The following is a 57,671-nucleotide window of genomic DNA, read 5'->3' as shown; positions in this document are numbered from 1 at the left end:
GTACTGAACGAAGACGGCCTTCGCTATGAAGACGAATTCGTGAAGCACAAGATCCTCGATGCAATCGGTGACCTCTACCTGCTGGGCAATAGCCTGATAGGCGAGTTCAAAGGCTTCAAGTCGGGCCACGCCCTTAACAACCAGCTGCTGCGCAAGTTGATTGAGCAGACAGACGCTTGGGAAGTCGTGACCTTCGAAGATGCCAGCACCGCACCGATCTCTTACATGCGTCCCGTTGCGGCGGTGTAAGTAACAACTCTCTTTCTTTAGTTTTGAAAGGCCACCTTCGGGTGGCCTTTTTTTTTGTGTCTAACACACCATGATACTAATGTGGGTTATCAATGGTTTGCCTGTAGGAACTGATACCTAGCCGCGTACCACAATAGGTTTGTGAGGCCGTTGAATTGGCGACATCGTAGCGAGTAAGCCGAAGGCCGAGCGATTGATGAGTAAAGCAAGAGAAGCCAATACATCAAACTTACTGTGAGCGGGTATTACCCATGAATAATGTATCTCCAAACTACGCTTACCGTGGCCCAGCCCCTCAGCAACAAAATGGCGGCTATGTTAGCGGCCAGCAGCAAAACGTTAATAATCAGCCGCCGCGTTCCTTTGCCGCGCCCTTCACGGCGAATGTTTTCGGCGGTGAGGCTAAGTTTCAAGCGATTCCCACGCTGTCTTTTTATCCCCGGGCGTATGCCACTATTGCGGCCAGGCTTACTCCAATTCCTGGCGGCCCCAGCGTGGGCGTGAGCGCAACAGCACGTTTTGACCCGGCAATCACCTTGCGCCCAACAGACGCCGGAGGCTTCCAAGTCAGTTTTGTACCCAGGATGCAGTTAGCCGCAAGCGGCGATGTCAGGGCAGGCATTCCCAATATTCTAAATACGGGGCTTGGTATCAATGCAGGTGCTCGCCTGACACAGGTGCTTAATTTCAGTGCTCCAGAGTTCAGCGCGACGGTCGAACCAACGGGTGAATTTAAAGCTAAAGCTAATTTTAATCCCACCCTTAGCACTCAACAGTTTGCTGGGGTGAATGGTGGGCTGGAGGGTAATGTCTCGGCCCCGATCCCTGGCCCTATTCCAGGTTTAAGTGTAGGCGCCGGCGGTGGTGTAAACCAAAGTATTACGGGCGGCTCCGGGCATGAAATAAAAGTCGGTGGTCCTGGCGTGGAGTTCGCATTGTCTCCCACCGGGCAGCCATCAATAACGCAGAACTTTGATCGTACTGTTTCTGTCGCAAACAGTTATACCTTCTTCCCAAGAACGAGTATTAACGCGAATGTTCAAGCAGGTCCGTTAACCGTTACTACGGGAGGGGGCGTGACACCGACATTTACCGTTCAGCACAGGGTTACCTTCAGTACCGACCTTGGCAGCAAGATAACGCCCAAGCACGAGTTCTCTGTGGTGCCGGGGGTAGCTGTTGATGGTTCCTTCGGTTTCCGAGTCTCGCTGCTTCCTCGCGAATGGCCGGTGAGCCTTACCGCAGAAATCGGTGTCGATCCGAGGGCAACGGCGACAGCGCGCGGGAGTTACACGGTATAGCGTTCCTTCACGCCTGACTCCATTGGAGCAGGCGTTACCCTTTCAGGAACGGGCTTTGGCATCGACAATCCGATTGCGTCCGCTGTGCTTGGCCTCATACAGCGCCTGGTCCGCACTCAGCAACAACGCCTCCAACGAAGTGCGGCTGCGTTTATCCCAAGTGCTCATGCCGATACTCACGGTAATCGGCCGCTCGGCACCGGCCACCCGTGGCAAATGCTCGACGCTGCTGCGGATGTGCTCGGCGATCACCCACGCACCCTTGGCGTCGGTATTCGGCAGCACCACGGCAAACTCTTCCCCGCCATACCGCGCGGCCAGGTCGGCCGGGCGTCGGATGTTGCCACCGATCACCTGCGAGACCGCGCGCAATGCCTCGTCGCCGCTATGGTGGCCATGACGGTCGTTGAAGGCCTTGAAGTTGTCCACATCGATCATCAACAGTGTCAGCGGCTCGGTCGAGCGCTGCGCGCGGTCCCATTCCAGGCGCAGGCGCTGGTCCAGGGTGCGGCGGTTCGCCAGGCCGGTGAGCGCATCGGTGGCTGCCAGTTCTGACAGCACCTGTTCGGCACGATGGCGACGGCGCAGTTCGCGGCGCAACATCCAGGTCAGCCACAACAGGCCGATACACAGCACGCCGGTAGCGCCACTGGTCAGCAGCGCGGCACGTTGCCAGGGGGCGAACACGTTTTCGCTGGCCAGTGCCACCACCACAATCAACGGCAGCTCACCGACCTTGGTGAACGTATATAAACGCTCTGTGCCAGAGAGGGCGGAGATGGCCTGAAAGCTGCCTTCGCCTTCGCGCAGTATGCGTTTGAAATTGGGCCGGTCGCTGAGGTCCTTATCAATCATGTCGCGCTCCAGCAGCGGCTGCTGGGCCAGAAGAATGCCACGGGTGTTCAGCAGATTGACGGAGCTGCCGTTGCCGATGGTGAGGCGGTTGAACAGTTGATCGAAATACGCCAGGCGCATCGTCGCCACGGCCACGCCGGCGAACTCGCCGTTGGGGCCCTCCACTCGGCGACTGAATGCCATGCGCCACACTTGATCGCAATCGCAGCGGATCTTGAACGGGCGGCTGATAAATAGCCCTGCCTGCGCATTTTGTTTATGCACCTGGAAATAGTCACGGTTGGCGAAATTGCGCGGCGTCGGCTGCAACGTCGAAGAATCGGCAACCACCGCACCATTGGCATCCAGCAACAGCACTTCGCCCTTGAACGGCGCTGCGGTGGATTGATCAAACTGCACCATGTGCCGGATGTCCGGCGGCGTCTGCGACAGGTCATTGCGTGTGGTGGCCGTGATCAAACCCTGCAGCGCCAGGTCGTAGAGTTCGGCGTTGCGCAGCACATCGGCATTGATCAGTTGGGTGATATTGGTGGTCTCGCGCTTGGCCGCCTGCAGGGTGCTGGCGTGTTCGCGGGTGAGCAAGGCTGCGACGATAACCACGATCAGGATGACGGTCAGGCCACTGCCCAGAATCAGCAGAAGCTCCGAGCGTGCAGGTAAAGAAGGAGGGCGGAGTTGACTCATCGCGCAGGCTTCAACAGGAAGATACTGGCAGTTTAGTTCTACGCGATGAAAATTAGAGCATGGGCTAAAAAAGAAAGATCAGCGGGTTAGAACACGTTGATCGGGTAGTCCACGATCACCCGGTATTCGTCCACGTCCCGATCCACCGCCGCGTAGCCGTTGCCGCCGCGGTTGGTCGCCCACTGCAGGCGCACGGCCAGGTCTTTGGCTTTGCCACCTTGCACCACGTATTTCAGGTCGATATCGCGCTCCCAATGTTTCGCGTCCTTGCCGTCGGCGCTGTACCAGGCGCTGTAGCCACGGCTTTGCGGGTCGACCTTGGTCAGGTCGGTCTTGCCGCTGATGTAGGACACGGCGGACGTCAGCCCAGGCATGCCGAGGCCTGCAAAGTCATAGGCATACTTGAGTTTCCAAGAGCGCTCGTTAGGGCCGTTGAAGTCCGAGTATTGCTGGGAGTTATCCAGGTAGATGCTGTCGCCCTGGCTGATGTAGTCGAACGGCGTGTTGCCGTTGACCCGCTGATAAGCGGCGGTGACGCTGTGGTTGCCCACGCCTACGGTGAAATGCAGGCTGTAGGTATTGTTGTCGATGTTGCCCAGCAGCGATTGGCCGGTGTCCTGGGTGTGGTAGTAGTGCAGGCCTGGGTTGAGGCTGACCAAGTCGTTCAGCGCGTAGGTGTAGTCCAGGTCGTAGTAGTACTGGTGCCACACATCCTTGAGTTCGGAGGCGTACAGGTTACTGGTCAAGCCCGCAATGCCGCTGAAGGACGCGCCGGCCCAGTTCAGGTGCTGGCTGTCGGCATGCTCCGGCAGCGCGCCATAGCTGGTGCCGATGCGCCGGTGGCCGCTCTGGTTGTAAAGCTTGGTGAAACTGGCCTGACCGCCTTCGAGCATCCAGCCGTCGAAGCTGTGGTTGGTCAGGCTTACACCACGGAAATCCTGCGGCAACATGCGGGTCATACCGCCGGCGATCACCGGGTTATTGAGGAACAGGTCCCCGGCCTTCAGCTCGGTGTCGAAGGCGCGCATTTTCAAGGTGCCGCCTGCGGTGGAGAATGAGCCGGGCGCTTTGCCGTTGCCGGAACCCACCGGCAGGATGCTGGAACCGTCGGTGCCGCCACCGCCGTCGAGCTTGAGGCCGAGCATGGCGTTGAGGTCCAGGCCGAAGCCGACGGTGCCTTGGGTGTAGCCGGATTCGAACGTGCCGATGAAGCCTTGGCCCCATTCCTTGCTGTCATCGGTGTGGATGTCGCGACGGTCGCGGTTCATATAGTAGTTGCGGGTGTTGATCTTGAGGCTTGCGCCTTCGACGAAACCATCGGCGGGGGTGGTGTCTGCTGCTTGGGCGAAAGGGGCAATCGTTGCTGTAATTGCGAGGAATAGCGGGGTAAACGTCAGCGAGTTCTTCACCGGTGGAGCTCCTTTGGTCAGTCGTAAACGGCCAATGTCGTGTGGGTGTGCCTGGCCTTTTTTTACGGCAAAAAAAAGCCGCTGAAGTCAGCGGCTTTAAGACAGATTCCCAGTGTAGAGCCCTGGAAAAAAGTCGAGGGGAATTGGGGTGAGCGGGGAGCTGTCTTTGCCATTGCGCTCATCGGTGCGTCAAATTAACGCAGGTGAGCGGTGTGATACAGAGTGTAACAAGATAATGACTGTTGCCCAAACCGCAATAGTCAAGGTGGCAGAGATCCACTGTGGGAGCTCGGTGTTAAACCGGCAACGTGATGCCAAAGGTATTGCCGCTGCCATCACTGCGTACAAACACATCCCCGCCATGCATCAACGCAATCGCCTTGACGATCGCCAGCCCCAACCCATGATTCGCCCCGCTGTTACTGCGCGACGCATCCACCCGATAAAACCGCTCGAACAACCGTGGCAAGTGCTCACTGGCAATCTCATCCCCAGGGTTGGTCACCGCAATCGCCACCTGATGCGCCTGCACCTCGATAGCCACCTCAATCACCTGCCCCGGCGCGGTGTGCTGCACCGCATTGCTCAGCAGATTAATCAGCGCACGGCGCAAGTGCGCTTTTTCAATCTGCACCAAAGCGTCACCGCGCACTCGCACTTGGACCTGGGCGTCTTCGAGGATGAAGTCCAGGTAGTCGAGCGTGGTAGCCACCTCATCCGCCAGCGAACTTTCGATCATCTTGGTCGCCTTGCTACCCTGGTCAGCACTGGCAAGAAACAACATGTCATTGATGATCGAACGCAAGCGTTCCAGCTCTTCAAGATTAGATTGCAGCACCTCGAAATAATGCTCGGCCGAACGCCCGCGCGTCAGCGCTACCTGGGTCTGGCCAATCAGGTTGGTCAGCGGTGAACGCAATTCATGCGCCACGTCGGCATTGAAAGACTCCAAGCGCGAATAAGCCTGTTCCACCCGGTCCAGCGTGGAGTTGAACGAATTGACGAACTGGCTCAATTCCGGCGGTAACGGCGACAGTTGCAAGCGCCCCGAGAGCTTGGGCGGTGCAAGTTTCTGCGCTTCATCCGAGAGTTTGCTCAACGGCTTGAGGCCGATACGCGAGACCCAAAACCCCAACAGCGCCGCCAGCACCACGCCGACAAATGCCAGGCTGATCAGCGCCACCAGCAATTGGTGTTGGGTCGTGCGGAAGTTTTCGGTGTCGATGGCGATCATAAAACGCAGCGGCGGGCGCTGTTCTTTCGCCGCGAACTGGCTTACCAGTACCTTGAACGGGTACTCACGCTCCGGCAGACGCAAGTCGCGCTTACCGGTCGGCCCTGCAGCGAACGCGCGGATCTGCGCATCCGGGTTGCCGTACTCGTAGTTTGGATCGCTGCTCACCACCCAGAAGCGGATGCGCTGGTCTTCCTCACCGAGCAATTTCAGTTTGGCGGTGATTTTCGCCCAGTGGTCCGGCGTGCCGAAGCGGTTCACCGAGGATTCAAGCACGCTGTAGCGCGCATCCAGCTCGGCGCCCGGCAACAACCCCAGGCCCCGGTCTACTTGCTGGTACAACGCGCCGCCGATCAACACGAAGATCAGCAACGCCACCAACGTGAACATGCCGCTCAGGCGCAGGGCGATGGAGTTAGCCGACACTGCGGTTCTCCAGCACATAGCCCATGCCGCGAATGGTGTGCAGCAGCTTGGTATCGAACGGCCCGTCGAGCTTGGCGCGCAGGCGCTTGATCGCCACTTCCACGACGTTGGCATCGCTGTCGAAATTGATGTCCCAGACCATCTCGGCAATCGCGGTCTTGGAGAGGATTTCACCCTGGCGCCGCGCCAACACGCTGAGCAGCGAGAACTCCTTGGCGGTCAGGTCCAGGCGCAGGCCGTTGCGGCTGGCTTTGCGGCTGATCAAGTCGATCCACAGGTCGGCGACGGTGACCTGCACCGGTTCATGCCCGCCACTGCGCCGGGTCAGCGCTTGCAGGCGTGCCACCAGTTCCAGGAATGAAAACGGTTTGCCCAAATAGTCATCGGCGCCTTCACGTAGGCCACGAATGCGGTCTTCCACGCGCTCGCGGGCGGTGAGCATGATCACCGGCGTCTGCTTGCGCGCACGCAGCGCACGCAGCACGCCGAAGCCGTCGAGGCCGGGCAGCATCACGTCGAGCACGATCACTGCGTAATCGTTCTCCAGCGCCAGGTGCAGGCCCTCGATGCCTTCGCGTGCCACATCGACGGTGTAGCCTTGTTCTGTCAGGCCGCGGTGCAGGTAATCCGCGGTTTTTTCTTCATCTTCAATAATCAGGACGCGCATAAGCCTTTTGCTCCAAGGCGGGGCTTCAGCCTCAGTGTGTGGTCGCCAGCTCGTTGGCTGGTTTGGGCTTGTGGAAAAACTTCTCAAGGTACAAGTATATGACCGGTGTGGTGAACAGCGTCAGCGCCTGGCTCACCAGCAAGCCGCCTACCACGGCGATCCCCAGCGGCTGGCGCAGTTCCGCACCCGGGCCGGAGCCCAGCATCAACGGCACCGCGCCGAGCAAGGCGGCGAGGGTGGTCATGATGATCGGCCGGAACCGCGTGACGCAGGCTTCATAAATCGCCTCCTCGGGCGGCAGCCCACGCACGCGCTGGGCGTCCAGGGCGAAGTCGATCATCAGGATGCCATTCTTCTTCACGATACCGATCAGCAACACCAGGCCGATCAAGGCCATGATCGAAAAATCCTGGCCCAGCAGCCACAGCATGATCAGCGCACCCAAGCCCGCTGAGGGCAGGGTGGAGATGATCGTCAGCGGGTGCACAAAGCTCTCATATAGCACACCCAGGATAATGTAGACCGCCACCAGCGCCGCAAGGATCAGCCAGGGCTGGCTGGCCAACGAACTCTGGAACGCCTGGGCGGCGCCCTGGAAGGTGCCGATCATGGTCGCCGGCATGCCGATTTCGTTCTTGGCCTGGTTGAGCATGATCACCGCATCGCCCAACGCCACGCCGGGCGCCAGGTTGAACGACAGGTTGGCCGCCGGGAACATGCCGTCATGGCTGATCGACAACGGCCCCACGGTGGGTGGATCGACTTTAGCCACTGCCGACAGCGGCACCATCTCGTTGGTCAACGGCGAGCGCAGGTAGAAGTAGTTCAGGCTTTCGGCCTTGCCGCGCTGTTGGCTGTCGAGTTCCAGCACCACTTGGTACTGGTTGATCTCGGTCTGGAACTCGTTGATCTGGCGCTGGCCGAACGCGTCATACAGCGCCTGGTCGACATCGGTGGCGGTCAGGCCGAAACGCGCGGCGGCTTGGCGGTCGATGCTGATGTGGGTGATGCTGCCGCCCAGCTGCAGGTCGTTGGACAGGTCGCGGAACGCCGGGTTGGCGCGCAGTTTTTCAGTCAGGCGCTGGGTCCAGGTGTTCAACGTCGGGCCGTCGTTACTCTTGAGCACATATTGGTACTGGGCGCGGCTGGGGCCGGAGCTGAGGTTGATGTCCTGGCCTGCGCGCAGGTACAGCACAATGCCCGGCACCGCGGCCAGTTTCGGGCGGATACGGTCGATGAACTGGCTGGCTGACACGTCACGATCACCGCGGTCTTTCAAGGCGATCCAGAAGCGGCCGTTGGCGATGGTCTGGTTACTGCCGGTGACGCCCACCGAATGGGAAAACGCCTCCACGGCTGGGTCGGCCTTGACGATCTCGGCCAGGGCCTTGTGCTTGGCGACCATGTCCGGGTACGACACGTCGGCCGCCGCCTCGCTGGTGCCGAGTACAAAACCGGTGTCTTGCACCGGAAAGAAACCCTTGGGGATAAACACGTAGCCGACCACCGCCAACGCCAGGGTGACCATGAAGATCGCCGCCATGGTGCGTTGATGGGCCAGCGCACGGCGCAGGTTGCGGGCGTAGGCGGCGAGCAGGCGTTCGCTGAAACCGGGTTTGTCGTGGGCGTGATGGGTGGGGGCGCGCATGAACAGCGCGGCGAGGGTGGGCGCCAGGGTCAACGAAACCACGACTGAAATCAGGATGGTCGAGGTCGCCGTCAGCGCGAACTCCTTGAACAACCGCCCGACCACGCCGCCCATGAACAGCAGCGGAATAAACGCCGCCACCAGTGAGAAACTGATGGACACCACGGTAAAGCCAATCTCGCCGGAACCTTTGATCGCCGCCTCGCGTTTGCTCAGGCCCGCTTCCAGGTGCCGGTGAATGTTCTCCACCACCACGATGGCGTCGTCCACCACAAAACCCACGGAAATCACGATCGCCACCAAGGTCAGGTTGTTCAGGCTGAAACCCATCAGGTACATCAAGGCGAAACTGGCGATCAGCGACACGCCGAGCACGCTGGACACGATCAGCGTCGCCGACAATTGGCGCAGGAACAGCGCCATCACCGCCACCACCAGCAAGATGGCGATCAGCAGCGTGACTTCCACTTCATGCAGGGACGCGCGGATGGTCTTGGTGCGGTCGGTTAACACGCTGACCTGCACCGAAGCGGGCAGCATGCCTTCCAGGCGCGGCAGTTCGGCTTGAATGCGGTCCACGGTCTCGACGATGTTGGCGCCGGGCTGGCGCGAAATCACCAGGTTGACCCCAGGTGTGTCGCCGGACCAGGCCTGCACGTAGGCGTTTTCCGAACCGTTGATGACTTTTGCGACGTCACGCAGTTGAACCGGCGCGCCGTTCTTGTAGGAAACGATCAACTGGCCGTATTCATCCGGGTGAAACAGCTGGTCGTTGGTGGACAGGGTCGACACGCTGTTCTCGCCGTAGATCGCGCCCTTGGCCAGGTTCAAGCTGGATTGCTGGATCGCCACGCGCACGTCGGCGAGGGTCAGGCCAATCGCCGCGAGTTTGTCGGGCGAGGCCTGTACGCGAATCGCCGGGCGTTGTTGGCCGGTGATGTTGATCTGGCCGACGCCGTCGATCTGGCTGATCTGTCGGGCCAGCAAGGTTTCTACGTAGTCACTCAGCTCGGTGCTGGGCATGCTGTCGGAGCTGACGCTGAGGATCAGCACCGGGCTGTCTGCCGGGTTGACCTTCTTCCAGGTCGGCAGGCTCGGCATGTCGCTGGGCAACTTGCCGGAGGCGGTGTTGATCGCCGCCTGCACTTCTTGCGCGGCGGTGTCGATGCTCTTGTTCAGGGTGAATTGCAGGGTCAGCAGGCTTGAGCCCAAGGCGCTGCTGGAAGTCATTTGGGTCATGCCAGGGATGGCACTGAATTGCACCTCCAGGGGCGTTGCCACCGACGAGGCCATGGTGTCCGGGCTGGCGCCGGGCAGTTGCGCGGTGACCTGGATCGTCGGGAATTCCGCTTCCGGCAGTGGCGCAACGGCCAGGCGCGGGAAGGCAATGATGCCCAACAGTACCAGGGCAAAGGTCAGCAGCAGGGTGGCGACCGGGTGATCAACGCACCAGGCGGACGGCGAGCGGTTGGCGCTCATGGCTGCACCTTGGCGTCGACGGTCTGGATCACTTGCGGCGGTTCCTTGAGTACTTCTACCTGGGCACCGGCTTTGAGCCGCGACTGGCCATCGCTGACCAGCACATCACCGGCCTGTACGCCCTTGATGATGTTCACATCGCTGTTCTGATAAGTGACTTGCACCGGCACACTCTCGACCTTGTCACCCTTGACCCGGTACACAAAGTGCGAGTCCAGGCCGCGTTGCACCACGGTGGGTGGGACCACCAGTGCGTTCTTGTCGAGTGCGGTCTGGATCTTGATGGTCACCAACTGCCCCGGCCACAGGCGCTGCGAAGCATTCTTGAATTCGGCCTTGGCGCGCAGGGTGCCGGTGGTGGAGCTGATCTGGTTGTCGATCAGGCTCAAGTGGCCTTCGCCGAGCAAGTCGCCGGTCTGGCCGTCGGTGTCGGCCCCCATGTAGGCATCGACGCTGGCCGGGGTAGGCGCTGCGATCAGGCCTTGCAGGGTTGGCAGCATTTGTTGCGGCAATGAGAACTCCACGGCAATCGGGTCGATTTGCGTGACGGAGAACAGGCCCTGGGTATCACTCATGCGCAGGAAGTTGCCTTCATCCACGGTGCGAATGCCGACTCGGCCGGTGACGGGAGAGCGAATCTGGGTGTAGGAAAGCTGTACCAGGGCCGAGTCAATCGCGGCCTGATTACCTTGCGCCGTGGCCTTCAGTTGGTTGACCAAGGCTTGTTGCTGGTCGTAGGTCTGTTTCGACACGCCGTCGTCGATGCTCAGTTCCTTGTAACGCTTGAGGTTGACCTGCGCCACTTGCAGCTGCGCCTGGCTTTCCCCCAGTTGCGCCCTGGCCTGGTCGAGGCTGGCGCGGATCGAGCGATCATCAATGGTGGCCAGCAGGTCGCCGGTTTTGACCAGTTGACCTTCCTTGACCAGCAATTGGGTGAGGATGCCGTCGATTTGCGGGCGAATCATCACGCTGTGCAACGACAGCACCGAGCCGATCCCGCTGACAAAGCGGGGGATGTCCTGCTGTACAACGCTGACCACGCGTACCGGGATGGCGGTCGGCGCCGCCAGTTTGGTCTTGGCCGGCCGGGTCAGGGCCCAGGCTGCAATCGCCACTACCACGAGGACGCCCACGATCAGGACGGTTTTTCGTTGAATGTGCATGGGGATGGGGCGCCGGGGCAAAGGGTTGGGAGAATGAAAGGTCTTTATAGCCCGCCAACCCGGTCAGCACGGTGACTGCTAACTGACAGCGCTGTCAGTAAAGTCCAACCATTCGTACCAGTGGTGGTTAAAGATCCGAAGCGCGCAGGTATACTGCGCGCCAGTGTGGCCCGCAAGCCGGCCCCGCCTCATTTTTTGCACGCTCCGGAGCTTCCATGACTTCCCCGACACAATCCCCTGTTGAAGCGGCCGACCTCGTCGATCCGGCCGACGCTCAAAGCGTTGAACAAGCCGAGATCCCGGCGTTCAAGTTCCCGTTTAAACCGGGTGAGTTGGCTGGAGCCAAGAATGCCGCCCAGCCTTGGTACAAGAATGGCGCCAAAAACGGCCATACCAAGTCCCCAGGCATGGCCCCGCCAGGCACTCGCCGTTCGATGGGTAAACGCTGAGAGTAATGTGTCGGACGCTGTATCGGCTTTTGCCTACGTGGTTCGCTGACGTTTCTGATTGTAGGTCCACGACCGTTTCTTGAAAGTTTGCACTGCCTCTTTACCCCCCCCACGTTTTTACAGGGGAAGGAGGTTGGTCTTTCCGGAAAAGGACGTTTCCCGTGGCTCTGATTTGCCTCTATGCAGCGCTTGCGCTATTGCTGTCGGTCGATACCGTTGCGGCCAGTGACCCCCCGCGGCGCGAAATCCGCTTCGCGGTTGTTGCGCACTTCCCCCCCTTCCAGAGCCGCAGCCCGCAAGGGCAACTGGTCGGTGTGAACATCGAATTGGGCAATGCCCTTTGCAGGCAGTTGAATGTGCGTTGTACCTGGGTCGACCAGGTCCTTGTCGAGAATTTCTCCGCCCTTGAAGCCAGGCAATTTGACGCGATCATGGGCATAGCGCCTACGTCCAATCGGCGGCGATGGGTGAGCTTTACCGATGAACTCTATGCGTTCACCACGCGGCTGGTTGGCCGCAGGGCGTCAGGCCTAACGCCTACCGTACGCTCGCTCAAGGGCAAGCGTGTCGGAGTGTTACTGGGAAGTAATCGTGAAGCTTTCGCCCGTTCGCAGTGGGCGCCCAAGGGGGTCATCATCAAGAGCTTCTGGCTGATTGACGAGGTGATCCGCAGCCTGGTGGCAGGCGAAATCGACGCTACCCTGCAAGGCCCCGTGGAATTGCGTGAGTCACTGCTCGACACCTCCCACGGTCGCGATTTTGCCTTCCTTGGCCCCGAAGTCTCGGCGGATCTATTGGGCAGCGGCGTGGCGATCGCGCTGCGCAAATCTGATATTGAACTGCTCAATGATCTCAACGGTGCCCTTGAACAGTTGGTACAGAACGGCGAGTACCAGCGAATCATCCAGCCCTACCGCCTCTACGAACACCTGGCCACGCCATGATGGCTAATTAATTGTGCGGAATATGAGCTGGATCAGTATTTGCCCCTCCCGTGAAAATCAATCTGCCGGTCACCGGTCGACATGTGGACTTAGCCCCCGACGCCAATATCCTCTCGACCACTGACCTGACCAGCGCGATTACCTATGCCAACCAGGGTTTCATCGACGTTTGCGGTTATAGCCGTGACGAGTTGATTGGTTCGCCGCATAACCTGATGCACCACCCCGACATGCCGCCCGCAGCGTTTGCGCATAGCTGGCAGAGCCTGAAAAGCGGCCGCTCATGGATGGGCATGCTGAAAAACCGTTGTAAGAACGGCGAGCATTATTGGGTCAGCGCCTATGCCACGCCGGTCAATCGGGAAGGGGCGGCGGTGGAGTATCAGTTGGTGCGCCCCGCGACGCCGGTGAGGCCACCGTCAGCGCCGGGCAGCAAAGCCCGCGCAGCTCGGGGGAAGATTTGCGCCAGTTGGCACAAGAGTTTTGGGGCCTGAGGCGCTAAAGCAAAAAGCTGTCTACTATGACTTTGGGAATTCTCCTACTCAACATACAGGCGTGTCGTAGTTAAAGACCGGTCAGTGCTTGTTAGAACACTGGGTGCATTGGGTCATGAGTGACCGAGCCCGGATGCCTCACACCACTTTTGCATAGGACTGGTTTATGACTACGGCAACAAGAATGCTGGCGCTCGCTCTGCTTATGTTCGCCGGGAGCGGGTGTGCTGTAACTCCCCCTGGCCCGAACCCGTGGAGCGAGATACGGTTTGGAGTCGAGGCGGATGTACCGCCCTTTGAATACCGCACTGCGCAAGGCGAGCTTGTGGGGTTGGATATCGAGTTGGGTAACGCCCTGTGCGCTGAGCTCAACGCGCGTTGTGTGTGGGTCGATCAGCCTTATGCGACCAATATTGCCGCGCTCCAGGCTGGGCGTTTCGACGCGATCATGCCGATGACCGCAACCCCGGCGCGGCGCGAAGTGGTCGACTTCACCCACGACCTCTATGCCCTTGAAAGCAAGTTGGTCGTCCGCACGGGTTCAAGCCTGCTGCCAGATCCCCAATCGCTCAAGGGCAAACGTATTGGCGTACTGGCGGGCACCAGCCGGGAAGCGTTCGCCAAGGCGCGGTGGGCACCTCAAGGCGTGACCGTGCGCAGCTTCAACCTCAATGGTGAGTTGATCAAGAGCCTGCTGGCCGGGGAAATTGACGCCACCTTGCAAAACACCATTGAAATCACCGAAGCGTTGTTGAACACGCCTCAGGGCGCCGCGTTCGCTTTTGCCGGCCCCGCGGTTGTCGACGAAATGCTGGGCGGCGGCGTCGCCATTGCCACGCGTAAGAACACCCCTGAATTGACGGTGGCGCTGAACAAGGCATTGCAGCGCTTGAAGGACAATGGCAAGTACGCGGCCATTACCCAGCCTTACCTGGCGCCGGCCGCAAGTAAACCGGCCTCGGCAAAGATGATTTACACGCCGGCAGACGGTGGTTTGCCGTTCTCAGAAACCGTGCAAGTGGGGCAAACCCTCTATGTGTCGGGTTTGCTGGGGCTGGATGACCACGGCAAGCTCGTGCGCGGTGGCATTCGTGCAGAAACCGCCCAGGCGTTGACTACTCTGCGCAGCATTCTGCAAAAAAACGGCGTGGGGATGGACCGAGTCGCCAAATGCACGGTGATTCTGGCCGACATTAAGGAGTTTGCTGCGATGAACAGCGTCTATGCCGGCTACTTCCCGGCGGACCGCCTTCCGACCCGCACGACCTTCGCTGCCGGCAAGCTGTTGGCGGGCGCGCGGATCGAAATCGAGTGCCTGGCCAGCCTTTAAGCCCGCAACGAAATAAACGCGTAGTTGGCCGGCACCTGGGTGGCAATCTGGGCGCCGGCATCCAGCAGTTGTTCGGCGATGTCCATGCCGGACACATGAAACACCCACTCATTGGCCACGGACGGTTGTTCAAGCGCCAATTCGATCGCTTGGGCAAAGGCGTTCATGTCCGGCAAGTACGCGGTAAACCCGTCGCCCTTGAGCGCGGTGGTGCAAATGCCCAGCAAAGCGCACACCGCCTCCTTGGTCTGCACGTCATCGCGGTCGGCCTGGCGCGAGCGGCGGATCAGCTCAGCCAGCTCCTGATCCATCAACTCGCCACCGACGATCAACGCGGGGCCTTGCTCCCAGGACTCCGGCGGGCAGTCTTTGGCGCCAGGGTTGAGCGGGATATGCGGGTTGATTTCCATCGGATAGATGCGACACACCAGCGGGCGACGTTCATAAATGCCGCAGCGGTTGTCTTCGTCAAGATTCCGGCAGCGCCCGGCGTTGTAAGCGGCAAAGGTGATTGCCACGAACGCCTCGGTAGTACCGCTGGGCACCACCACCGAACGGCGCTCGGCGTGCTCGCGTTGTTGCGGGGGCAAACCCAGGCCATTGCCGAGAAAACCCTCCACCAGCACGATGACGTTACCGCCGTCAGCCGCCCAGCTGCGGGCCTCTTCGAGGGTCAGGGGCACATGGTGGTCGGTGCAGCATTTGCCGCAACCCACGCAGGAAAAGTGAGTGTTCATGGAGGATCTGTCACCAGGCTAGGTCAGAGGGCACTCTTGAACAGTGACGGGTTTTTGCCTCTATGCACTGTTCAGGCTCTTGCGAAGCAAGTTATGCGCCAGTGCCGGTCAGCCCTCGGGTACCCGGTCGCGCAACACAAAGACCATGCCGGCGCTTTCATAGAGTTGCCGGGCGCGCAGGTTGCTCTCGCGCACCTTGAGGTCGACGTAGGGTTCGCCGCGCTGCTTGAATACCTCAAAGGTGTGCAGCAACAAGGCGCGGCCCAGCCCCTGGCCTTGGGCGCAGGGATGTACGCAGAGGTTTTTGATAAACGCACTGGTCCAGCATTGGGCCACGCCGAGAATGCCGTCGCCATTACTGACCACCAGGCACAGCGTCGGGTCGAATTCGGCATCGGTGACGAACCGGTGTTGCCATTGCTCCAGGCTGTCGACGCGGCCGCCGCCTTGGTCTTGGGCCATGCGCAACACGGCATGAATCGCTGGGGCCAGCTCTGCGCGGTAATGATCCAGCTGCGTGCCCACCGGCCACTGCGGCGCGGGCAGGCGGGTGGTGAGGTCGCGGCGTAGCAGTTGGAAGTATTCCGCCACCGGCTACAGGCCCTTTTGCGCCACGTGTTTTGCAGCGACGACCAGGCACTTGGTCAGTTCAGGCGACGAGAATTTGGTCAGCACTGCGTCGGCACCTGCCAGCCGCGCCTTTTCACTGTTCATCGCACTGTCCAGGGAGGTGTGCAGCAGCACGTAAAGCTCCTGGAAGTCCGGGGTTTCGCGCAAAGTGCGGGTGAGGGCGTAACCGTCCATTTCGGACATTTCGATGTCCGACACCACTACGTTGATCTGCCGGGCCGTGCCTTGCAGCTCGAGCAGCACATCGATGGCTTCCTTGGCGCTGCGGGCGGTGTGGCAGGTCAGGCCGAGGTTGCGCAAGGTGTGTACCGACTGCTGCAGGGCGACCTGGCTGTCGTCCACCACCAGAATCCGCGCATTGCCGAGTACTTCGGCCTCTTCCATGGTCAGGTCGGTCGGCGCCGCTTCAGCCGGTGCCGGGGCGATGCCGTGGATGACCTTTTCGATATCCAGCACCTGCACCAGCCCGCCTTCGACTTGGGTGACCCCAGTGATGAACGAGCGATTGCCGCCGGAGCCATACGGTGGCGGGCGTATATCGGTGGTCAGGCAGTGCACGATCTTGCTCACCGCCTGCACATGCAGGCCCTGCTTGGAGCGGCTGACGTCGGTGACGATCAGGCAGCCGCCATTCGGGTCTGCCAGGGGCATTTCGCCCAGGGCTCGGCTCAGGTCGATCACCGACAGCGAAGCACCGCGCAGCGTGGCGATGCCCTTAACGTGAGGGTGAGACTCGGGCAGCTTGGTCAGCGGCGGGCAGGGGATGATTTCACTGACTTTCAGCAGGTTGATCGCCATCAGCTTGCCGCTGCGCAAGGTAAAGAGCAGAAGCGAGAGTGAATCTGCGCGGGCTTTGGTGGTGGACATAAAAACCTTCTGTGGATCAGGGATGACGATCTATAGAGGGTTATCGACTTGGGCGCGCCAGGCTTTAACCGGATTTGTGTGGGGGAGTGTGTCAGCCCTTCCATACCTGTGGGTTCACCAAGTCCTGCGGGCGCTGACCCAGCAAGGCACTGCGCAGGTTGTCCAGGGCGCGGTTGGCCATGGCTTCTCGGGTTTCGTGGGTGGCCGAGCCGATGTGCGGCAGGGTCACGGCGTTGCTCAGCTGGAACAACGGCGATTCAGCCAGCGGTTCCTGCTCATACACGTCCAGCCCGGCGCCACGAATTTTCTGGGTTTGCAGGGCTTCGATCAGCGCCGGCTCGTCCACCACCGGGCCACGGGAGATATTGATCAGGATAGCGCTGGATTTCATCAGGCCCAGCTCGCGGGTGCTGATCAAGTGGCGGGTCTTGTCGCTCAATGGCACCACCAGGCAGACGAAGTCCGACTCGGCCAGCAACTGGTCGAGGCTGCGAAATTGCGCGCCCAGTTCCTGTTCCAGCGCGGTCTTGCGGCTGTTGCCGCTGTAGAGGATCGGCATATTGAAACCCAGGCGCCCGCGACGGGCGATGGCCGCGCCGATGTTGCCCATGCCAACGATGCCGAGGGTTTTGCCGTGTACATCGCAACCGAACAATGGTGCGCCAACGCTGGCTTTCCACTGGCCGGCCTTGGTCCAGGCGTCCAGTTCGGCTACGCGACGTGCGCTGCTCATCAGCAGGGCGAAGGCCAGGTCGGCGGTGCTTTCGGTGAGCACATCGGGAGTGTTGGTGAGCATGATCCCGCGCTCGTTGAAGTACGGCACGTCGTAGTTGTCGTAGCCTACCGACACGCTGGAGACCGCTTCCAGTTTGCTTGCGCCTTCGAGCTGTGCGCGGCCGAGCTTGCGGCCTACGCCGATCAGGCCGTGCGCGTGGGGCAGGGCTTCATTGAATTGAGCGTTGATATCGCCCAGCTTGGGGTTGGGGGCGATCACCTCGAAATCCTGTTGCAGGCGCTCGATCATGTGCGGGGTGATGCGGCTGAAGGCGAGGACGGTCTTTTTCATTGCAGGCGGGCTCATCGACTACGGAAGAATGGTAAGCACGCTAACATTCCTGCCGACAATTGTCAGGGCGACCCTTTAACGGGTGGCTGGCTTGCCTGCGATAGCAATCTGTCAGTGATACATCTGCAGTTGGCCCGCCGCTATCGCAGGCAAGCCAGCTCTCACAGTAAATTGATGGTGGTTGTGGGGTAGCAATCCAAAATCAGTTCGCCAACCGCGCCCCACTCAGGCTGCCGCTCAATTCATACGCCACCAACTCGGCCTGATGCGCCGCCAGAATCTCCGGCAACGACCCACGCAGGTATTCCACCCACGTCTTGATCTTCGCATCCAGATACTGGCGCGACGGGTAGATGGCGTACAGGTTCAGCTCTTGCGAGCGATAGGTCGGCATCACCCGCACCAAGGTGCCATTGCGCAGGCCTTCGATGGCGGCATACACCGGCAACAGGCCGACGCCCATACCACTGGTAATCGCGGTTTTCATCGCGTCGGCCGAATTCACCAGAAACGGTGAAGTGTTGATCGCCACACTTTCCTGGCCTTCAGGCCCGTTGAAGGTCCATTTATCCAGCTGGATCACCGGGCTCACCAACCGCAGGCAGGCGTGGTTGAGCAAGTCCTGCGGCCGCTGCGCACACCCCTTGGCCTTGACGTAATCCGGCGAGGCACAGGCGATGCTGTAGGTGATACCTAGGCGCTGAGACACGAAACCCGAGTCGGGCAGTTCGCTGGCTAGCACGATGGACACGTCATAACCCTCATCGAGCAGGTCCGGCACGCGGTTGGCCAGGGTTAGGTCGAAAGTCACGTCGGGGTGGGTACGGCGGTAGCGGGCAATCGCGTCGATGACGAAATGCTGGCCGATGCCGGTCATGGTGTGCACTTTCAACTGCCCGGCGGGGCGTGCGTGTGCATCGCTGGCTTCGGCCTCGGCTTCCTCGACATAGGCGAGGATCTGCTCGCAGCGCAGCAAATAACGTTTGCCGGCTTCGGTCAGCGCGATGCGTCGGGTGGTGCGGTTGAGCAAGCGGGTTTGCAGATGGGCCTCAAGGTTGGAGACCGCGCGCGAGACGTTGGCAGTGGTGGTGTCCAGTTGCCCGGCGGCGGCGGTGAAGCTGCCAGCTTCGGCCACGCAACTGAAAGCGCGCATGTTTTGCAAAGTGTCCATGGAGTGTTCTCAGGGGAGATAACAAATTGTGACAGAAAGTTACGCCGTTCAGTGATCCCTACCAACGGATTATCGCCTGAACGGTAATAAAGATTCACAGGAATGCCAGCTTATCGTCCTCCATCGCGCCCCCTAGAATTGCGCCACCTCTCCCGCAACACCACCTCAGGAATACGCTTGCCGTGCCGCGTCGCATCAGCAGAGAGCCGAAGACTCTTATTAACCTAGAGCTGAAGGCTCTCATCAACAGAGGGCAGCAGGCTCTCAGTGTTTGCGCCTTATCGTTAGCAATCAGCGGCTGCATCGGAACCGGAGGAATCGCCCCCCAAGGCCAGGCCCTAAACGCCAATAACCTGGCCACCGACGAAGCCATCCAAAGCGCCGCCCAAGACGCCCACTGGCCCACCACGCAATGGTGGCAAGCCTACGGTGACCCGCAACTCAATCGTTGGGTTCAACTCGCCACGCAAAACAGCCCGAGCCTGGCCATGGCCGCCGCGCGGGTGCGTGAGGCGCGGGCCATGGCCGGGATTGCCGAGTCGGCCGAGTCGTTGCAGATCAACAGTGACACCACCCTCAAGCGCCACAACTGGCCCAAAGATCAGTTCTACGGCCCGGGCGAACTGAGTGGCGCCAACACCTGGGACAATAATTCGTCCCTGGGCCTGAGCTACGCCCTCGACCTCTGGGGCCGCGAAAGCAATGCCACCGAACGCGCCGTCGACCTGGCGCATATGAGCACCGCCGAAGCGCGCCAGGCCCAGCTCGAACTGCAAAACAACGTGGTGCGCGCCTATATCCAGCTGTCGCTGCATTACGCCAACCGTGATATCGCCGCCGCGACCTTGGCCCAGCAACAGCAGATTCTCGACCTGGCCAACAAACGCCTGGACGCCGGGATCGGCACCCACTTCGACGTGAGCCAGGCCGAAACGCCGTTGCCAGAGACCCATCGCCAGCTCGACGCCTTGGACGAAGAAATCGCCCTGAGCCGTAACCAGCTGGCTGCTTTAGCGGGCAAGGGCCCGGGTGAAGGCGCGCAACTGCAACGCCCGAGTTTGTCCCTGGCCGCCCCGCTGAAATTGCCGTCGAGCTTGCCGGCGCAATTGCTCGGCCAACGCCCGGACGTGGTTGCCAGCCGTTGGCAGGTCGCCGCACAGGCCCGAGGCATCGATGTGGCCCACGCCGGTTTCTACCCCAATGTTGACCTGGTCGGCAGCCTTGGCTATATGGCCACCGGCGGCGGCATGCTGGCGTTTCTGGCGGGCAAGAAATTCAACTACAACGTCGGCCCGGCGATCACCTTGCCGATCTTCGAGGGCGGCCGTTTGCGTGGAGAATTGGGCGAAGCCAGCGCCGGTTATGACATCGCTGTGGCCAAGTACAACCAGACCCTGGTCAACGCGCTCAAGGGCATCAGCGACCAGTTGATCCGCCGCGAATCCATGGACAAGCAGTCGAGCTTCGCCGCGCAATCGGTGGCCTCGGCGCAGAAAACCTACGACATCGCGATGATCGCCTACCAGCGCGGCCTCACCGATTACGTGAACGTGTTGAACGCCCAGACCCTGCTGTTTCGCCAGCAACAGGTCGAGCAACAGGTGCAGGCCGCGCGCTTGAGTGCGCATGCCGAGCTGGTCACCGCCCTCGGCGGCGGACTCGGTGCCGGCGACGATGTACCGCAACACGCCAAGACCCTCCCGAGCAAAACCCCGGCGGCACTGGCCGTGTTTGATCACTGAGTAGCCTTTAATGACGCCCTTGCCTGCACCGCTGCGCTGGTTGCACTCCTTGGAGTGGCGCCGTGGTTTTTTCGACTGGGCACGCAGCGATGGCGTGACCTGGGTGTACATCTTCAAGGTGCTGATCGCCGCGTTCCTCACGCTGTGGCTAGCGATGCGCCTGGAACTGCCGCAACCGCGCACCGCGATGATCACCGTGTTTATCGTGATGCAACCGCAGAGCGGCCAGGTGTTCGCCAAGAGTTTTTACCGCTTCCTCGGCACCTTGGCGGGGTCGGCGGTGATGGTCTTGTTGATCGCCTTGTTTGCTCAGAACACCGAACTGTTCCTCGGCGCACTGGCGATCTGGGTGGGCATTTGCACCGCAGGCGCGACGCGTAATCGCAACTTTCGCGCCTATGGGTTTGTGTTGGCCGGCTACACGGCGGCGATGGTCGGTTTACCGGCCCTGGCGCACCCGGACGGCGCCTTTATGGCGGCGGTGTGGCGGGTGCTGGAAATTTCACTGGGGATTCTCTGCTCCACCGTGGTCAGCGCCGCGATCCTGCCGCAAACCAGCAGCGCCGCCATGCGCAATGCCTTGTATCAACGCTTTGGCGTGTTCGCATTGTTCGTCACCGACGGCTTGCGTGGGCGTAGCCAGCGCGAAGGGTTCGAGGCCAGCAACGTGCGCTTTATCGCCGAAGCCGTGGGCCTGGAAGGGCTGCGCAGCGTCACCGTGTTTGAAGACCCGCATATGCGCCGAAGGAATGGCCGGCTCAGTCGCCTCAACAGCGAATTCATGAGCATCACCACGCGCTTCAACGCCTTGCACCAGTTGCTTGAGCGGTTGCGCACGGATGCGGCGGATCACGTGGTCGCCGCGATCAAGCCGGGCCTGCAAGACCTGGCCGAAGTGCTTGATGGTTTCTCCGGCCGCGCCCTGACCAGCCCCGACGCTGGGCGCTTGGTCAATCAACTGAGTGCCTATAAAGATGGCCTGCCCGCCAAGGTGCGCAGCCTGCGTGCGACCTTCCAGGAGGGTAACCCGAGCGAGGCCGAGCAGCTGGATTTCCATACCGCCTACGAGCTGCTGTACCGCTTCGTCGACGACCTGCACAACTACGCGCAAACCCACGCATCGCTGGCCGATCACACCCATGCGCGCGAGCAGTGGGACGAAGTCTACACGCCGAAAACCAACTGGCTGGCCTGCGCCGCTTCGGGGATTCGCGCGTCGTTTATTCTGATTGTGCTGGGCAGTTACTGGGTCGCCACCGCCTGGCCCAGCGGCGCGACCATGACCCTGATCGCCGCCGCCACCGTTGGCTTGTCCGCCGCCACGCCCAACCCCAAACGCATGGCCTTCCAGATGGCCTGCGGCACGTTGATCGGTGCGCTGGTGGGCTTCGTCGAAATGTTCTTCGTGTTCCCCTGGATCGACGGCTTCCCGCTGCTGTGCGTAATGCTTGCGCCGGTGATCATCTTCGGCGCCTTCCTCGCCTCACGTCCGCAGTACGCCGGCGTCGGTGTGGGCCTGTTGATTTTCTTCAGCACCGGTTCGGTGCCGGACAACCTCACGGTCTACAACCCCTACACCTTTATCAACGACTACATCGCCATGGTCATCGGCATGTTGGTGTGTGCGGCGGCGGGCGCGATTATCCTGCCGCCAAACAGCCGCTGGTTATGGCGCCGCCTGGAACAGGACCTGCGTGAGCAAGTGGTGTACGCGATCAGCGGCAAGCTCAAGGGCCTGGCGTCAAGTTTCGAAAGCCGCACCCGCGACCTGCTGCACCAGGCCTACGGCCTCGCCGTCGGCCAGCCGCACGTGCAGCGCGACCTGCTGCGCTGGATGTTCGTGGTGCTGGAAGTCGGCCACGCGATTATCGAGTTGCGCAAGGAGCAGGCGATTTTGCCGGTGCACCCGGCGTATGCCGAGTCCCAACCCTGGCGCCAGGCGATCCGCGTGATGGGCCGCTCGCTGGTGCGGCTGTTCCTGCAACCGAGCGCGAGCAACCTGGAGCGCGGCCTGATTGCCGTCGACCATGCGATCAGCCGCGTGCAGGCCACCGATGAACCCTTCGCCCCGCACTTCGACACCTCGGCCCTGCGCCGGGTGAAAAGCTACCTGCACTTTATCCGCACCTCGTTGCTGGACCCGCAATCACCCCTGGCGGCCCTTAAAGGAGCCCCGCATGCCTCGTGAAATCGCATTCCACGGCGTCTACATGCCGACCATGACCCTGATGTTTTTTATCGCCGCCGGGCTGGCCTGGGCCTTGGACCGCTTCCTGGCCGGGTTGGACCTGTACCGGTTTTTCTGGCACCCGGCGTTGCTGCGTCTGAGCCTGTTCGTTTGCTTGTTCGGCGCCCTGGCGCTGACCGTCTACCGTTGAGAATGCCCCGATGAAAAAGTTTTTCAGCCTGCTCGCGACCTTGCTGGTATTGGCTTTGGCGATCTGGATTGGCCGCACGTTGTGGGTGCACTACATGGAAACGCCGTGGACCCGCGACGGCCGCGTGCGCGCCGACATCATCAACGTGGCGGCCGACGTCACCGGCGAAGTGGTGGATGTGCCGGTGCGTGATAACCAGTTGGTGAAAAGGGGCGATCTGCTGATGCAGATCGACCCCGAGCACTACCGCATCGCGGTCAAGCAGGCGCAATCGCTGGTCGCCTCGCGCAAAGCCACCTGGGAGATGCGCAAGGTCAACGCCCACCGCCGCGCCGACCTCGACGCCCTGGTGATTTCCAAGGAAAACCGCGACGATGCCAGCAACATCGCCGACTCGGCCCTGGCTGATTACCAGCATGCGCTGGCGCAACTGGAAGCGGCCGAACTCAACCTCAGGCGCACCCAGGTGGTGGCGGCGGTGGACGGCTACGTCACCAACCTCAACGTGCACCGCGGCGATTACGCGCGCATCGGCGAAGCCAAGATGGCCGTGGTCGATATGAACTCGTTCTGGGTATATGGCTTCTTTGAAGAGACCAAGTTGCCCCACGTCAAAGTTGGTGACAAGGCCGATATGCAACTGATGAGTGGCGAGACGCTCAAGGGCCACGTGGAAAGCATCTCGCGCGGCATCTACGACCGTGACAACCCGGAGAGTCGCGAACTGATCGCCGATGTGAACCCGACCTTCAACTGGGTGCGCCTGGCCCAGCGCGTGCCGGTGCGGATTCACATTGATGAAGTGCCTGAAGGCGTGCTGCTGGCGGCGGGGATTACTTGCACCGTCATCGTCAACCCGACGCAAAACTGAATGTGGGAGCTGGCTTGCCTGCGATAGTCATGGGTATCTACGCAACTTTTTTTGTTGCGCTAAGCTTTTGACGGGTTTTTTAGGTAGATATGAGTACATATCCGTTGCTGCGGTAACGGCTGCTTAGGGTTCCGCTCTTACAGCGGGTCACTTTTTGAAGGACCAAAAAGTAACCAAAAAGTCCTCGCCCCACCACTCGTTGCCTCGCCTAGGCTCGGCATGCCCTCACTCCGGCTTGAATCCGTGGGCCGCCGCCATGGGCCAAGGATGGCCCATGGCGGCGGCCCCCGCTCCAAAGCCGGAGTGAGGGCACACCGAAGCGTGAGCGAGGTGCTGAGTGGTGGGGCAAGAGCCCTTTTGGTTACTTTTGGGGCTCTTTTCCAAAAGTGACCCGCTGTAAGAGCGGAACCCTACGCAGCCGTTGCCCAAATAACGGATATGTACCCCGCGCCCCCGCGACAACCAAAGAATCCAACCCATAAAAAGATGTGTAGATACCTATGCTGCGATGGGGGACTGTCAGTTGAAGGATGTGCAGTTGACCCACCGCTATCGCAGGCAAGCCAGCTCCCACATTTTTTTGACCGCGTCAGGCCTTGATGAAGGTTTCGTGCAAATGGCGCCACAACAGCGCGCCGCTGGCCTGCTTTTCAAACACCACGGTGGCGCGGCGATCGGTTTGCGTGCCGCTGTCGTCAACCTGATGCTCGCGGTAAGTCACCGTCGCGCCGCGTGCATGCCGGTCAATACCGGCCATTTCGCTCAAGGTGATCTTCAACCCCGGGCGCATGCCGCCCAAACGTGTGAACAGCGCTTTAACGCCGGCTGCATTCACCCTCGTCCCCGTGGCGGGCGCGACCATGCTGAATTCAGGTGAGAACCGCGCAAGCAAGGTTTCCAGAGTTTCCTGGGGCGCAACGCCGGCAAACCATTGTTCGATCTCGACGTGGGTCTGGATCACTTCCTCAAAAAAATCGCTGTAATCAATCATTGCTGGGACTCGCTGGCAGGGTGAAGCAGTGTGCGTACCCTGGACGCATCCAGGCGCAACACAGCAAAAAGGGGCAACAGTGTCAGGGCTGCGGCCATCGTGAAGGTTATGGCAAAGGAATCCAAGGCCGACAACAACGCACTGAGGGCGGCAGCGCCCAGGCAGAAGCTGACTTGCCGATTGATGTTCCACAGGGCGCTGGCATGGCCCATGCGCTCGGCGGGTATGTCGAGAAACGCCAGGGTCTGTGCGGTGCTGCTGCACAGGCTGCCGCCCAGGCCCATCAACGTATAGGCCAGAATAACCAAGGCCGGTTCGGGTTTTGTCAGCAGCAGAATGCCGACACATTGCAGGGCCATGCCCGCCAGCAGCAAGGGTTTGGGGCCGCTGCGGTTGAACAGTTTTTTGCTCAGGAAAATCGCCAGCGCCGACGCCAGCGCCCACGGCAACATCAGCGCGCCGGTGCGTGTGGCGTCGTAGCCCAGGCCTCGCAGGTAGAGGATGGCGATCAGGCTGGTGCCGATAAATACGCCGGGGATGAACAGATAGACCAGCATCGCCACGCGCAGCATCGGGCTGCGGATCTGTTTGAAAATACTGCCCAGGGCCAAGGCCGGGCGCACCGTTGCCGGCGCGTCAGGTTTTATCCACAGCAGTGCCAGCAGCAGCGTGAGCAACGCCAGCGGTAGGTTGGCGTAGAAGATCCAGCGCCATGACACGCTGTCGACGATCAGCCCGCCCAACGCCGGGGACAGCGCCGGTACCAGCAGGGCTACCGACATCACCCGCGCCGTGAGTTGGCTGCGTTCTGCCGCCGGGTAATGCCGGTAAGCCATGGCTTGCCCCACGGGAATCAGCAAACCACCGCCCAAGCCTTGCAGCGCGCGCCAGCCAATCAACGTTTCGATTGAACCCGCCTGGCCGACCATCACCGAAGCCCCCGCGAATAACAGCAGGCTCGCCGCGATCAGCGTGCGTTCACCCAGTATCGCCGCCAGCCACACACTCAAAGGGATGATCACGGTCAGCCCCAGCATGTAGGCGTTGCTGATCCAGGCCAGTTGCGTCACTGAGGCATGCAGCTCGCGGGCGATGTCCGGGTAGGCGACCGTGGCGACAAACATGTTCACCAGGTCCAGGGCGAAGCCGAGTAAGAAGATCCAGGCGACTTTCGAGCGGTAGGTCATGAACGCGATCCTGCGAGTGAAGCGGGCAGGGTAGGCCGCCTGCAGGGTTTGGGATACGCCGGTTTGCCTGTTAGTTTGTCAAAAATATTTTGACAAAGGAGGGCGCGGCCGATGGTCAGCCTGGACCGATTCGACACCTTCAAGGCTGTAGTAGAAGCCGGTTCGCTCACCGCTGCGGCGGATATGCTGGGCCAGACCCGCGCCGTAGTCAGCTTCAACCTCAAGCGCCTGGAAGCGGAACTGGGTGTCACTTTGCTGACCCGCAACACCCGCCAACTGGCGCTGACCGATGCCGGCGAACGCTTCTACCTGCGTTGCACGCGCATGCTCGAAGAAGCGCGACTGGCGGTAGAAGAAGCGCGCTCCGAACACGCCCAGCTCAAAGGCACGCTGCGCATCACCACCACCGTGGAGTACGCGCTGGCCGTGGTCGCCCCGGCGGTGGAAGCCTTCCGCCGCTTGCACCCGGATCTGAACATTCACTTATCCACATCCTCCACCCACGCCGATTTGATCTCGGAACGCTTTGACGTGGCGATTCGGTTGGGCCGCCTGCTGGACTCCAACCACCGCGCAGTGCAGTTGTCGACCTTCGAAGTGTTTGCGGTGTCGGCGCCCGAGTTTGCCGGGGTGCAAACGTTGGATGAGTTGGAGCAGGTGCCCAAACTGGGCCATGGCCGTTTAACCGAACTGAGCGTGACCGACCCGGCCGGTGGCGAGCATCAATACCGCCCCGGCCCTACGGCGCTGGTGGCCGACAGCGCCGCCGTGCTTCAAGCGTTCGCCGTGCGCGGCCACGGCGTGGCGGTGCTGCCGCAGTGGCTGGTGCAGGAGGATCTGGACGCGGGGCGGCTGGTGCGGTTACTGGCCGACCATCGCTTTGCGCCGCAGGGGATCTACGCGATGTACCCGGACACCCGGCATTTACCGCTGAAGGTGCGGGCGTTTATTGATTTTATGAAGGGTTAGAGTGAACCCGTCAGCCCAAAGCGCTTCTTCAACACCGTCTCCAGCAATGCCTTGGGCAACAAGGCTGCCATCAACGGCAGCGCGCGGCTGCCATTGCCCGCACGCAGCAGCCGTGGCGGCGTGGGCTGTTGCACAGCCTTCAACACCTGCGCCGCGAATTGCTCGGCTGAGGTCGGGTTGTTCTGCGAGGCCTGGGAGCGCGCGCGAATGCCTTCGCGCAACGGCCACCAGGGCGATTTTTCGTTGATCAACAGCTCAGCCTGGGCTCCGGCGTTTTTCGCGAAACGCGTATCGATGGCCCCCGGCTGTACTTCCAATACCCGCACACCAAACGGTGCCAGCTCCATGCGCAAGGCATCGCTCAATGCGTGCACCGCCGCTTTCGACGCGCAATAAGCCCCGGCAAACGGCGTGACCAGCACCCCGGAAACGCTGCCGATATTCACCACCAGGCCTTTGCTGCGCCGCAGCGCCGCAAACAGCGCCTGGGTGACGCCGACGATGGAAAACACATTGGTCTCGAACTGGCGCTGCATCGCCTCGGTGCCGCCGTCGAGCAGCGGGCCCATGGCGCCGTAGCCGGCGTTGTTGATCAACACATCCAGCTCGCCCCACTGCTCGGCCAGGTGCTGCAAGGCGGCGCTGTCGTTGACGTCCAGCTTCACCGCGTTGAAGCCGGCGGCGGCGAGGGCGGCGACGTCGTCTTCGCGGCGCGCGCTGGCCCACACGTCGAAGCCTGCGGACTTGAACGCATCAGCCAGGGCGCGGCCAATGCCGCTGGAGCAACCAGTGATCAGTACGTTGGGCATGGATCAATCCTTTGTCAGTCCGAGAAGCTGCCTTGCAGGTGCTCGGCGCGAAATTCCAGGGTTTGCGGGCGGTAGCCAGGGCGCAGCGGTGGCGTCGGCAGGCAGTCGTCCCAAGTAGCGCCGGCCTGCAGCTCGCCTGGGCCGCGGTAGCGTGGTGCAGCGTAGACGTTGTCGGCCAGGTTGACCGAGTCGCTTGGCGCATAAGCCGCGACGCGCCAGCGCAGCTCGGTCAGCGGTACGTCGTTGCCGTTATTCAGGATCAGTTTAAGTGGGCGATCAGCCGGGCATTCCTGCGGTGCATAGCTGATGCGCAGTTCCAGGCGCGACAGTTGTGAGGCTTCGCGGTTGTCCAGCCACACCACCCAAATCGCCACAAAGCCCAGGCCGACGGCGGCGGCAAGGGATACCGGCAAGGCCTTGGCGGGGTAGCGCAGCAGCAGGATCAGCCAGGTGATGATCAGAAGAACGCCGAAGAACATGGGGGCAGCCTCGCGAATGGATGAACCATCCTACCCGTCGTCGGGCGCGGTTGCCTATGTACATGTCCCAGGAGGAAGGGGAGTGAACGGACTTTACGCAAGTGTGCCTACAAGGGCATCAGGTGCTGGCTGATAGTACCAGGGTACTTCGTCTTACATTTGCGAGGGAACAGTCACGCATTGAACCGTCACTTATCTGGCGACCTACAGGGAGCGTAGCGATGACATCCATTCCTCCAATTAAGGCTCTTTTATGCTGCAATCCACTCAAAATTCGTCTCGCCTTATCACCCCGCACGCTCACGACGATTCAAACGAAATCGAAGCCCCCCTTGCCAATAATTTACACAGGCTGGCGCCTTCTCCACCTGTTTTGACCTACGCGCCTGGGGGCATTCCTCTACCCACTTCCCCCGCAATACCACCGGTCAAGGTGCAGTACCCTCAACTGGTCAGTCAATTCAATGTCAGCAATCAGGAAGCATTCAACTATCAGCACCGCAACCTAACCCATGACATGCAACGTTTGCACAGTCAGCAACCGAAATTTCAAGATTTCCTGAACCAGCAACTGGCCCAAATGTTGGCGGGCCGGCCGAACCTGAAGCCAGAAGACCTGACCTTCGAGCAACGGACCACACTGCGCGATGGCAGCGTGAAAACGCTGTCTTCGGAACCGCTGCTGGACGCCTTGAACCGAAAGGTTGCGGCACGCCTGGCCAGTCCTGACAAGAAGGTCGAAGACGACAGCGCTGTGCGTTCCGATGTATTCGCCCCAAGCACGGCTACCTATACGAGGGCCTCAGTCGCAACGAAATTCTCGCTGGATGAGCTTGCCCAGCGCGTTGTCACGCAATTTGCGCAGGCCCTTCAGGCATTTTGGACAACCCCCCGCCCGACGTTGCGAGATCCCGACGTTGTGGAGTCTCCTCAAAACCATGTGTTGACCTTGCACAAGCAGCAACTGTCGACCCTGGCCGCGTTGCGCGTCAGCGATGGAACAATGAGCAATGCGAGCAAGCGATTGATCGACGTCGCGCTGCAATACCCAACGCTGGCCGAACGGGAACAAGCCTTTCCTAATGGTGCACGCCCTGGTGTCTACCCGCTGACCATCGATGACGGTACTGAGCGGGGTGCGTTGATGGCGGGCAGCTTCCTCATCACCAGCACCGATGGTTCCCACGCTACGCCACCCACCTGGACGAACGGGCGGACCCTGCCACTCGATGATGCTAATGGGCCGGTCGTACTCTACACCCCCGGCGAAGGGCTCGAAGAGTTCGCGACCCCAGCTCAGGCACGCCAGGCGGTTGCACAGCGCATTGATGCGGGCGGAGCCAGTGCTGAACTGTTGCTGCAAACGCTGCCATTGTCGTTGCAAAACAGGCCGGAGCCCCCTTCTGGTAACGATGTGACGTTGAGCGCTGAACCCTTGACGGGGGATGTGCTGGCGGAGGGGATACCCTGGATGCTCAAGCGCCAGCAAGAGGAAGTCAAAGGGGCTTTTGCCCGACTAGCGGACGATCCAAAGGCATTGCAGACAGTCGATGATGCCGCTGACTGGTCGTACTTGCTCAGTGGCGATAATGCCATGGCGGCGCGGGATGAAAAGCTGGCCGATAAGTTGGCGCCTGAGTGGCTGAAAAACCTGAACCCTGCGCAAAACGAACTGTTTGATGTCCTGGAGCTTTCCGAGGCAAACAGCAGGCGGGCACTGACACCGTTGCTTGAAAAAATTCCGCCCTTGGGCGTCTTTTCCCGAGATCAGATGAACAAAGCCATCAAAACGCTGTACCCCTCCGCGCAGGTGGATGCGGACAAGCTAATGGTGCAGGTGCAAGTCAGGTCTAATCTTCACGGTGGCGGGTCCAGTAGTTCTAATACGGTCAGTGTCCGAAACCACGAAGTGTCGCTGACGGATCTGGCGCTGAAAAACCCCAGCGAATTTCCGGAGCTCCAGAGAGGTCGTTTCGCCCAAGCCGTTTACAAACTGCCGCTGATCGATATTCACGGCCAGCCCATCCTGGGAGATGACGGTAAGCAGGTGGTCCTGGAGGACTCGCAGCTCAGGGGTGTGGTCAATACCGTTGATGTGGGAGGCGCGTATACTCAACTGCTTAAAAAGGAGTTGGCTACGGACGCCGAGTCGGGGGCTGCAGGCGAGCTGCGTAAAGCGTGGAAAGCCAACGTGAGCGACAGTTTGGATAAAGAGGCGTTTGTCTCTGCACTCAACCCGGACACCTATAAGGCACAGGCTACCCAAGACACCAGCAGCAAACGGGGGGCGCAGTGGCTTGCGGCTGTTCTTGATTATCCTGACCCGGCCAACCGACCTCAGGTTGATGGAAAAAACATTGTCGCCAATACCCTTGTCCAACGTGGTTTGCCGGTTCAGGGCGTCATGGTAATTGGCAATACCACTGACCCGCAGTTGGTGCTGCACACGCCAGATGCACCCGACGGTATTTCTATTCGCGAAGTGGCCGATATGAGTGCCCTGAATGCCTTGATGGATAAAAAAGAGTGGAAGCTCTACACCGCGAGTAGAAAAACACCGGTTAGTAAAGATGATGTGGTTAAGGCGGGCAGGGCGGTCAAGGAATACGCGCTCGATGTGACTAAAAGCCCAGGCCGCACCGTTGGTGCGCTCGTCAATATACTCAAATTGACGAAAGATCCCATCACACTCACGCCCATTAATGGCAATTTTCAGGATGAACTGTACAAGCAGAAAGTAGCGTTGGTCATCGACCAAGCGGACCACCAATCGGTCAGCAGCGCAGAGGTCGCGGCTCAATCGAAAACCAACAAAGCCTTGTTTGGCGTTGAAGTGGCCTTGATCTTTATGGACTTGTTGCCAGTTATTGGCAAAGGCGTGTCTATGGGCGTTCGCTTAGGCAAGGCCGGCGTGACGGCTTTGCGCGCCGGTACTCGAATCCTGCCGAGGCTGATCAAAAACCCGGGCGTGGCGCGTGCGCTCTATTCTGATTTTTCCGTGACCGCATCGGGTATCCCCACCCTTCGTGCCGCACCGTTGCGGCCGGTATTCAAAAACCCGGTGGTCCTGCAGCCCTCTACAGGCATCGTCCCGACGCCCAAGACGACTGCGGGCCCACAGCTCGACCTGAGCGCCGTCGCCGTGTCGGATGACGTCATCAAAGGCCGCCCTTTGCGGCCAGACGGCACCTACAACGTCGGCGACAATTGGTACGTGCGCTTTACCGACAAAACCATGGTTGAAAGGGTGTACCAGATTGATTCGGCCTTCCATGCACGGGATCAACGCGTTGCCATCGTAGACCCCAGCCTGCCCTTGACTACGCCAAAAATTTATAGAATACAGGCGTTTTTGCAGGGCGCCGGAAACGGTCAATGGCGATCGAGCCAATTGCCGGGAGGCGCTCCCAATCCTACGGTGACGTCCCAAGGGACCAAACGTGCGGCGGGCCAGGGCAGTTCTTCAGGCAGCTCCGGCTCCAGTAGCGCGGCAAACGGTCAACCTGCCTTTAAGCGGCCTAATGTGCCTGAAAGTTTTCCGGGCGAAAAGGCGCTGATGGAACCACCCGTCAAAGGGAAAAATATTTTTTATCACTACACCAGCCGTAAGGCGCATGACACGATCAACGTCGATTACATGCTTTCTTCGTCAGGTAAGGACTTCAGAGGTGTTGATCTGCCCCGAGGCCGGGGCAGGCATTACTTTACGGACCTGGCGCCAGGAGATATGCCGACCAAGCAGATTTCACAGACCATTTTTGGACAACGTAAACATGGCAATGCCTTGGATAAAATGTCGCACTACTATGAAATCAATACGTCAGGGTTAAACGTGATTCAAACCCCTGATAATCCGCATATTTTCTATGTGGATGTACCGCACTCCATCCCTTTGAAGTACAGGGGCGGTCCTGATCGTGACCCCGTCAGTCGCATTATTAGTAGTGGTCTAACGCGCTTAAAAATATGAGCCTATAGCACTGGCCGGTATTGGGTGGGGCCAATCATGGCCTCGCAGTCAGCGTAAACAGAAAGAAAAAGCCCCCACCCAACCCACTGCGGATAGGGGACGCAATGGGCTGGGTGAGGGCTTCTTTTACGACTGTTTTACTGCGCGATAGTTTTCACCGACACGCCACGCTCAACTGGCGTGGAGCGCCCGTAGATATCTTCGAACCGCTCGATATCGTCTTCGCCCAAGTAGCTGCCCGATTGCACTTCGATGATCTCCAACGGAATCTTGCCTGGGTTGCGCAGGCGGTGCACCGAGGCGATCGGGATGTAGGTGGACTGGTTCTCGCAGAGCAGGAACACGTTCTCGTCACAGGTGACTTCGGCCGTGCCGCTGACAACGATCCAGTGTTCGGCGCGGTGGTGGTGCATTTGCAGTGACAGGCACGCGCCCGGTTTTACCGAGATGTGCTTGACCTGGAACCGCCCGCCCATGTCCACCGAGTCGTAGGAACCCCATGGGCGATAGACTTCGCAGTGGTTCTGGGTTTCGCTGCGGCCCTGCTCGTTGAGGGTGCTGACCATCTGCTTGACGCCCTGGACCTTGTCCTTGTGGGCAATCATCATCGCGTCCTTGGTTTCCACCACCACGATGTTGTCCAGGCCGATCACCGAGACCAGCTTGCCGTTGCCGTGGATCATGCAGTTGCGGCTGTCCTGGATCACCACGTCGCCTTTGCTGACGTTGCCGTTGGCGTCTTTGTCGTTAACCGCCCACAACGAAGCCCAGCAACCCACGTCGCTCCAACCCGCACTCAGCGGCACCACGCAGGCGCGCTGGGTTTTTTCCATCACGGCGTAGTCGATGGAATTGTCCGGGCAGCAGGCGAAGGTGGCTTCGTCGAAGGTCACGGTGTCGGCGGTCTGCTCGCTGCGTTCCAGGGTCAGCAGGCACGTGTCGTAGATGTCCGGATCGTGCTTTTTCAGCTCTTCGAGGAAGCGGCTGGCACGGAACAGGAACATGCCGCTGTTCCAGAAGTAACCGCCGCTTTTAACGAACTCGACGGCGCGTTTTTCATCGGGTTTTTCCACGAACTGCTGTACGCGGCTCACGCCTTCGGGCAGCAGCGAATCGTTGGTGGACTTGATGTAGCCATAACCGGTTTCCGGACGGGTTGCTGGCACGCCGAACAGCACCATCTCGCCACGCTCGGCCGCCACGGTGGCCAGGGCCAGGGCGCGCTGTAGGGCTTTCTGGTCGTCGAGCACGTGGTCGGCCGGCAGCACCAGCATCAGTTCGTCGCGGCCTTCGTTGACCAGCATCATCGCGGTCAGGGCCACGGCCGGTGCGGTGTTGCGCCCGAACGGTTCCATCAGGATGCGCTGGCACTCAAGCTTACGCGTGCTCAGTTGCTCATTAACGATAAAACGGTGGTCCTTGTTGCAGACCACGATTGGGGAGTCCATGCCTTCGAACACCAGGCGCTCCAGGGTTTGCTGGAACAGCGTGTGCTCACCGGTCAGGGCCAGGAATTGCTTCGGGAACTGTTTACGGGAAAGCGGCCAAAGACGTGAGCCGCTACCACCGGAAAGGATTACTGGGATCATGGATGTTTCTCCTTGAATCGATTTGGGTCAGAGCCTGTGGGAGCGGGCTTGCTCGCGAAGGCATCACCTCGGTGTCACTGATGCACTGAGGTGTCAGCATCGCGGGCAAGCCCGGCTCCTACAGGGGGAGCGTCAATTTCAAAAGCTAATCAGCGGGTCGACACTGGGCGCTTGACCCAGACTGGCGAAATGCTCGAACCAGAACCGGTCACATACAGCACCGCCGCTTCACCACGTTCCAACGCAACCGGCTTCACATCACCGACTTTCTTGTCGCCGTCATACAACGCCAGGCTCACCTTCACCGGGTTGATTTCACGCTCGCCACGGCCTTTGGCGGCCACCGACTTGACCACGTCGGTCTTGCCGTCGGCGGTTTTCAGGGTCAGGGCCTTGTCGCTGAGGTTCTGCACGCGTACCAGGGATTTCTGCTTGTTCTTGAACGGCGGTTCTTCGATCAGTTGCGGCTGGCCGCTGCCACTGTTGACCAGGGTGTAGTAGTGGTCGGCGGCGAGTTTGACCGGCACGGTCTGGCTGCCGACCTTGGCGCTGTAGTCGCCGCCGGGCATGAAGCTGAAGTCACTGCTGGCCAGTGGCGCAACGTCGCTCAGGTTGGTCGCGCCGACGGTGGCGCTCACTTCTTGGTTGGATGCGTTGTAGACACGTACGAAGCTTGAGCCTTTCGGTGCGACAGGGCCGTACAAGGCAGCGTCACCGGCGAAGGCGGACAGGGATACCAAGCTCATACCGGCAGCCAGGGCCAGAGTCTTAGCGAGATGACGCGCAGTAGTAGTGAAAGTCATGTGAGTTACCTCTCTTTCAGTTTTGCGCCCGGTCGGGCGTCTCGGATTTTTGGTGTTTAGCGGGTGTATTCAGTGCCATGTTCTGTTGGCGCGAACCGGCTTTTTTAAGCTGCGCAACCCACTGCGGGTCGGCGTCACCGATTTCGTTGTTGACGGGCAGATAACGTTCAGGAAACTCCCAGATCAGCACCTGTGGCGGGCTGTTCTTGAAGTCGTCGCTTTTCAGGTAGCTGAGCATCGGCAGAATCGGGCCGTGGCCGTCTTCGGAGTAGTTGATGACATCGCTGTGCAAGGCTTGCTTGAGCGCGCCGACGAAGTTCCAGTTAGGGTTGGCGCTGTAGCTGGTGCCGACCAGTGCCACCGGGGTTTCGCTGTTGCTGAACAGCGCGTCGTCGCCTTTGTTTTCAGCCAAATGCGTCACGCGTTTTTGCAGCGGTTCTTTGGGCGGCATCAGGTTTTCAAACAGCGGGTCCAGCGGCAGGAACAGACGCAGGTCGCCTTTGTGCGGTTCGGTCTTTTCAGCTTCGGTGACAAAGCGCTGTGGCTCGCCACTGAGCGGGGTCTTTTCGCTAATCACCTTGGCCAATTGCTTGGCAGCGATTTCGGCGCCGTCCGGCGTCCAGTGGGTGTCGGTACGCAGGAACACTTGCTGGCCGCCCAGCTTGGCCTGTTGCAGGGGCCCAAGCAGGTCAGGGGCGATGATCTTGTCGGCGGCGACACGGGCATGGAAGTCCTGGTACAGGTTGGCGTGGATGCTCGCTGGTTTCACTTCGCCCAAGTGTTCTGGGTACAAGCGCACCTTGGCCGGCACAATCGCCATCACCAATTGAATGCCCTGGGCCTTGAGTTTCTGGCGTACGCCTTCGACCAGCGCGTAGTTGCCCTCAAGGTTCTGGTCTTCATTGACGGCGGGGTTGAACTCCTCGTCGCTGTACAGCCAGTGATCGCGGCCCAGCACCACGCCAGGGCGGCCTTCGTTGAACAGCTTGTAGTCCAGCGCCGCCCACAGGTTGGTGCCGATACGCTTGATCGGGAACTGGTCGTCGTAGTGGGTCTCGACGGCCTTGGTCCAGCGGCCGTTGAGCACCGTCGCGTCGGCATTGGTGCTGAAGCCGAAGAAGCTGCGCATGGACCAGGCGCCCAGGGCCAGCAGCACCAGTAGGAACAGCGCGATATAGAGGACGCGGAATGAACGGGTCATGGTCGGCTCCCTCAGAATTGGAAGTAAAGGAACGGCGAGAAACTCTGCGCCGACAGTTTCAGGATCGATGCCACAAACAGCAGCAGCACCGCAGCGCGCATGGCGTAGCGTGGCCAGTCAGCGGTCCAGTAAGCCGGTTGCACGGCGGCGTCCTGGCCGACGGTGAAACCTGGCTGGTGGATGCTGTCCGGGTTGTCACCCGGCACGGCCTTGATCAGGCTCGGGTCGGCCGGCTTGGCTTTCTCGGCAGGGCGGTTGGTGTAGAAGTCGCGCAGGCCGAAGAACGCCAGCGTTGCGTACGCCACCACCAGGGTTGCCACTTGCAGGCCAGTGAGGTTGGCGCGGTTGAGCTCCGACAGTGACCACTCGCCAAAGCTGAACATCGCACCGTACATACGGCCGGCGACGTGCAGGTTCTCCGAGCGGAAGATCACCCAGCCCATCACCACCAGCAGGAAGGTGAAGGCCCAGCGCACCACGTTGAAACTGCGCGGCGCGGTGTTGAGGCCGATGGCTTTTTCAATCGCCAGCCACATGCCGTGCCAGGCGCCCCACACGATGTAGGTGATGTTCGCACCGTGCCACAGGCCACCGAGCAGCATGGTCAGGAACAGGTTGCGGTAGGTGGTCAGCGTGCCTTTACGGTTGCCGCCCAGGGTGATGTACAGGTAGTCACGCAGCCAGGTCGACAAGCTGATGTGCCAGCGGCGCCAGAACTCGGTGATCGACTGGCTGATGTATGGCTGTTTGAAGTTTTCCATGAAGCGGAAACCCATCATCAAGCCCAAACCAATGGCCATGTCGCTGTAGCCGGAGAAGTCGAAGTACAGTTGCGCGGTGTAGGCCAGCGCGCCGAGCCACGCATCGCCCGTGGTCGGGTTTTGCAGGGCAAAGCAATGGTCGGCCACCACCGCCAGGGTGTCGGCGATGAAGACTTTCTTGATGAAACCCTGCATGAACCGCGTGCAGCCCTCGGAGAATTTGTCGAGGGTGTGCGTGCGGTTGTTGAACTGGTCGGCCAGGTCGCGAAAGCGCAACACGGGGCCGGCAATCAAGTGCGGGAAGATCGCCACGAACGCCGCAAAGTCGATGAGGTTACGGGTGGCCGGGGTGTCGCCGCGGTACACGTCGATGATGTAGCTGATGGACTCGAAGATGTAGAACGAGATCCCGATCGGCAACAGCACGTGGGTGAGAATGAACGGCTCCAGGCCCGCCGACTTCATCATCACGTTGATGCTGTCGACGCCGAAGTTGGCGTACTTGAAGTAGCCGAGGATGCACAGGTCGACTGCCACGCCGAGCAGCAGCCAGCGTTGAGCCGGCTTGGTGCGCACGCCGGCCGCACCGACCTTGAGGCCGATCCAGTAATTCCACAGCGTGACGGCGGCGAACAGCGCCAGGAAGTCCACTCGCCACCAGGCGTAGAACACATAGCTGGCCAGTAGCAGCAGCAGGTTGCGATAGCGTTGCCCGCTCCAGTAATACAAGCCGAGAAAGATCGGCAAGAACAGAAACAGGAACACATTGGACGAGAAAACCATCCCGATCTCTCCATGTTTAACAGACAGTCAAGGGCCAACGGCCCCCCCAAACCCCCCATCAAATTCGGGAGGGTGTACACGTTTCAGTGTGGGAGCTGGCTTGTGTGGGAGCCGGGCTTGCCCGCGATGGGATCAACTCGATTTGTCTGAATCACCGAGGTGTCTGCATCGCAGGCAAGCCAGCTCCCACATAAAGCCAGCGCCCACTTTTGGACCGAGTCCAGGTGTGGGAGCTGTGTATCAGTTGCCTTTGTTGCCTTTTTCATGCGTCGGGTCGTAGACCTTGGTCAGGTCACCGCCCAGCCGGAAGGTCTTGAACGGCTGCATGCCGTGCTTGCGCTCGATCACATCCGGGGCGCAGGTGTAGAGGGTGCAGAAGGGCTCAAGCCAGGCGAATTTCATGTCCTCCTTGAGGTCCTTCATGTCCTGCTCTTTGCCGTTCTTCTTCTCGAAGATCTCCGGGTCTTTGACCCCGGCCAGCACTTTGTCGCCCAGGCGTTTCAACGCGCCGTTGTTTTCCTGGCGCAGATCCACACCGTTGACCAAGGCAAAACTGGCGATCATCGACAGCGGCGGCAGTGCGTAGTTGTGGTACGACAAAGCCCGTTGCTGGCGCTTCAATTCATTCGGCAAAAAGCCCTGGTCATCGACCTGGTTGGCGCCGACCTTGTATTCCTTCACCGCCCAATCAAACAGGTCACGGCGGTTGACGGCGACGGACGTGGCCATCACCGACCAGGCGGCCCAGTAAGAGTGGTTGTTGGTTTTTTCCAGCGGCAGGTTGTCCCAATCGCTGACGACCTGATCGGCCATTTTGCTGAACCAGGCTTCGATCAACTGCGATTCCTGCTGGTGGTTGGCCAGCGGGTGCGAGTCGGAGAACTTCAGGCGCACATAGGCCGAAGCCATGCTGCCCAGCGCCCATTTGCGCATGGACTTACCGGTGTGGTTGAAGTCCTTGGACATCAACGCATCCGCCTTGGCCCAGCTCGTAAGCCAATTGAGCGTGCATTCCAGCTGCTGCGGGCGACCGTCGCGCATGAACTGCATCACGCGCTTGCTGGTGTCTTTTTCCAGCTTGGTGATGTCGGCGGTGCTGTCGCGAAAGGCTTTTTCGGATTGCACATTCAGGGTGGAACGGGCTTTGTCCGAACCTTCGTACTTGCTGCGAAATTGCAGCGAGCCGGTGTACGGCGCCGGCATGGCGTCGCAGTCATTCTTGAAGTCGCCGGTCTTGAACGCTTCGATCGGTGCGAAGTAGCCCTGAGGCGGACGCAGCGGGGCGGCGGCGTTGGCTGCGCCGGCGAAGATCGCCAGGCCCAGCAACGATGGAATCAATAACTTCTGCATAGGTAACCTCATTGCGCGCTTATTTCACGGCCTTGAAGCGGTCTGTTGACCGCTGGCCGGGAATACGTTGCGTGTGCAAATTTTCGCTTCGACTTTCTGCGCGGCAGCGCCCGCTTCGGGGCCTTGTACTTCCACGGCCAGCAAGTTCTGCGAGGCCCAGTCTTCATCGGTGCGCAGTTCAAAGGCGAAACGCCCGTCTGTGTCGGATGTTTCGGGTTTCTCGATCTTGATGTCCTCGTGGCGCCCGTTCATGTACCAGAGGGTGGCTTGCAGGGTTTTCACCGACGGGTCGGCGAAGCGGATATCAACCTGATGGTTGGCGTTGCGCAGGTCTTTGTTCGAACTGTTAACCAGCAATTCGTTCTTGCCGGGTTTCAACGTCGTGCTGGCGGTCATCTGCGCAGTCTTGCCTTCGCAGCCGTTGTCGAGCAGCGACATCATCTGGCGGTAGATGGTCTCCTGGTCGAGGCGATACAGCGGCGAGAACTCCCAGATCAGAATCTTTGGCGGGGTTTTCTGGAATTCTTCGCTGCCCAGGTACTGGATCATCGAACCTTCGAGGCCACCGCCAGGAAAGGCGACGTTGAGGATGTCGGCACCGATTTCCTGTTCCAGGAACCCGGCGAAGTTGTAGTTCTTGCCGCTGTGGCTGGTGCCCACCAGGGTGATCTGCGGGTTGCCCGAATCGCTGAACAGGTCGCCGTCGCCCGCTTCGCCCTTGGGCTCGGTGGTGAACTGGTCCATGTACTGGATCGCGTAGCTGGTGCCGCACAGTTGCCCGGCCATGTTGTGCAGGGTGCCGGTCTTGCCCATGCGGCCCGAGCGCTTGGTCTCGAATTCGCGCTTGGGAATCTCGGCGTACTCGGGCATGGCACGCACTTTGGCACCGACGATTTTCGCCGTGCGCTGGGCACCGTATGGCGTCCAGTGTTGGTCGCCACGGAAGTAGAAATCGTGGGCCGGCAGTTCATCCGGCAGTTGCTCATTGGTGAGCGGCGACAGGTCCGGCACCACGTAACCCATCTTGGCGAAACGGCCGAGCATGGTCTTGTAGTTGCCCAGTGCCTTGTCGAAATCGAACTTGGCTTTCTCGTCGGGGTTGAGCTTGTTGCGGTTTACCAGGCCACGGGTCGGCTGGTACACCACCACCAGTTCCACGCCCTTGGCCTTGAACGCATCGTGCAGCTGTTGCATGCGTTTGTAGCCGGCGGGGCTGGTGTCGAATTCGGTGCGCAGGTCTTCCTGGGTACGGAACAGCCAGTCGCCCTGGGCTTGCACCAGAGTGGTGAAGTTCTGCTGGTAACGCGTGGTGTAGTTTTTCGCGTCGTGGGCAGCCGGGCACAGGCTGCAGCACGGTTCGGCAGTGAAGGTCGGCGCCTTGATTTCGTCGGCGCGTACGCCTTGGCTGGCCGCCAGCAGGCCGAGGGTCAGACCCGAGAGGCTCAGCAGTTTGATCATGTGTGGGTGCATAAGGGTCATCCTCAGTCCTGCATTTCGGTCTGGCGTTCGACAGGGTCGATCAGCACGGCTTTCTGTTGGCGCACCAACAGGTCGAGAATTTCTTCCTGCCGATCACCCAGCACGCCGTTGAAGCTGATGCCGCTGGATTTGGTCGGCGCCAGCATCGACACGCGATACAGTTCGACACTCAATGGCGAATCGATCGACAGCGGCCCGCTGCCGTTACCGGCAAGCTCACCGCCAACCACGATCAGCGAGACCTTGGCGTCGAACGGGTCGAGGGCGATGTCGCGGTCGGTGTCGGTCAAATCCTTGATGTGGCCGTACACGCCGGTCAGGCCGTTAGCCATCGAGGTGTTTTCGTACAGGCGAATGTTCACGCTGTTACGGATGCGAATGCCGTGGCGACGGTTGGCGATCACTTTGTTGCCCCACAGCAGGTTGTCGCCGCTCTCATAGAGCGTGATGCCGTCGGTGTGGTTGCGGTAAATCTCGTTGTCGGCGATCAGGTTGTTCACGCTGTTACGGTCGATCACCAGGCCCGAGAGCTTGTTGTCGTAGCTGCGGTTGTTGAAGATAAAGCTGTCGTTCACTTCCCGGGAAATGATGATGCCGTGCTTCTTCTTGGTGCCGTAGACGGTGTTGTCGGCGATGATCAGGCCGTGGGAACGGTCGTGCGGGTCAATGCCGTAGACGATGTTGTCTTTGTAGGTATTGCCCTTGAGCACAAAACCTGTGGTTTCGTAGCAGTAGAAGCCGTACCACATGTCCGAGAACTCGGAATCGATGATCCAACCGGTCGGCTCAGGGCGCTTGAGCACCTTGGCCATGTTCGGCGTGTACTGGGAAATACTCACCCCGTACGACTTACTGTTGGCATAGCCGAAGCTGGCCATCTTGCTGTTGGCGACGTAGGTCTCGGTACCGCCCCAGGCCAGCAGGAACGGGCGGAATTCCTTGGGCGACTGGAACAGCGCCGGGCCATTGGTTTTTTCGTTCCAGCCGGTGATCTTGGTGTCACGCACAAACAGCTGGCCGTCGTTGATCAGGAACGAGCCGGCTTGTTGTGACAGGCGCAACTCCTGGGTCTTCTTGTCGATTTCGAGGATGCCCTTGCGCCCGACCACGATCGGCAACTTGGCCAGGAACACACCCGGCGAGGTTTCGCTGAGGTACTGCTTGGGCACTTTGCCGAGCAGGTCCTTGAGGTTCATGTAGCCGTCGTCGACAAAGATCGCCTGGGGAATGCCGTGCTGGCGCACCACCCATTCGGCCATCTTGTTGTCGCCGCCGATGAAGTCCTTGAGGGCGTCTTCCTGCATCATGCGTCGGATGCTGACTTTGCCCGTCTTGCTTCTGACGATCTTCTTTTCCATCGCTGCGGCGGTGTAGCCCGACAGGTCCGGCAGGGCCGGTTTAGCCATTTCCAGCGGCGCGGTTGGCGGGCTGGAAATGGTGTAGGTCTTGGCCTGTTGCAGTTCTTTGGCGATGGTCGGCGCCTTCACCGCCGCACCGTCGGCAAAGGCCGAAGTGCTGGCCAGCAGCATGGCTGCGACCAGCAGGCTGACCGAGCCTTTGAGGGCTTGAGGGTTCATTGCGCAGGCTCCCATCAGAATTTCCAGATCACGTCGACAAACGCGCGGTGCATGTACGAGTCGACCTGGCTGCCATAGGCATCACCCGGCTTGAACACACCCGCCCGGAAGCGCACCAGGGCCGACGGTTCGTCGATCGACTGGCTGAGCGCGGCCGGCAGCAGGCCTTTCTTGAAGTACTTGGTGACTACCACGTCCATCTCCTGGCCCAAGTCTTTCTTGCCGTCTTCAAGCGGCAGGGAAGTGCTGGACAGGATCGCGCCGGTCACGTCGTCGGTGTTGTTCTGCACGGCATCGATACCGTTGCTGCCCACCGGCTTGTTGCCGTCGACGCGCCAGAACTTGTGATAGACCAGGCTGGCGTCATAGTCCTCGCGCAGTTGCCAGGAACCGAACAGGCTCATGGACTGCACGTTGTTCATCTCGCCGCGAAACGCTTCGCCGAAGCGGTGCACGCGGGACTGGGTGCCGGTCCAGTTCGAACGGTTGCTCTGCAGGCCGTTCTGCTCGTAGTTGGCACTCGCACGCGAATAAGCCGCGCCGACTTGCCACTGCGGATCCAGACGCAGGCGGATACCCAGGTCGGTAGCCCAGCCACTCACGTCATCGCTGCGCTTGGCTTCTGTCGGACGTGAGCCGTCGGCGTTCAAGGCGTTGACCGTGTTGTGGTCGCCTCTCATGCCGGTGACGCTGGCCCAGTAATTGACCGTGTTGGTGTTGCGCCAGTTGTAGGCGTCGCTGTTGGCTTCGATACCGAGCCAGGTCAGGTCGCCGTTTTCGCGTTTGTCCAACGAGTCGGTGGCCACGCCCGGTTCCGGGTAGTCGAGCTTGCCGTCGTCATGGGTGTGGTGGGCGCGCAGGCCGATCCACTGGCCGGGCGTCCACTGGTAGGCGGCGTCGGCGTAGAGGTGCTGGCGGTCCTTGTCCTTGGGCGACAGCTCCTTGAGGTCGGTGCGGTATTCGCTGAAGCGTTCGGCAACGCCGACATTGGCCTTGAGCAGGGTGGTGTCGAAGGTCCAGTTCAGCGCTTCGATATTGGTGTCGCGCCATTGGCCGTCGTCATTACGCAGGCGTTGGCGACCCAGCTTGAGCAGCTCGCCCGGGTAAGGCGTGAAACCGCTGTAGCCGACCCAGAATTCGCGCATGGCCAGGTAGTTTTTCTTGGACTTGCGGTCGTTGTTGGTGGTTTGCTGATTTTCGTCATCGGCCGATTGTTGCAGGGGGTCGGTCTCGATGATGTCGCTCGACACGACCGCCTGGCCCATGGCGTAGGCGCTCCACGCGCCACTTTCGCCGTAGACCCACGGGCGCAGGTCGAGGCCGATACCGTTGACGTCGCCGCCTTTCTGGGTGCCGAGGTCGCGGTCATCTTCGGACTGCGCGGTGGCTTTGACTTCCAGGCCGAAGTTCTTGGCTTCGGTCAGCGCGGCCAGGGTCGGGCACGACCACAGCAGGGCGAAGGTCAGGCCGATGCCGGCCTTGACGAATGGGTTGAGCTTCATAGGGATTCCTCGCCGTCTTCTTCTTGCAGGGCGTGCAGTTGCAGCGTGCTCTGGGCCAGGGTGCCGCGTGTCGCCAGCTCCTGTTGCACCAGGCGTTGGCCTTCGGCGCGTTGCTCTGGCGTGAGCGGGGCTTCGAGCTGCGTGGCCAAGTCATTGGCCTCTGGCGTGTCCTGGGCTTTCGCCAACTGGCTGAAGACGTAGGCGTTCAATGGGTCGGGCTTGGTGCCCTTGCCTTGGGAAAACAATTGCGCGATGGCGAAGTCGGCGCTGTTCTGGCCGTTGCGCGCAGCGGTCAGCAAGTGGTCGAGGGCTTTTTGCGAGTAGACCTTGCCCAGGTAGCCACGGCGGTAGATCTGGCCGAGGTAGTAATCGGCGGCGACTTCCTTGCCCACGGCTTTTTCGAAATGCGCTTCGGCGGCCTTGGCGTCTGCCGGCACCCACTTGCCTTCGTAGTAGAGCTTGCCCAGCAACAGCTCGGCGCGCGGCTGGTCGGCGGCGCGGCCGTTGTCCAGGTATTTCATCATCTGGTCGACGTCGCCCAGTTCGGGGAAGTCGTAGAGCAGTTGCGCCAGGCTGACCCAGGAAGCGGGGTAGCCGGGGGCGATTTTTTCCAGCAGGGCTTGCGCGGTTTTTTCATCGGTCTTGCCCAGGGTCGCATCGCCCAAGACACGCGCAACGCTATCAACACGCTGGGCGGTGACGGTGCCACGGCTGTAGCCTGCTTCCATTTGCTTGAGCAGTTCGGCCTGTTTTTCCGGCTCGGCTTTTTTCTGGTAGACCGTGGCCAGCTCGACGTAGCAAATGTCGGTGGTGTTCAGCGCAGCCTTGCAGATGCGCTCTACATCATCCAAGTGCTGGTCGTAGGTGTCCTGGGTGCGATACAGCAGCACCTGGGCTAGACCTGCTTCCGGGTAACCCGCTGCTTGCCATTTGGTGATCTGCTGCTGGGCATTCACGTTGGGGAAGCTGTGCGGGTATTGCAGGTACAGCATGGCCAGCGGGATCAGGGTGTTGCCTTCGCCATTGGCAAAGGCTTTTTTCAGCAAACCTTCAGCCTCGTGCTGCTCGGCCTCGGTGGCACCCGGCTTGGCCACCAACAGGCGACCCAGGCGGGCCTGGGCCCGTGGCGAGGTATCGGCGGCCGCGCGGTAAGTGGCTTCGGCTTGGCGGATTTGCTCGGGGTCGCGGGTGGTCACCTGGATATCGGCCAGGCCTACTTGGGCCTCGCTGTAACCCAGGTCCGCCAGCTGCTGGTAGTTCTGCTGGGCGGTGACAGTGTCGCCACGCTTGAGGGCTTCGTTGGCCAGGCGCTGGTCGGGCAGGCCGGCGCAACCAGCCAAAGAAACTGCCAGTGCCAGCGCGCAGTAGGCCGCGGCGAAGTGCGATCTGCTCTGTGTGGGAGCTGGCTTGCCTGCGATGGCCTCACCTCGGTGCATCTGAAAAACCGAGTCGCCTGCATCGCGGGCAAGCCCGGCTCCCACATGGGTCAGTGCTGTTTTTGAAATAGGGTTCACAGGCATGTCCTCGCTTACAGACCGTGAGCCATGGCTTTATCGATCAGCCAGTTCAGCGATGGGCCACGGTCGCTGGTCACTTCTACCGGGCGGCCGGCGTAGGTGCTGTCCAGCGGGGCATCCGGCTTGATTTGCACGCGGATGTCGGAGGACAGGTCGGCGCTGTTCAGGCTGGTGCTGCTGACGATGGTGCCGGTGCGGATCTGTTCTTCGTCGGCGATCTGGAAGTTCACCTGTGTACCTGGGCGAACGTCGGCGAACTGGCGGTAGGTGAAGCGCGCTTCCACGTTGGCCAGGCTGCCGCGTGGCACCAGTTGGAAAATCACATCGCCCTTGCTGGCGTACTGGCCGTCGGCGACCAGTTGCTGGGCGACGATGCAATCGCATGGGGAGGTTAGGGTGCCGGTCATTTGCTTGCCGAACAGCTCTTCCACCTTGGCCGGTTGCAGCTGCTCTTCGTCCAGGTGGCCCTTGAGCACATCGAGCATGCTGGTGCTGAAGGTCGCCAGTGGTGCGCCTTTGGCGGCGACCGCGTCACCTTTGAGCAGGCTTTGCACGGTGCCGTCGCGCGGCATGGTCACGTTCATGCCGGGTACGCTGACGAGGCCAGCCTGGGCATGGCTGACGAAGTACATGCCGTACACCGATTTGAAGATGAAACCGAAGGCTGCCAGGCCGACGATGAAGATACCTGCGCTGAACACCACGGCGCGCAAGCGGCCCGCGGCGCTCATGTTGCTGCCGCCGTCCTTAACCTTGCGCGCCTTGGTGAAGTTGTCACGTTGCAGGGTCGCCAGCACGTCGCCCATGGTCACGATGTCGCCGGACAAGTGCGAGGTGATCAAGTGGCGCAGGGTGGAAATATCCTGGGCGTCGAGGTTCTGGAACTGGCAACCGGTACGGCCAGTCTGGCGGTCGTAGGAGCGAATCTGCAGCTCGACATCCATCGCCAGGCCGAGGTTATCGATGACGAATTGCAGGCGGCCTTTGTGCACTTCACCGACGGTCAACGGCTGGGTGGCGGTGAACGCCAGGCCGCCGGCAGACAGGTCGATCACCCGTGCTTCGGTCTGGGTGCGGTCGGTGTTGAAAAAGCGCAGCTTGGCCGGGATTTTGACCCGGGCATGTTGGCGCTGGGCTTCGGATTCGTGGACAACGTTGGCGTTTACTTGGCTATTCATGGTGCTTTAGTTCCTAGTTAATTCAGGCTTGGCAGGGTCAGACCATCATCAGCAACACGGCGACGAAAATGCTGCCGGCGGAGAAGGTCATGGTCCGAGACGACCAGGTGTTGAACCAACGTTGAAAGCTGGCCAAATCGCGGGTCAGTTTGGTGTCCTGGCGGGTCCAGGACTGTTGATCAAGGCGGAAGAACACGTAGATCTTCACCAGCGCGCCCATGATCTGGTTGTAATAGAGAATCACCGGGTAAGCCGGGCCGATCTTGTGACCGGAGCACGACAGCAGCAGGGTCAGGATCAGGCGAGTGATGCCGATCCACAGCAGGTACGCGAGGATGAACGCGCCGCCGTATTTGAAGGTGGCGATGACGGCCACGGTCAGGCCGAGCAGCGAGGTCCACATCGACACGCGCTGATCGAACAGCACCACGCTGGTGAACAGGCCGAGCCGGCGCACACCCAGGCCCAGGGCACGGGAGTTCTGACGCAGGTTGTTGCCGTACCAGCGGAACATCAGCTTGCGGCTGGCCTTAATAAAGCTCTTTTCCGGCGGGTGTTCCACGGTATTGATCGCGGCATCCGGCACGTAGAAGGTGTCGTAACCCAGGCGCATCAGGCTGAACCAGCTGGACTTGTCATCACCGGTCAAGAACTTGAAGCGGCCCAGGCGCCAGTGTTGCAGCGAGTCGCTTTCCACATCGGCGATAAAGCCCGGGTCGGTGACCACGCTGGCACGGAACACCGACATGCGCCCGGTCATGGTCAGCACGCGTTTGGACAGGGCCATGGAGCACATGTTGATGTGACGCTGGGCGAAGCGCAGCTTGTGCCATTCGCTCATGATGTAGCCGCCGCGCACTTCGCAGAACTCGTTGGTGGTCAGGCCGCCGACATTGCCGAACAGTTGGAACCACGGCACGGTCTTGCGCACCACGCCTTCGGCGAGCACGGTGTCGCCATCGATCACCGCAACCACGGCACGGTCATCCGGCAGGTGGCGGGAGATGGCGCGGAAACCAAAGGCCAGGCCGTCGCGCTTACCGGTGCCGGCAATGCGCACGAAATCGAGCTTCACGTGTTCCGGTGGGTTCATGCGTTCCCACAGGCTTTTCACCAGCAGCTCATCGGACATTTCCACCAGCGAGCAGACCACGGTGGTGGGGAAGCCGCATTCGATGGCCTCGCGGATCACTGAGCTGTAGACCTGCGCGGTGGTCAGCGCGTCAATACGAAAACTGGTCACCATCAGGAACACATGGGAGGGGGCCGCCGACTTGCCCAGCTTGCGCACTTTACGGCGCAGGTGCGGGTAGACCACGTACAGGAACAGCATGCCGCGAAAGAAATGCGTAGCACCCATCGAGTAGCGCCAGATACCGACGGCGCCAATCAGGAAAATAAAATTCTTCGACTCGGAGTCGAACGTACTCGCCGGTAACAGCAGGGCGAGTCCCATCAGCAGGCTCAGAAAGAACAGCCAGCCGGCGGATTGGAGCAGTACGTGTTTTAACTTGGACATAAGCGTCATCCGAAGGTGAAGAAGGCTCCAGGCTGCAAGCGCTGGGGATGGGTACGCTTGCAGCCTGAAACTTGCCGTTGCTGTTACCAGCAAATGCCTTCGGTGCGGCCTGTCGTACTGGTGGCCTTGGACATGAAGCCCACCAGGTCGATGACTTGCTTGCCGTGCGGCGCGTTCTGCGCCAAGGCACGGAACTTCTCATCGCGGTTGCCGAGGATGATCACGTCGGAGTTGTTGATCACATCATCGAAGTCCGAGTTGAGCAGGGACGACACATGCGGGATCTTGCCTTCGATGTAGTCTTTGTTCGCGCCGTGGACACGGGCGTACTCGACGTTGCTGTCGTAGATGCTCAGGTCGAAACCCTTGCCGATCAGCATTTCCGCCAGCTCCACCAATGGGCTTTCGCGCAGGTCGTCGGTGCCGGCCTTGAAGCTCAGGCCCAACAGGGCGACTTTGCGTTTGTCGTGGCCGGCGACGATGTCGAAGGCGTTTTGCACCTGGGACTCGTTGCTGCGCATCAGCGAGTTGAGCAGCGGCGCTTCCACGTCCAAGGTGCTTGCGCGGTAGGTCAGGGCACGCACGTCTTTGGGCAGGCACGAGCCGCCGAACGCGAAGCCTGGGCGCATGTAGTACTGCGACAGGTTGAGGGTTTTATCCTGGCAGACCACTTCCATCACTTCGCGACCATCGACGCCGACCGCCTTGGCGATGTTGCCGATTTCGTTGGCGAAGGTGACTTTGGTGGCGTGCCACACGTTGCAGGTGTACTTGATCATTTCGGCAACGGCGATGTCCTTGCGGATGATCGGTGCGTCGAGTTCTTCGTACAGCGACTGCAAGACATCACCGGAGGCTTTGTCGAACTCGCCGATGACGGTCATCGGTGGCAGGTCGTAGTCGGCGATGGCGGTGGATTCACGCAGGAATTCCGGGTTGACCGCGACGCCGAAGTCGACGCCGGCTTTCTTGCCGGAGCAGTCTTCGAGGATCGGGATCACCACATTGGCCACGGTGCCTGGCAACACGGTGCTGCGCACTACGATGGTGTGGCGGGTGGCTTTGTCACGCAGGACAAAACCGATCTCGCGGCATACCGATTCGATGTAGTTGAGTTCCAGGTCGCCGTTTTTCTTGCTCGGCGTACCGACGCAAATCATCGACAGGTCGGTGTCGCGGATGGCCTCGGCGAAGTTGGTCGTGCCGCGCAGTCGGCCGGTTTCAATACCCTGGCTCAACAGTTCACCCAGACCCGGTTCAACGATTGGCGATTTGCCCGCATTGATCAGGTCAATCTTTTCCTTGGAGATGTCTACGCCGACCACTTCATGGCCACGGGCAGACAGGCAACCGGCACAGACTGCGCCAACGTAACCGAGACCAAATATGCTGATGCGCATCGCATTTACCTCTTTGTCATTGAAGACGATATTAATCATGCCAATTAGATGGCTGGAGTTCATGTTTGCAAGCGTCACTGATGCCGCGAAAGTTGGGCGAATAGACGCCGACTTACCGTGTGCAGGCATGTTAAATAACGAGTGACTAACGAGTGCACTCAAGTTGTGCGAAACGTGGCCTTGTTATTGGCACTTGCCCTGAAATGCAGCCAGCCTTCCTGGGGGAAGGGCTTGGCGCCAGCGCCGCAGGGCATCGATTGAGGCGATTAGCCTTTAAGTATCAATGCCTTGGGTTATCTCGCTGACCCATTAGGGGAAGCTGAGCCTTGGCCTTGTAGTTGCTGGCGATTCATCCTTATCGCCGCTATTAACTAATCGGTTGGTAATATGACTCCTGAGTCAAAGTTCAATATGACAACTTTGCTACTTCCGTTGGTCGGTCATGTAAGTCATCTCTTACAGCAACAGAGAATTTCGTTACCGGTGGTATGAGCAGTGCTTTGGGGTGAAGTTCCTAGCCGCTCATCCTGTTTCCGGAAATTTCTTGAAATATTAGAAAAGATGGCACTGGTACTATACTGATAGCACTTGCTATTTGGGCCAGTAGTTATAGGGAGTTGGTGCGACGGGATAGTTTTGTGCCACCAGTGTTTTAAAAAAGGGGTGCCACTACGAAAAAAAAAGAGAAATGTCGAGTGAAAGATTTGTTAGGAATTCGCCAGTATGTTTTTTGGCGCCAAATAAATGACGATTACAGTTATCGAATGCGAACGAAAATGTGGGAGCTGGCTTGCCTGCGATGACGGAGTATCAGTCGACTTATCTCTGACTGAAACACCGTAATCGCAGGCAAGCTAGCTCCCGCATTGGTTTTTTAGCGTCTGTGAGGCGGGTGCAGGGCCTTATTCCGGCGCGTGATCGCGTAGGAACACCAGGTTATCCAGCTTGGACTGCTCGGCATTGAAGCGATAACCCTGCACATCGAACTGCTTGAGCTTGGCTGGGTCGTTGATGCGCTCTTCGATCACAAAGCGGCTCATCATGCCCCGCGCTTTTTTGGCGTAGAAGCTGATGATCTTGTACTGGCCGTTCTTCAGGTCTTTGAACTCGGTGTTGATGATCCGCGCGTTCAGGGCCGTGCGTTTGACTGCCGAGAAGTACTCGTTGGAGGCCAGGTTGAGCAGTACGTCATCGCCTTGCTCGGCGAGGGCTTCGTTGAGCCACTCGCTGATGCGAGTGCCCCAGAAGGCGTAGAGGTCTTTGCCACGGGCATTGGGCAGTTTGGTGCCCATTTCGAGGCGGTACGGCATCATCAGGTCCAGCGGGCGCAGCAGGCCGTACAGGCCGGAGAGCATGCGCAGGTGGTCCTGGGCGTAGGTGAAGTCGGCGTCACTGAAGGTTTCGGCGTTGAGGCCGGTGTAGACGTCACCCTTGAAGGCCAGCAGGGCCTGCTTGGCGTTCTCCGGTGTGAAAGCGGGGTTCCAGCTGCCGAAGCGCGCGGCGTTGAGGCCGCCGATCTTGTCGGAGACGTGCATCAGGTCGCTGATTTGGGCTGGGCTCAGTTCACGCAGTTGTTCGATCAGCTCCTGGGAGTGGTCGAGGTACTGCGGCTGGGTGAAGCGCGGGGTTACCGGCTTGGACTCGAAGTCGAGGGTTTTGGCGGGGGAAATCACCATCAGCATGAGGTTGGCTCCTGTAATCGTGGCGTGTAGCGTGGGCGGGATTCTAGGGGTTGGGGCGGTTTGACTCCACCTATGATGGCGATAGGCGCGATCCGCTATGATGGGCGGTGACTCTGGAGAGGGAGACCCTAGGTGCGAATCGCGCTTTTATTATCTGCTTGCCTGTTATGCCTGACCGCCAACGCGGCGCCGGTTGATGTAGCCAGCCTGGACCGCACCACCTGGCCAGAAAAACTCAGCAGCCCCGCGCTGTTCGACGTCGCCTCACGCGCCGAAATCCTGATGTTCGCCCACAGCTTGATCGCCAGCGAAGCCCAGGACGAAGCCGCACTCAAGCAACGCCTGGGCCTGAAGATCATCAACCTGGCGGCCATCGACGACCTGCGTCGCCAGCTCTGGCAGCGCCTGCTGGAAAACTACACCTTCGCCCAGCAAAGCTGCGAAGAAGACGCCTCATTCTGCTACCTGGTCGAAAACATGGACGACCTGCGCGAGCAAGCCGGTAAATTCCAGGTCAGCGACAACTCTTTCTACATCGGCTGGGCTGGCCCCAGCCATAACTTCCACGAACGCTACCTGGACGAACTCCTGCGCAAAGCCGCACTGTTCCCACAGATCAGCAGCGAAATCGCCCGTTTCGGCGACCACGAACGCAATGGCGACGAATTCAACGACCGCCTGTTCCTGCTCACGTTCGACGGCGGCCCCGCGCCAGTCAGCGGCCATACCGACTGGCTCACCGACTACCTGCGCAAGCAGAAGATGAACGCCACCTTCTTCGCCCTCGGCAGCAGCCTGCAAACCCGCGTAGAACGCAGTTCCGCCGCCGATGTGCAGGCGCTCTACCAAGGCCAGTGCGTGGGCACCCAAGGTTGGCAATACCGTTCCCACAGCCATTGGGTCGACTGGCAAAGCTCGATCACCCGCAGTGCCGCGCTGGCGCAGAACCTGATGCCGGAAAACTACGTGCCGCTGTTTCGCCCGCCATACGGCCAGCGTCGCGCCGACAGCCAGGGCTTCTTCCAGTCGCAAGGTTTGCAGGTAGCGCTATGGGACATCGACTCCCAGGACGAGCCCGGCAAACTCAAGGCTGATGAGTCGGCGCAGCGGGTGCTGACACTGATGCTGTTGTGGCGCAAAGGTGTGATTGTGTTTCACGACACCCAGGACAAGGCGCGGGTCGCATTACCGATGTTGCTGCAGGCAACGGCGCAAAGTGGGCTGGGTTGGCAGGACTGCCGGGAGGCGTTTCGCTGAAAAAGCGCAAATGCCCGGCCCTGTTGGGGATGAGGCGTTTCGGGGGTGATTTTGTGCGACATTTCGATGCAGGCGGACTTCCGACTTTAACGGGATGGCTGGCACTCGGCTAGTGCTATTCGTCATCCTGAAAAATAAACTTCAAAAAAGCGTCAAAGTGCTTTTTCCTGTCATGGTTTTTGCGGTATTACGAAGTCAGATCGCCGAAACCTGCAACACAGGTGGCGTCTTCCAAGACTCCTCATGTGGGCACTGCACTTGACGTCACTGCGGTGCAGTCGGTGGTCGAATCGAGGCGCAGCACCGCCCAGGTATTGCGTCGACTGGCTCCCACAAAGGTGACCGAGTATGGATGATCATGGACGTAACCCTTCTTCCGACCAGCCAATCCTTTATGTGCTTGATACCAACGTATTGATCCACGATCCAAACGCACTGCTTAATTTCGAAGAACACCACGTCGCCATCCCGATGATCGTGCTTGAGGAGCTCGATAAGCTCAAAAGCGGCCACCACAGCGTTGCCGCCGAATGCCGCCAGGCCATCCGCCTGATCGACAAGACCCTGGGTGAAGCTTCACCTGAGGACGTTGAAGTCGGCGTGCCGATCCAGCGTGGCAAAAGCGGGCCCAAGGGCTTGCTGTCGATTCTGATGAGCAAGCGCAGCGAGCCCAACAGCCTGCTGCCGGAAAACCTGAACGACAACAAAATCATCAACCAATTGATCGACCTGCACGCGCGTGACAAGGACCTGCGCCTGGTGCTGGTGACCAAAGACATCAATATGCGCCTCAAGGCACGAGCGTGTGGGATCGCTGCCGAGGACTACAGTACCGACCAACTGGTCGACGACGTGTCGATGCTGTCGCGGGGTTATCACACCGTGACCGGTTCCTTCTGGGACCTCGTCAGCAAGGTCGAAACCCGTCAGGACCATGGCCGCACCTGGCACCAGGTACAACTGATCGACAACCTGCCGGCCGTGCACATCAATGAATTCATCATCGACGAACAGGGGTTTGTGGGCTGGATCAAAGAGATCCAGGTCGACAAATTGCTGATCCTCGACCTGCATCAGGAACCCCTGTTGCACCAGGAAGCCTGGGGCCTGAAACCGCGCGACATCTATCAGAGCCTGGCGCTGTACGCGCTGCTCGACCCGGATATTCACCTGGTTAACCTGACTGGCGCCGCAGGCTCAGGGAAAACCATCCTCGCCCTGGCTGCTGCCATCGAACAGACCATGGTGACCAAGCGCTATCGCCGCATCATCGCCACCCGCAGCGTGCAGGGCCTGGACCAGGAGATCGGCTTCCTGCCCGGCACCGAAGCGGAAAAAATGGAGCCGTGGCTGGGGGCGATCACCGACAACCTCGAAGCCTTGCACATGGATGATGAAAACACCCATGGCAGCGTCGATTACATCCTCAGCAAAGTGCCGTTGCAGTTCAAATCCCTCAACTACATCCGAGGTCGCAGCTTCCAGCAAAGCCTGATTTTGATCGATGAATGCCAGAACCTCACGCCGCACCAGATGAAAACCATCATCACCCGTGCCGGCGCCGGTTCCAAAGTGGTGTGCCTGGGCAACCTGGCACAGATCGACACCCCTTACCTGTCCGCGACCAGCTCCGGGCTGACTTACCTGACGGAACGCTTCAAAGACTTCCCCAACGGCGTGCATATCGCGCTGCAAGGGGTACCTCGTTCGATACTCGCCGAGTACGCCGAGTCCCATCTGTAAAACACACTGATGTCGTAGTTGGTGGCTAAATGCCACGAACCACCCCGGATTTCTCGCGAAATCCGGGGTTTTTGTTGTGCGCGACATTTGTCTTCGTTAATGCGCCGTGGGTGCTTGTGGGGTTTGTAATTATTTTGTTACATTTTTTCGCGCCGCAAAAACAATAAGAACGCTGTGTGACCCCGTCGGAACACCACCTCATTGATTCGACGATGTTTTAAAAAACCTATGGGTTTTTCGCGTGACCCTGCCTATTACAAAAAGCCCGATACATCGCTCATTGACGACGCACATATCCAAAGGGAAAGGAATAATGGACGTAGCAGGTAATGGCTTTACTTTGTCTCAAAAAAGCAAGCGCGCTACAGGTTTCAAATCGATACCCCTCACGCCCATCGCACTCGGGCTGGCTTTATGGCTAAGCCAGGGGCCGATGGCCATGGCCGATGACGCCAGCCCCTACACCTCTCAAGTGTTGGATGCGGCGTTCAGGAAAGCCGTTGCATCGTTTGGCCCCGACACCGATGTCTACAAGAACCTGCGGTTTGCCTACGCCGATATCGTCGACCTCGCCGCCAAGGACTTTGCCGCCCAATCGGGCAAGTTCGATTCAGCCCTCAAGCAAAACTACGAGCTGCAGCCGGAAAACCTGACCATCGGCGCCATGCTTGGCGATACCAAACGGCCGCTGGACTATGCCTCGCGGCTGGATTACTACCGCAGCCGGCTCTTCAGCAACAACGGCCGCTACACCACTAATATTCTCGACTTCTCCAAAGCCATCATCGCCAACCTGCCGGCTGCCAAGCCCTACACCTACGTAGAGCCGGGCGTCAGCAGCAACCTCAACGGGCAACTCAACGCCGGCCAGTCCTGGGCCGCCGCCACCCGTGACTGGAGCGCCAACGCGCAAACCTGGAAAACCCCCGAAGCCCAGGTCAACTCCGGCCTGGACCGCACCAACGCGTATTACGCCTATGCCTTGGGCATGACCGGCAAGGGCGTGAACGTGGGCGTGCTGGACTCGGGCATCCTCACCGAACACTTCGAGTTCCAGGGCAAAAATGCCCAGGGCCAGGATCGCGTGCAGGCGGTGACGTCCACCGGCGAGTACTACGCCACCCATCCGCGTTACATCCACGACACGCCGGACGGGGAGTTTCAAAAAGGCGAGCATTTCAGTATTTCCGGTGAGTACGACCCGACCATCAACGACGGTCACGGTACGGAAATGTCCGGCGTGCTGGGCGCCAGCCGCAATGGCACCGGCATGCACGGCATCGCGTTTGACGCGAATATTTTTGTCGCCAATACCGGCGGCACCGACGACAACCGCTTCCAAGGCTCCAACGATCTGGACTACAACGCGTTCATGGCCAGCTACAACGCCCTGGCGGCGAAGAACGTGTCGATCGTCAACCAGAGTTGGGGGCAGAACTCGCGTAACGAGGTGGAAAACCACTTCGGCAATGTCGGCGACAGCGCGGCGGACAACGTGCGCGATATGAAGGCGGCCTATCGCCCGTTCTGGGACAAGGCCCACGCCGGGCAGAAAACCTGGATGGACGCCATGGCCGACGCCGCACGGCAAAACACCTTTATCCAGATCATTTCGGCGGGCAACGACAGCCACGGTGCCAACCCGGACACCAATGCCAACCTGCCGTTTTTCAAGCCGGATATCGAAGGCAAATTCCTCTCGATCACCGGCTACGACGAGACCAGCGCCCAGGTCTACAACCGCTGTGGCACCTCGAAGTGGTGGTGTGTGATGGGCGTTTCGGGCATTCCGTCGACCGGGCCTGAAGGCGAAATCATCCCGAATGCCAACGGCACCTCCGCGGCCGCGCCGAGCGTATCCGGGGCCTTGGCGCTGGTGATTCAGCGCTTCCCCTACATGACCGCCAGCCAGGCTCGGGATGTGTTGCTGACCACCTCTAGCCTGCAAACGCCGGATGGGCCGGACACGCCGGTGGGCACCCTGACCGGTGGCCGCACCTACGACAACCTGCAACCGGTGCACGATGCCGCGCCAGGCACACCGCAAGTGCCGGGCGTGGTCAGCGGTTGGGGCTTGCCCAACCTGCAAAAAGCCATGCAGGGGCCAGGGCAGTTTCTCGGCTCGGTGGCAGTGGCTTTGCCTACCGCCACACGCGATATTTGGGCCAACCCGATTTCCGACGAAGCCATTCGCGCCCGTCGTGTAGAAGACGCCACCGAGCAGGCCACCTGTGCGGCCACCCAGCAGCAAAAAGGCTGGCTGAACGGCTTGCCGGCCAATGCTTCGGCGGATGATCAGTTTGAATACGACATCGGCCACGCCCGGGAACAGGCGACGCTGGCACGCGGCAAGGATTTGCTCACCGGCACCACCTACGTCGGCAGCCTGGCCAAGTCCGGCGACGGCGAACTGGTGCTGGAAGGCCAGAACACCTACTCGGGCAGCACTTGGGTGCGCGGCGGCAAGCTGTCGGTAGATGGTTCGCTGACCTCTGCCGTGACCGTGGATGGCAGCGCCGTAGGCACACGCAATGCCGACAACGGCGTGATGACCACGCTGGGCGGCACGCTGGCCGGCAACGGCACGGTGGGTGCGTTGACGGTCAACACCGGTGGCCGCGTGGCACCGGGGCACTCGATCGGCACTCTGCACACCGGCGACGTGACCTTCAACCCGGGCTCGGTGTATGCCGTGGAAGTTGGCCCCAACGGGCAAAGCGACCAGATCCAGAGCAGCGGTGTCGCCACCCTCAACGGCGGTGTAGTGACCGTTTCCCTGGAAAACAGCCCCAACCTGTTGTCCGCCACTGAAGCCCGTAGCTTGCTGGGTCAGCCGTTCAATATCCTCAGCGCCAGCCAGGGCATCAATGGGCAGTTTACGGCGATCACGCCCAACTACCTGTTTATCGGCGCCCAACTGAACTACCAGCCGAATCAACTGAGCCTGGCGGTGGAGCGCAACCAGACGACCTTTGCCAGCATTGCGCAAACCCGCAACGAACGTGCCGTGGCGACGGCCGCCGAGGCGTTAGGCAGCGGCAGCCCGGTGTATGAAAGCCTTCTGGCGTCGGACTCGGCCGTCCAGGCGCGGGAGGCGTTCAAGCAACTCTCGGGGCAATTGCACTCGGACGTGGCGGCGGCGCAAATGGCTGACAGTCGCTACATCCGTGAAGCGGTCAACAGCCGCCTGCAACAGGCACAGGCGCTGGATTCCAGCGCGCAAATCGAGACCCGCGACAACGGTGGTTGGGTGCAGTTACTGGGCGGTCGCAATAACGTCAGTGGTGACAACAACGCCAGCGGTTATTCCTCGTCCACCAGCGGTGTGCTGCTGGGCCTGGACACCGAGGTCGGCGACGGTTGGCGTGTGGGCGCGGCTACCGGTTACACCCAAAGCCACCTCAACGGAGACGCTTTCGCCTCGGCCGATAGCGACAACTATCATCTGTCTGTTTACGGCGGTAAGCGTTTCGACGCGATTGCCTTGCGCCTGGGCGGCGCCACCACTTGGCACCGCATCGACAGCTCGCGGCGCGTGGCTTACGCCAACCAGTCGGGCTACGACAAAGCCGACTACAGCGCGCGCACCGATCAAGTGTTTGCCGAGATCGGTTACACCCAGTGGAACCTGTTCGAACCCTTCGCCAACCTCACGTACCTGAACTACCAGAGCGATTCGTTCAAGGAGAAAGGCGGCGCCGCCGCCTTGCATGCCAGCAAGCAAAGCCAGGACGCCACGCTCTCGACCTTGGGCTTGCGCGCGCATACCCAAGTGCCCGTCAGCTCGACCTCGGCGGTCACGTTGCGCGGTGAGCTGGGCTGGGAGCATCAGTTTGGCGACACCGATCGTGACGCTTCGCTGAAGTTCGCCGGTAGCGACACCGCCTTTGCCGTCAACAGCGTGCCCGTGGCGCGTGACGGTGCGGTGATCAAGGCCAGCGCGGAAATGGCCTTGACCAAAGACACGCTGGTGTCCTTGAGCTACAGCGGTTTGCTCTCCAACCGGGGTAACAACAACGGGATCAATGCCGGGTTTACCTTCCGCTTCTAATCCTGGCGCTGTTGTTATAAAGGGCATAGGTATCTGCGCAACTCTTTGTGTTGCTTTAAGCCTGTGGGGGGTTAGGTAGA

42 protein-coding genes and 1 pseudogene (1 of these 43 running past the window's edge) are annotated in these 57,671 nt (G+C 60.2%); 15 read left to right on the top strand and 28 right to left on the bottom strand.

The features are described 5' to 3' along the window. A protein-coding gene (gene lpxC / locus ACI77I_RS16015; protein WP_003171886.1) for a UDP-3-O-acyl-N-acetylglucosamine deacetylase crosses the window boundary here: on the top strand, positions 1-249 show its 3' portion. The gene continues 663 nt to the left of window position 1, outside the view; 249 of the gene's 912 nt are visible here — the last part of the coding sequence; its start codon lies off the left edge, out of view; the stop codon is at positions 247-249. Positions 250-500: 251 nt separating this feature from the next. Continuing rightward, positions 501-1,550, top strand: a complete 1,050-nt coding sequence (locus tag ACI77I_RS16010) for a hypothetical protein (protein ID WP_406997945.1) — start codon at positions 501-503, stop codon at positions 1,548-1,550. Positions 1,551-1,592: 42 nt separating this feature from the next. Here ACI77I_RS16010 and ACI77I_RS16005 read toward each other — a convergent pair whose 3' ends face one another. From ACI77I_RS16005 to ACI77I_RS15980, 6 genes are all read right to left on the bottom strand, one after another. Further along, a complete protein-coding gene (locus ACI77I_RS16005; RefSeq protein ID WP_263274534.1) occupies positions 1,593-3,089 on the bottom strand; it encodes a sensor domain-containing diguanylate cyclase in 1,497 nt (498 codons plus the stop codon). Positions 3,090-3,175: 86 nt separating this feature from the next. Further along, a complete protein-coding gene (locus tag ACI77I_RS16000) occupies positions 3,176-4,498 on the bottom strand; it encodes an OprD family porin (protein ID WP_242154527.1) in 1,323 nt (440 codons plus the stop codon). 295 nt (positions 4,499-4,793) lie between these two features. Beyond that, the gene (locus ACI77I_RS15995; RefSeq protein WP_406997944.1) at positions 4,794-6,158 is read right to left on the bottom strand and encodes a heavy metal sensor histidine kinase; all 1,365 of its coding nucleotides are present in this window, start codon (positions 6,156-6,158) and stop codon (positions 4,794-4,796) included. Then, the gene (locus tag ACI77I_RS15990; RefSeq protein WP_094951301.1) at positions 6,148-6,825 is read right to left on the bottom strand and encodes a heavy metal response regulator transcription factor; all 678 of its coding nucleotides are present in this window, start codon (positions 6,823-6,825) and stop codon (positions 6,148-6,150) included. Before ACI77I_RS15990 ends, ACI77I_RS15995 begins: the two co-directional genes overlap by 11 nt. 31 nt (positions 6,826-6,856) lie before the next feature. Continuing rightward, positions 6,857-9,952, bottom strand: a complete 3,096-nt coding sequence (locus ACI77I_RS15985) for a multidrug efflux RND transporter permease subunit (protein WP_406997943.1) — start codon at positions 9,950-9,952, stop codon at positions 6,857-6,859. After that, positions 9,949-11,115 carry an efflux RND transporter periplasmic adaptor subunit gene (locus tag ACI77I_RS15980; protein WP_094951303.1) on the bottom strand — a complete coding sequence of 389 codons (1,167 nt, stop codon included), beginning with the start codon at positions 11,113-11,115 and terminating at the stop codon, positions 9,949-9,951. Before ACI77I_RS15980 ends, ACI77I_RS15985 begins: the two co-directional genes overlap by 4 nt. Before the next feature lie 215 nt (positions 11,116-11,330). On the opposite strand from ACI77I_RS15980, the gene ACI77I_RS15975 reads away from it, so the two are divergent. From ACI77I_RS15975 to ACI77I_RS15960, 4 genes and pseudogenes are all read left to right on the top strand, one after another. Beyond that, positions 11,331-11,564, top strand: coding sequence for a hypothetical protein (locus ACI77I_RS15975; RefSeq protein WP_094951304.1), 234 nt, complete (start codon positions 11,331-11,333; stop codon positions 11,562-11,564). Positions 11,565-11,725: 161 nt separating this feature from the next. Further along, positions 11,726-12,508, top strand: a complete 783-nt coding sequence (locus tag ACI77I_RS15970; RefSeq protein ID WP_094951305.1) for a transporter substrate-binding domain-containing protein — start codon at positions 11,726-11,728, stop codon at positions 12,506-12,508. 50 nt (positions 12,509-12,558) lie between these two features. After that, positions 12,559-12,904, top strand: a pseudogene (locus tag ACI77I_RS15965) (PAS domain-containing protein); the annotation flags it as partial. A 303-nt stretch (positions 12,905-13,207) separates the two neighbouring features. Further along, positions 13,208-14,332 carry a transporter substrate-binding domain-containing protein gene (locus ACI77I_RS15960; RefSeq protein ID WP_406997952.1) on the top strand — a complete coding sequence of 375 codons (1,125 nt, stop codon included), beginning with the start codon at positions 13,208-13,210 and terminating at the stop codon, positions 14,330-14,332. Here the strand turns inward: ACI77I_RS15960 and ACI77I_RS15955 are convergent. The 5 genes from ACI77I_RS15955 to ACI77I_RS15935 all read right to left on the bottom strand — a co-directional run bounded on the left by ACI77I_RS15955 (position 14,329) and on the right by ACI77I_RS15935 (position 18,803). Further along, the gene (locus tag ACI77I_RS15955; protein WP_094951306.1) at positions 14,329-15,069 is read right to left on the bottom strand and encodes a YkgJ family cysteine cluster protein; all 741 of its coding nucleotides are present in this window, start codon (positions 15,067-15,069) and stop codon (positions 14,329-14,331) included. The two genes, ACI77I_RS15960 and ACI77I_RS15955, sit on opposite strands and share 4 nt — an antisense overlap. Before the next feature lie 108 nt (positions 15,070-15,177). Continuing rightward, the gene (locus tag ACI77I_RS15950; RefSeq protein WP_094951307.1) at positions 15,178-15,660 is read right to left on the bottom strand and encodes an N-acetyltransferase; all 483 of its coding nucleotides are present in this window, start codon (positions 15,658-15,660) and stop codon (positions 15,178-15,180) included. A gap of 3 nt (positions 15,661-15,663) precedes the next feature. Continuing rightward, positions 15,664-16,566, bottom strand: a complete 903-nt coding sequence (locus tag ACI77I_RS15945; protein ID WP_094951308.1) for a chemotaxis protein CheV — start codon at positions 16,564-16,566, stop codon at positions 15,664-15,666. Positions 16,567-16,657: 91 nt separating this feature from the next. Continuing rightward, the gene (locus ACI77I_RS15940; protein ID WP_406997942.1) at positions 16,658-17,632 is read right to left on the bottom strand and encodes a 2-hydroxyacid dehydrogenase; all 975 of its coding nucleotides are present in this window, start codon (positions 17,630-17,632) and stop codon (positions 16,658-16,660) included. Positions 17,633-17,834: 202 nt separating this feature from the next. Further along, the gene (locus tag ACI77I_RS15935; RefSeq protein WP_094951310.1) at positions 17,835-18,803 is read right to left on the bottom strand and encodes a LysR family transcriptional regulator; all 969 of its coding nucleotides are present in this window, start codon (positions 18,801-18,803) and stop codon (positions 17,835-17,837) included. 182 nt (positions 18,804-18,985) lie between these two features. On the opposite strand from ACI77I_RS15935, the gene ACI77I_RS15930 reads away from it, so the two are divergent. From ACI77I_RS15930 to ACI77I_RS15915, 4 genes are read left to right on the top strand one after another with little or no spacing between them, the layout of a single operon-like run. Next, on the top strand, positions 18,986-20,545 hold the full coding sequence (locus ACI77I_RS15930) for an efflux transporter outer membrane subunit (RefSeq protein WP_406997941.1): 1,560 nt from the start codon (positions 18,986-18,988) through the stop codon (positions 20,543-20,545). Between the two features lie 10 nt (positions 20,546-20,555). Further along, the gene (locus tag ACI77I_RS15925; protein ID WP_406997940.1) at positions 20,556-22,733 is read left to right on the top strand and encodes an FUSC family protein; all 2,178 of its coding nucleotides are present in this window, start codon (positions 20,556-20,558) and stop codon (positions 22,731-22,733) included. Continuing rightward, a complete protein-coding gene (locus ACI77I_RS15920; RefSeq protein ID WP_094951312.1) occupies positions 22,723-22,923 on the top strand; it encodes a DUF1656 domain-containing protein in 201 nt (66 codons plus the stop codon). Before ACI77I_RS15925 ends, ACI77I_RS15920 begins: the two co-directional genes overlap by 11 nt. Before the next feature lie 10 nt (positions 22,924-22,933). Further along, positions 22,934-23,794, top strand: coding sequence for an efflux RND transporter periplasmic adaptor subunit (locus ACI77I_RS15915; protein ID WP_406997939.1), 861 nt, complete (start codon positions 22,934-22,936; stop codon positions 23,792-23,794). A 589-nt stretch (positions 23,795-24,383) separates the two neighbouring features. Here ACI77I_RS15915 and ACI77I_RS15910 read toward each other — a convergent pair. Both ACI77I_RS15910 and ACI77I_RS15905 read right to left on the bottom strand, forming a co-directional pair. Next, entirely contained in the window at positions 24,384-24,785 is a 402-nt protein-coding gene (locus ACI77I_RS15910; RefSeq protein ID WP_094952149.1) for a DUF4440 domain-containing protein, read from the bottom strand. Continuing rightward, positions 24,782-25,972 (bottom strand): MFS transporter, encoded by a 1,191-nt coding sequence (locus tag ACI77I_RS15905; RefSeq protein WP_406997938.1) that lies wholly within the window; start codon positions 25,970-25,972, stop codon positions 24,782-24,784. Before ACI77I_RS15905 ends, ACI77I_RS15910 begins: the two co-directional genes overlap by 4 nt. Positions 25,973-26,083: 111 nt before the next feature. Between ACI77I_RS15905 and ACI77I_RS15900 the strand changes: the two genes are divergently transcribed. After that, the gene (locus ACI77I_RS15900; RefSeq protein ID WP_094952151.1) at positions 26,084-26,941 is read left to right on the top strand and encodes a LysR family transcriptional regulator; all 858 of its coding nucleotides are present in this window, start codon (positions 26,084-26,086) and stop codon (positions 26,939-26,941) included. On the opposite strand, the gene ACI77I_RS15895 is transcribed toward ACI77I_RS15900, so the two are convergent. Together ACI77I_RS15895 and ACI77I_RS15890 are read right to left on the bottom strand one after the other, a co-directional pair. Then, positions 26,938-27,750 (bottom strand): SDR family oxidoreductase, encoded by an 813-nt coding sequence (locus ACI77I_RS15895; RefSeq protein ID WP_242154538.1) that lies wholly within the window; start codon positions 27,748-27,750, stop codon positions 26,938-26,940. The genes ACI77I_RS15900 and ACI77I_RS15895 overlap by 4 nt on opposite strands. A gap of 14 nt (positions 27,751-27,764) precedes the next feature. Beyond that, a complete protein-coding gene (locus tag ACI77I_RS15890) occupies positions 27,765-28,229 on the bottom strand; it encodes a multidrug transporter (protein WP_406997937.1) in 465 nt (154 codons plus the stop codon). A 253-nt stretch (positions 28,230-28,482) separates the two neighbouring features. On the opposite strand from ACI77I_RS15890, the gene ACI77I_RS15885 reads away from it, so the two are divergent. Continuing rightward, the gene (locus tag ACI77I_RS15885) at positions 28,483-32,199 is read left to right on the top strand and encodes a dermonecrotic toxin domain-containing protein (RefSeq protein WP_094952154.1); all 3,717 of its coding nucleotides are present in this window, start codon (positions 28,483-28,485) and stop codon (positions 32,197-32,199) included. A 137-nt stretch (positions 32,200-32,336) separates the two neighbouring features. Here the strand turns inward: ACI77I_RS15885 and ACI77I_RS15880 are convergent, their stop codons facing one another. From ACI77I_RS15880 to yaaA, 13 genes are all read right to left on the bottom strand, one after another. After that, complete coding sequence (locus ACI77I_RS15880) at positions 32,337-33,788, bottom strand: mannose-1-phosphate guanylyltransferase/mannose-6-phosphate isomerase (RefSeq protein WP_094952155.1); 1,452 nt, start codon at positions 33,786-33,788, stop codon at positions 32,337-32,339. 149 nt (positions 33,789-33,937) lie between these two features. After that, complete coding sequence (locus tag ACI77I_RS15875) at positions 33,938-34,591, bottom strand: alginate O-acetyltransferase AlgF (protein ID WP_094952156.1); 654 nt, start codon at positions 34,589-34,591, stop codon at positions 33,938-33,940. Between the two features lie 16 nt (positions 34,592-34,607). Beyond that, a complete protein-coding gene (locus tag ACI77I_RS15870; RefSeq protein WP_242154540.1) occupies positions 34,608-35,792 on the bottom strand; it encodes an alginate O-acetyltransferase in 1,185 nt (394 codons plus the stop codon). Positions 35,793-35,803: 11 nt separating this feature from the next. Continuing rightward, positions 35,804-37,336: an MBOAT family protein gene (locus tag ACI77I_RS15865; protein ID WP_094952158.1), complete on the bottom strand. Its 1,533-nt coding sequence runs from the start codon at positions 37,334-37,336 to the stop codon at positions 35,804-35,806. Between the two features lie 240 nt (positions 37,337-37,576). Further along, on the bottom strand, positions 37,577-38,686 hold the full coding sequence (locus ACI77I_RS15860; RefSeq protein WP_094952159.1) for a mannuronate-specific alginate lyase: 1,110 nt from the start codon (positions 38,684-38,686) through the stop codon (positions 37,577-37,579). Positions 38,687-38,710: 24 nt separating this feature from the next. Next, positions 38,711-40,156 carry an alginate O-acetyltransferase gene (locus ACI77I_RS15855; protein WP_094952167.1) on the bottom strand — a complete coding sequence of 482 codons (1,446 nt, stop codon included), beginning with the start codon at positions 40,154-40,156 and terminating at the stop codon, positions 38,711-38,713. An 11-nt stretch (positions 40,157-40,167) separates the two neighbouring features. Then, positions 40,168-41,757 (bottom strand): mannuronan 5-epimerase AlgG, encoded by a 1,590-nt coding sequence (algG, locus tag ACI77I_RS15850; RefSeq protein WP_094952160.1) that lies wholly within the window; start codon positions 41,755-41,757, stop codon positions 40,168-40,170. After that, entirely contained in the window at positions 41,757-43,244 is a 1,488-nt protein-coding gene (locus ACI77I_RS15845) for an alginate export family protein (protein ID WP_406997936.1), read from the bottom strand. The genes algG and ACI77I_RS15845 overlap by 1 nt, the downstream gene beginning before the upstream one ends. Then, on the bottom strand, positions 43,241-44,758 hold the full coding sequence (gene algK, locus ACI77I_RS15840) for an alginate biosynthesis TPR repeat lipoprotein AlgK (protein WP_406997935.1): 1,518 nt from the start codon (positions 44,756-44,758) through the stop codon (positions 43,241-43,243). The genes ACI77I_RS15845 and algK overlap by 4 nt, the downstream gene beginning before the upstream one ends. A 14-nt stretch (positions 44,759-44,772) precedes the next feature. Continuing rightward, a complete protein-coding gene (locus ACI77I_RS15835) occupies positions 44,773-45,939 on the bottom strand; it encodes an alginate biosynthesis protein Alg44 (protein WP_094952162.1) in 1,167 nt (388 codons plus the stop codon). A 37-nt stretch (positions 45,940-45,976) separates the two neighbouring features. Beyond that, positions 45,977-47,458 (bottom strand): mannuronan synthase, encoded by a 1,482-nt coding sequence (gene alg8, locus ACI77I_RS15830; RefSeq protein WP_406997934.1) that lies wholly within the window; start codon positions 47,456-47,458, stop codon positions 45,977-45,979. A gap of 83 nt (positions 47,459-47,541) precedes the next feature. After that, positions 47,542-48,858 carry a nucleotide sugar dehydrogenase gene (locus ACI77I_RS15825; protein ID WP_094952169.1) on the bottom strand — a complete coding sequence of 439 codons (1,317 nt, stop codon included), beginning with the start codon at positions 48,856-48,858 and terminating at the stop codon, positions 47,542-47,544. A 902-nt stretch (positions 48,859-49,760) separates the two neighbouring features. Beyond that, entirely contained in the window at positions 49,761-50,540 is a 780-nt protein-coding gene (gene yaaA / locus ACI77I_RS15820) for a peroxide stress protein YaaA (RefSeq protein ID WP_406997933.1), read from the bottom strand. A 132-nt stretch (positions 50,541-50,672) separates the two neighbouring features. On the opposite strand from yaaA, the gene ACI77I_RS15815 reads away from it, so the two are divergent. The 3 genes from ACI77I_RS15815 (at position 50,673) to ACI77I_RS15805 (ending at position 57,591) form a co-directional block, all read left to right on the top strand. After that, positions 50,673-51,797 carry a polysaccharide deacetylase family protein gene (locus ACI77I_RS15815; RefSeq protein ID WP_406997932.1) on the top strand — a complete coding sequence of 375 codons (1,125 nt, stop codon included), beginning with the start codon at positions 50,673-50,675 and terminating at the stop codon, positions 51,795-51,797. Between the two features lie 348 nt (positions 51,798-52,145). Continuing rightward, positions 52,146-53,540 carry a PhoH family protein gene (locus ACI77I_RS15810; RefSeq protein WP_012722339.1) on the top strand — a complete coding sequence of 465 codons (1,395 nt, stop codon included), beginning with the start codon at positions 52,146-52,148 and terminating at the stop codon, positions 53,538-53,540. 313 nt (positions 53,541-53,853) lie between these two features. Continuing rightward, a complete protein-coding gene (locus tag ACI77I_RS15805) occupies positions 53,854-57,591 on the top strand; it encodes an autotransporter domain-containing protein (protein ID WP_406997931.1) in 3,738 nt (1,245 codons plus the stop codon). The last annotated feature ends 80 nt before the right edge of the window (positions 57,592-57,671 follow it).

The organism is Pseudomonas sp. D47, assembly GCF_045447305.1.
Lineage (GTDB): Bacteria > Pseudomonadota > Gammaproteobacteria > Pseudomonadales > Pseudomonadaceae > Aquipseudomonas.
This window is presented reverse-complemented; position numbering and strand designations above follow the sequence as displayed.

Bases quoted from the DNA above. Each gene is read 5' to 3' on its own strand.
- ACI77I_RS15935 (WP_094951310.1), bottom strand. From the start codon at position 18,803: ATGGACACTTTGCAAAACATGCGCGCTTTCAGTTGCGTGGCCGAAGCT.
- ACI77I_RS15860 (WP_094952159.1), bottom strand. From the start codon at position 38,686: ATGCAGAAGTTATTGATTCCATCGTTGCTGGGCCTGGCGATCTTCGCC.
- ACI77I_RS15805 (WP_406997931.1), top strand. From the start codon at position 53,854: ATGGACGTAGCAGGTAATGGCTTTACTTTGTCTCAAAAAAGCAAGCGC.
- ACI77I_RS15925 (WP_406997940.1), top strand. From the start codon at position 20,556: ATGACGCCCTTGCCTGCACCGCTGCGCTGGTTGCACTCCTTGGAGTGG.
- ACI77I_RS15855 (WP_094952167.1), bottom strand. From the start codon at position 40,156: ATGCACCCACACATGATCAAACTGCTGAGCCTCTCGGGTCTGACCCTC.
- ACI77I_RS15975 (WP_094951304.1), top strand. From the start codon at position 11,331: ATGACTTCCCCGACACAATCCCCTGTTGAAGCGGCCGACCTCGTCGAT.
- ACI77I_RS15920 (WP_094951312.1), top strand. From the start codon at position 22,723: ATGCCTCGTGAAATCGCATTCCACGGCGTCTACATGCCGACCATGACC.
- ACI77I_RS15845 (WP_406997936.1), bottom strand. From the start codon at position 43,244: ATGAAGCTCAACCCATTCGTCAAGGCCGGCATCGGCCTGACCTTCGCC.
- ACI77I_RS15955 (WP_094951306.1), bottom strand. From the start codon at position 15,069: ATGAACACTCACTTTTCCTGCGTGGGTTGCGGCAAATGCTGCACCGAC.
- ACI77I_RS15910 (WP_094952149.1), bottom strand. From the start codon at position 24,785: ATGATTGATTACAGCGATTTTTTTGAGGAAGTGATCCAGACCCACGTC.
- ACI77I_RS15885 (WP_094952154.1), top strand. From the start codon at position 28,483: ATGCTGCAATCCACTCAAAATTCGTCTCGCCTTATCACCCCGCACGCT.
- ACI77I_RS15980 (WP_094951303.1), bottom strand. From the start codon at position 11,115: ATGCACATTCAACGAAAAACCGTCCTGATCGTGGGCGTCCTCGTGGTA.
- ACI77I_RS15915 (WP_406997939.1), top strand. From the start codon at position 22,934: ATGAAAAAGTTTTTCAGCCTGCTCGCGACCTTGCTGGTATTGGCTTTG.
- ACI77I_RS15900 (WP_094952151.1), top strand. From the start codon at position 26,084: ATGGTCAGCCTGGACCGATTCGACACCTTCAAGGCTGTAGTAGAAGCC.
- yaaA (WP_406997933.1), bottom strand. From the start codon at position 50,540: ATGCTGATGGTGATTTCCCCCGCCAAAACCCTCGACTTCGAGTCCAAG.
- ACI77I_RS15985 (WP_406997943.1), bottom strand. From the start codon at position 9,952: ATGAGCGCCAACCGCTCGCCGTCCGCCTGGTGCGTTGATCACCCGGTC.
- ACI77I_RS15880 (WP_094952155.1), bottom strand. From the start codon at position 33,788: ATGATCCCAGTAATCCTTTCCGGTGGTAGCGGCTCACGTCTTTGGCCG.
- ACI77I_RS15940 (WP_406997942.1), bottom strand. From the start codon at position 17,632: ATGAAAAAGACCGTCCTCGCCTTCAGCCGCATCACCCCGCACATGATC.
- ACI77I_RS15825 (WP_094952169.1), bottom strand. From the start codon at position 48,858: ATGCGCATCAGCATATTTGGTCTCGGTTACGTTGGCGCAGTCTGTGCC.
- ACI77I_RS15835 (WP_094952162.1), bottom strand. From the start codon at position 45,939: ATGAATAGCCAAGTAAACGCCAACGTTGTCCACGAATCCGAAGCCCAG.
- ACI77I_RS16010 (WP_406997945.1), top strand. From the start codon at position 501: ATGAATAATGTATCTCCAAACTACGCTTACCGTGGCCCAGCCCCTCAG.
- ACI77I_RS16005 (WP_263274534.1), bottom strand. From the start codon at position 3,089: ATGAGTCAACTCCGCCCTCCTTCTTTACCTGCACGCTCGGAGCTTCTG.
- ACI77I_RS15990 (WP_094951301.1), bottom strand. From the start codon at position 6,825: ATGCGCGTCCTGATTATTGAAGATGAAGAAAAAACCGCGGATTACCTG.
- ACI77I_RS15890 (WP_406997937.1), bottom strand. From the start codon at position 28,229: ATGTTCTTCGGCGTTCTTCTGATCATCACCTGGCTGATCCTGCTGCTG.
- ACI77I_RS15865 (WP_094952158.1), bottom strand. From the start codon at position 37,336: ATGGTTTTCTCGTCCAATGTGTTCCTGTTTCTGTTCTTGCCGATCTTT.
- ACI77I_RS15960 (WP_406997952.1), top strand. From the start codon at position 13,208: ATGTTCGCCGGGAGCGGGTGTGCTGTAACTCCCCCTGGCCCGAACCCG.
- ACI77I_RS15875 (WP_094952156.1), bottom strand. From the start codon at position 34,591: ATGACTTTCACTACTACTGCGCGTCATCTCGCTAAGACTCTGGCCCTG.
- ACI77I_RS15945 (WP_094951308.1), bottom strand. From the start codon at position 16,566: ATGTCCACCACCAAAGCCCGCGCAGATTCACTCTCGCTTCTGCTCTTT.
- ACI77I_RS15810 (WP_012722339.1), top strand. From the start codon at position 52,146: ATGGATGATCATGGACGTAACCCTTCTTCCGACCAGCCAATCCTTTAT.
- alg8 (WP_406997934.1), bottom strand. From the start codon at position 47,458: ATGTCCAAGTTAAAACACGTACTGCTCCAATCCGCCGGCTGGCTGTTC.
- ACI77I_RS15895 (WP_242154538.1), bottom strand. From the start codon at position 27,750: ATGCCCAACGTACTGATCACTGGTTGCTCCAGCGGCATTGGCCGCGCC.
- algG (WP_094952160.1), bottom strand. From the start codon at position 41,757: ATGGGAGCCTGCGCAATGAACCCTCAAGCCCTCAAAGGCTCGGTCAGC.
- ACI77I_RS15870 (WP_242154540.1), bottom strand. From the start codon at position 35,792: ATGACCCGTTCATTCCGCGTCCTCTATATCGCGCTGTTCCTACTGGTG.
- ACI77I_RS15905 (WP_406997938.1), bottom strand. From the start codon at position 25,972: ATGACCTACCGCTCGAAAGTCGCCTGGATCTTCTTACTCGGCTTCGCC.